General features: G+C 74.0%; 40 protein-coding genes (2 of these 40 only partly in view). 19 read left to right on the top strand and 21 right to left on the bottom strand.

The genetic code is table 11. The annotated features are described in order from the left end of the window. The 7 genes from WAB15_RS34400 to WAB15_RS34370 all read left to right on the top strand — a co-directional run. Positions 1 to 1,102: the 3' portion of an SWF or SNF family helicase gene (locus tag WAB15_RS34400; protein ID WP_407288650.1), read on the top strand. The gene continues 215 nt to the left of window position 1, outside the view; the window shows 1,102 of its 1,317 coding nt (coding positions 216-1,317); its start codon lies off the left edge, out of view; it ends in the stop codon at positions 1,100 to 1,102. A gap of 145 nt (positions 1,103 to 1,247) precedes the next feature. Beyond that, positions 1,248 to 4,262, top strand: a complete 3,015-nt coding sequence (locus WAB15_RS34395; RefSeq protein ID WP_407288649.1) for a glycoside hydrolase family 2 TIM barrel-domain containing protein — start codon at positions 1,248 to 1,250, stop codon at positions 4,260 to 4,262. Positions 4,263 to 4,422: 160 nt separating this feature from the next. Continuing rightward, a complete protein-coding gene (gene mmuM / locus WAB15_RS34390; RefSeq protein WP_399145229.1) occupies positions 4,423 to 5,343 on the top strand; it encodes a homocysteine S-methyltransferase in 921 nt (306 codons plus the stop codon). Between the two features lie 172 nt (positions 5,344 to 5,515). After that, the gene (locus WAB15_RS34385; RefSeq protein ID WP_399145228.1) at positions 5,516 to 6,313 is read left to right on the top strand and encodes a basic amino acid ABC transporter substrate-binding protein; all 798 of its coding nucleotides are present in this window, start codon (positions 5,516 to 5,518) and stop codon (positions 6,311 to 6,313) included. Between the two features lie 11 nt (positions 6,314 to 6,324). Continuing rightward, entirely contained in the window at positions 6,325 to 7,110 is a 786-nt protein-coding gene (locus WAB15_RS34380) for an amino acid ABC transporter permease (RefSeq protein ID WP_399145227.1), read from the top strand. 5 nt (positions 7,111 to 7,115) lie between these two features. After that, on the top strand, positions 7,116 to 7,946 hold the full coding sequence (locus tag WAB15_RS34375; protein WP_399145226.1) for an amino acid ABC transporter ATP-binding protein: 831 nt from the start codon (positions 7,116 to 7,118) through the stop codon (positions 7,944 to 7,946). 87 nt (positions 7,947 to 8,033) lie between these two features. After that, positions 8,034 to 9,350, top strand: a complete 1,317-nt coding sequence (locus WAB15_RS34370) for an esterase-like activity of phytase family protein (protein ID WP_407288648.1) — start codon at positions 8,034 to 8,036, stop codon at positions 9,348 to 9,350. Here WAB15_RS34370 and WAB15_RS34365 read toward each other — a convergent pair. Further along, positions 9,331 to 10,188, bottom strand: coding sequence for a hypothetical protein (locus WAB15_RS34365; RefSeq protein WP_407288647.1), 858 nt, complete (start codon positions 10,186 to 10,188; stop codon positions 9,331 to 9,333). The two genes, WAB15_RS34370 and WAB15_RS34365, sit on opposite strands and share 20 nt — an antisense overlap. Positions 10,189 to 10,323: 135 nt before the next feature. Between WAB15_RS34365 and WAB15_RS34360 the strand changes: the two genes are divergently transcribed. After that, on the top strand, positions 10,324 to 11,289 hold the full coding sequence (locus tag WAB15_RS34360; RefSeq protein WP_407288646.1) for an acetylxylan esterase: 966 nt from the start codon (positions 10,324 to 10,326) through the stop codon (positions 11,287 to 11,289). A gap of 57 nt (positions 11,290 to 11,346) precedes the next feature. Here the strand turns inward: WAB15_RS34360 and xylA are convergent, their stop codons facing one another. Further along, positions 11,347 to 12,510, bottom strand: coding sequence for a xylose isomerase (xylA, locus tag WAB15_RS34355; protein ID WP_407288645.1), 1,164 nt, complete (start codon positions 12,508 to 12,510; stop codon positions 11,347 to 11,349). Positions 12,511 to 12,639: 129 nt separating this feature from the next. On the opposite strand from xylA, the gene xylB reads away from it, so the two are divergent. The 5 genes from xylB to WAB15_RS34330 all read left to right on the top strand — a co-directional run bounded on the left by xylB (position 12,640) and on the right by WAB15_RS34330 (position 19,563). Further along, positions 12,640 to 14,070, top strand: a complete 1,431-nt coding sequence (xylB, locus tag WAB15_RS34350) for a xylulokinase (protein ID WP_407288644.1) — start codon at positions 12,640 to 12,642, stop codon at positions 14,068 to 14,070. Positions 14,071 to 14,293: 223 nt separating this feature from the next. Next, the gene (locus WAB15_RS34345; RefSeq protein ID WP_407288643.1) at positions 14,294 to 15,580 is read left to right on the top strand and encodes an ROK family protein; all 1,287 of its coding nucleotides are present in this window, start codon (positions 14,294 to 14,296) and stop codon (positions 15,578 to 15,580) included. A gap of 166 nt (positions 15,581 to 15,746) precedes the next feature. Beyond that, positions 15,747 to 17,156, top strand: a complete 1,410-nt coding sequence (locus WAB15_RS34340; RefSeq protein ID WP_399145218.1) for a family 2B encapsulin nanocompartment shell protein — start codon at positions 15,747 to 15,749, stop codon at positions 17,154 to 17,156. A gap of 112 nt (positions 17,157 to 17,268) precedes the next feature. After that, positions 17,269 to 18,684, top strand: coding sequence for a family 2B encapsulin nanocompartment shell protein (locus WAB15_RS34335; RefSeq protein WP_407288642.1), 1,416 nt, complete (start codon positions 17,269 to 17,271; stop codon positions 18,682 to 18,684). A 240-nt stretch (positions 18,685 to 18,924) separates the two neighbouring features. Further along, entirely contained in the window at positions 18,925 to 19,563 is a 639-nt protein-coding gene (locus WAB15_RS34330; protein WP_399145216.1) for an N-acetylmuramoyl-L-alanine amidase, read from the top strand. A gap of 8 nt (positions 19,564 to 19,571) precedes the next feature. On the opposite strand, the gene WAB15_RS34325 is transcribed toward WAB15_RS34330, so the two are convergent. Next, a complete protein-coding gene (locus WAB15_RS34325; RefSeq protein ID WP_407288641.1) occupies positions 19,572 to 20,432 on the bottom strand; it encodes a phosphatidylinositol-specific phospholipase C/glycerophosphodiester phosphodiesterase family protein in 861 nt (286 codons plus the stop codon). 104 nt (positions 20,433 to 20,536) lie between these two features. On the opposite strand from WAB15_RS34325, the gene WAB15_RS34320 reads away from it, so the two are divergent. After that, positions 20,537 to 21,778 carry a phosphodiester glycosidase family protein gene (locus WAB15_RS34320; protein ID WP_407288640.1) on the top strand — a complete coding sequence of 414 codons (1,242 nt, stop codon included), beginning with the start codon at positions 20,537 to 20,539 and terminating at the stop codon, positions 21,776 to 21,778. 69 nt (positions 21,779 to 21,847) lie between these two features. On the opposite strand, the gene WAB15_RS34315 is transcribed toward WAB15_RS34320, so the two are convergent. After that, the gene (locus WAB15_RS34315) at positions 21,848 to 22,042 is read right to left on the bottom strand and encodes a hypothetical protein (protein WP_384488503.1); all 195 of its coding nucleotides are present in this window, start codon (positions 22,040 to 22,042) and stop codon (positions 21,848 to 21,850) included. A 241-nt stretch (positions 22,043 to 22,283) separates the two neighbouring features. Between WAB15_RS34315 and WAB15_RS34310 the strand changes: the two genes are divergently transcribed. Both WAB15_RS34310 and lysX read left to right on the top strand, forming a co-directional pair. Continuing rightward, the gene (locus WAB15_RS34310) at positions 22,284 to 23,207 is read left to right on the top strand and encodes an Ig-like domain-containing protein (protein WP_407288639.1); all 924 of its coding nucleotides are present in this window, start codon (positions 22,284 to 22,286) and stop codon (positions 23,205 to 23,207) included. A 4-nt stretch (positions 23,208 to 23,211) separates the two neighbouring features. Continuing rightward, positions 23,212 to 26,529, top strand: coding sequence for a bifunctional lysylphosphatidylglycerol synthetase/lysine--tRNA ligase LysX (gene lysX / locus WAB15_RS34305; RefSeq protein ID WP_407288638.1), 3,318 nt, complete (start codon positions 23,212 to 23,214; stop codon positions 26,527 to 26,529). A gap of 22 nt (positions 26,530 to 26,551) precedes the next feature. Here the strand turns inward: lysX and WAB15_RS34300 are convergent, their stop codons facing one another. From WAB15_RS34300 to WAB15_RS34255, 10 genes are read right to left on the bottom strand one after another with little or no spacing between them, the layout of a single operon-like run. Beyond that, a complete protein-coding gene (locus tag WAB15_RS34300) occupies positions 26,552 to 27,589 on the bottom strand; it encodes a TolB family protein (protein WP_407288637.1) in 1,038 nt (345 codons plus the stop codon). Further along, entirely contained in the window at positions 27,586 to 28,851 is a 1,266-nt protein-coding gene (locus tag WAB15_RS34295) for an MFS transporter (protein WP_407288636.1), read from the bottom strand. The genes WAB15_RS34300 and WAB15_RS34295 overlap by 4 nt, the downstream gene beginning before the upstream one ends. 22 nt (positions 28,852 to 28,873) lie before the next feature. Next, positions 28,874 to 30,028, bottom strand: coding sequence for an alkaline phosphatase family protein (locus WAB15_RS34290; protein ID WP_399145209.1), 1,155 nt, complete (start codon positions 30,026 to 30,028; stop codon positions 28,874 to 28,876). Further along, positions 30,025 to 31,017, bottom strand: a complete 993-nt coding sequence (locus tag WAB15_RS34285) for a galactokinase (protein WP_407288635.1) — start codon at positions 31,015 to 31,017, stop codon at positions 30,025 to 30,027. The genes WAB15_RS34290 and WAB15_RS34285 overlap by 4 nt, the downstream gene beginning before the upstream one ends. Continuing rightward, positions 31,014 to 32,885 (bottom strand): methyltransferase domain-containing protein, encoded by a 1,872-nt coding sequence (locus tag WAB15_RS34280; RefSeq protein ID WP_407288634.1) that lies wholly within the window; start codon positions 32,883 to 32,885, stop codon positions 31,014 to 31,016. Before WAB15_RS34280 ends, WAB15_RS34285 begins: the two co-directional genes overlap by 4 nt. 5 nt (positions 32,886 to 32,890) lie before the next feature. Beyond that, the gene (locus tag WAB15_RS34275) at positions 32,891 to 34,123 is read right to left on the bottom strand and encodes a glycosyltransferase (RefSeq protein ID WP_407288633.1); all 1,233 of its coding nucleotides are present in this window, start codon (positions 34,121 to 34,123) and stop codon (positions 32,891 to 32,893) included. Continuing rightward, entirely contained in the window at positions 34,120 to 34,926 is an 807-nt protein-coding gene (locus tag WAB15_RS34270) for an alpha/beta fold hydrolase (protein WP_407288632.1), read from the bottom strand. Before WAB15_RS34270 ends, WAB15_RS34275 begins: the two co-directional genes overlap by 4 nt. 7 nt (positions 34,927 to 34,933) lie before the next feature. Further along, positions 34,934 to 35,251, bottom strand: a complete 318-nt coding sequence (locus WAB15_RS34265) for a phosphopantetheine-binding protein (protein WP_407288631.1) — start codon at positions 35,249 to 35,251, stop codon at positions 34,934 to 34,936. Beyond that, positions 35,241 to 39,779, bottom strand: a complete 4,539-nt coding sequence (locus WAB15_RS34260; RefSeq protein WP_407288630.1) for a beta-ketoacyl synthase N-terminal-like domain-containing protein — start codon at positions 39,777 to 39,779, stop codon at positions 35,241 to 35,243. Before WAB15_RS34260 ends, WAB15_RS34265 begins: the two co-directional genes overlap by 11 nt. Then, entirely contained in the window at positions 39,772 to 46,770 is a 6,999-nt protein-coding gene (locus WAB15_RS34255; RefSeq protein ID WP_407288629.1) for an SDR family NAD(P)-dependent oxidoreductase, read from the bottom strand. Before WAB15_RS34255 ends, WAB15_RS34260 begins: the two co-directional genes overlap by 8 nt. A gap of 394 nt (positions 46,771 to 47,164) precedes the next feature. On the opposite strand from WAB15_RS34255, the gene WAB15_RS34250 reads away from it, so the two are divergent. Both WAB15_RS34250 and WAB15_RS34245 read left to right on the top strand, forming a co-directional pair. Continuing rightward, the gene (locus WAB15_RS34250; RefSeq protein WP_407288628.1) at positions 47,165 to 48,058 is read left to right on the top strand and encodes a LysR substrate-binding domain-containing protein; all 894 of its coding nucleotides are present in this window, start codon (positions 47,165 to 47,167) and stop codon (positions 48,056 to 48,058) included. Between the two features lie 102 nt (positions 48,059 to 48,160). Beyond that, a complete protein-coding gene (locus WAB15_RS34245; protein WP_407288627.1) occupies positions 48,161 to 49,024 on the top strand; it encodes a hypothetical protein in 864 nt (287 codons plus the stop codon). Between the two features lie 4 nt (positions 49,025 to 49,028). Here WAB15_RS34245 and WAB15_RS34240 read toward each other — a convergent pair whose 3' ends face one another. Genes WAB15_RS34240 through WAB15_RS34220 form a run of 5 tightly spaced genes read right to left on the bottom strand, consistent with a single transcriptional unit; the run spans position 49,029 to position 55,136 of the window. Continuing rightward, positions 49,029 to 50,072 carry a 2-hydroxyacid dehydrogenase gene (locus tag WAB15_RS34240; protein ID WP_407288626.1) on the bottom strand — a complete coding sequence of 348 codons (1,044 nt, stop codon included), beginning with the start codon at positions 50,070 to 50,072 and terminating at the stop codon, positions 49,029 to 49,031. 53 nt (positions 50,073 to 50,125) lie between these two features. Next, positions 50,126 to 50,752: a histidine phosphatase family protein gene (locus tag WAB15_RS34235; RefSeq protein ID WP_407288625.1), complete on the bottom strand. Its 627-nt coding sequence runs from the start codon at positions 50,750 to 50,752 to the stop codon at positions 50,126 to 50,128. Further along, the gene (locus WAB15_RS34230; protein ID WP_407288624.1) at positions 50,749 to 52,260 is read right to left on the bottom strand and encodes an FGGY-family carbohydrate kinase; all 1,512 of its coding nucleotides are present in this window, start codon (positions 52,258 to 52,260) and stop codon (positions 50,749 to 50,751) included. Before WAB15_RS34230 ends, WAB15_RS34235 begins: the two co-directional genes overlap by 4 nt. Further along, positions 52,253 to 53,824 (bottom strand): FGGY family carbohydrate kinase, encoded by a 1,572-nt coding sequence (locus WAB15_RS34225; protein ID WP_407288623.1) that lies wholly within the window; start codon positions 53,822 to 53,824, stop codon positions 52,253 to 52,255. The genes WAB15_RS34230 and WAB15_RS34225 overlap by 8 nt, the downstream gene beginning before the upstream one ends. A 13-nt stretch (positions 53,825 to 53,837) precedes the next feature. Next, on the bottom strand, positions 53,838 to 55,136 hold the full coding sequence (locus WAB15_RS34220) for an MFS transporter (RefSeq protein WP_407288622.1): 1,299 nt from the start codon (positions 55,134 to 55,136) through the stop codon (positions 53,838 to 53,840). A gap of 237 nt (positions 55,137 to 55,373) precedes the next feature. Here WAB15_RS34220 and WAB15_RS34215 point away from each other — a divergent pair, with 237 nt between their 5' ends. Continuing rightward, complete coding sequence (locus WAB15_RS34215; RefSeq protein ID WP_399145192.1) at positions 55,374 to 56,156, top strand: DeoR/GlpR family DNA-binding transcription regulator; 783 nt, start codon at positions 55,374 to 55,376, stop codon at positions 56,154 to 56,156. 32 nt (positions 56,157 to 56,188) lie between these two features. On the opposite strand, the gene WAB15_RS34210 is transcribed toward WAB15_RS34215, so the two are convergent. Both WAB15_RS34210 and WAB15_RS34205 read right to left on the bottom strand, forming a co-directional pair. Next, entirely contained in the window at positions 56,189 to 56,887 is a 699-nt protein-coding gene (locus tag WAB15_RS34210) for a VOC family protein (RefSeq protein ID WP_407288621.1), read from the bottom strand. 97 nt (positions 56,888 to 56,984) lie between these two features. After that, a protein-coding gene (locus WAB15_RS34205; protein WP_407288620.1) for an acyl-CoA dehydrogenase family protein crosses the window boundary here: on the bottom strand, positions 56,985 to 57,671 show its 3' portion. Its footprint extends 495 nt past the window's final position; only the last 687 of its 1,182 coding nucleotides appear in the window; its start codon lies off the right edge, out of view — the gene reads right to left on this strand; its stop codon occupies positions 56,985 to 56,987.

The raw sequence follows: 57,671 nt of genomic DNA, 5'->3' as shown, positions 1-57,671 counted from the left end.
GGTGTCCGTACGTCCCGGGCGGATCACCGCGCTGGTCCAGGACCGTGACCACACGCCGCACCGGTCCGACGTCCTGCTGCAGCAGTTGAGCGCGGCGGACTGGGACCGGTTCCTCGACCTGGTCGCGGACCGGGCCGGGCATATCGCGGCGCTGCTGGACCGGGACATGCCGCCGGTCCTGGTCGAGGACGCGGCCGCCGCCGGGATCGAACTCCTGCCGGGCATCGGCGACCTGGAGTCGGAGTGCGGCTGCGGGGCGTGGGACCACTGTGCGCATTCGACGGCGCTGTGCTACCAGGTGGCGCGGCTGCTGGACGAGGACCCGTTCGTGCTGCTGCTGTTGCGCGGCCGGGGCGAGCGGGAGCTGCTCGACGAACTGCAGGAGCGCAGCGCGGCGCGGGCGGCGGTGCCCACGGGCGAGGACGCGCCGGCCGCTGAGGCGGATGCGGGGGTGCCGGCCGCCGAGGCGTACGCGGCGCGCGACATTCTGCCGCCGCTGCCCCCGCCACCGCCGCCGGTCGACACTCCGGGTGCCGCACCGGCGCTCGGCGGCGGCACCCCGCCCGCGCCCGGAGTGACGGTGCCCGCACTGGAGTTGCTGATCGAGGACGCGGCGGCACGCGCCCAGCGGCTGCTCGCCGACGCGCTCTCGGCCCGGCACCCGGACAGTGCGCCGCCGCCGGCGCTGACGCCCGCCCAGGACGCGGTGCGGCTGGCGGCGGCCGGTCCCGGGGAGGAGATATCGGCGCGGTTGGCGGCCGGTTCGGGGCGCGATCCGCGGGGGCTGGCGCTGGCCGTACGGGCCTGGGAGCTGGGTGGCGCCGCCGGGCTCGCGGTCTTGGAGGAGGAGTGGACGCCGGAGCCGGAGGCGCTGGCCCGGGCCGCCGGCCGGCTCGCGGCCGCCTGGGAGGACGGCGAGGCCCGGCCACGGCTGCGGGCCGACGGCAACCGCTGGACGGTGGTCGGCGGCGAGGTCCAGCTGCGCTACGGACGGGACGGCCGCTGGTGGCCGTATCGCCAGGAGGGCGGGCGGTGGGTGCCCGCGGGCCCGGCCACGGACGATCCGGCGGGCGCGCTGGCGGGGCTGTCGGCGCAGGAGTGAGGGGCCCGGGGGGCGGCGGGCCGCCTTCGGAGGCGGTCGCCGCCTCGGGCTGGCCCGATCCGCCCCATCCGGCTGCGCCGTGCCCCCGGTCGTGATTCGCTGAGGCCACCCCCCGCCAGGCAAGTCGCCCGCAGCAGGAGGACCAGTGACCGGTACTTCGCAGCACGCGCCGCAGCAGCCGACTCACGGACAGCCGCCACGGACCGCCGACGACACGCACCGCGCACCGCACCACCCTGGCAGCCCGCACCCCCGCCCCCGTTACTACGAGGACCGCTCGCCGGGCAGCGGAGCGCTGCCGCCGCGGGCCTGGTACCAGAGATCGGACGCCGCCCGGCTCTCGCTGCACGGCACCTGGCGGTTCCGGCTGTCGCCGCGCGCCGACGCCGAGGACGAGGCGTTCGCCCGCCCGGACTTCGACGACGCCCAGTGGCGGGAGCTGCGGGTGCCCGGCACCTGGGCGCTCAAGGGCTTCGGCGCGCCCGCGTACACCAACACCGCCTACCCCTTTCCGGTCGATCCGCCGAGACCGCCGGACGAGAACCCCACCGGCGACCACCGGCACGTCTTCGATCTGCCCGACGGCTGGGGCGCGGGGCCCGCGGTGCTGCACTTCGGCGGGGTGGAGTCCTGCGCCCGGGTGTGGCTCAACGGGCGGGAGCTGGGGCACTTCAAGGGCAGCCGGCTGCCGCACGAGTTCGAGGTCGGGCATCTGCTGCGGCCGAGCCGCAACGTGCTGGCGGTGCGCGTCCACCAGTGGTCGTCGGGCAGCTATCTGGAGGACCAGGACCAGTGGTGGCTGCCGGGCATCTTCCGGAACGTGTCGGTCCACCGCCGTCCCGAGGGCTCGGTCGTCGACCACTTCGTGCACGCCGGGTTCGACCACGTCACGGGGCGGGGCACACTGCGCGTGGAGTGCGAGCCCGGCGGGCGGGTGACCGTACCGGAGCTGGGCCTCGATCTGGCGACCGGGCAGAGCGCGACGGTCGCGGTGCGCCCCTGGACGGCCGAACAGCCGCACCTCTACGACGGGGAGCTGGTCACCGCCGGCGAGCGGGTCCCGCTGCGGATCGGCTTCAGGACCGTCCGGGTCGAGGACGGACTGCTGAAGGTCAACGGCCGCCGCATCCTGCTGCGCGGCGTCAACCGCCATGAGTTCCACCCGCTTTACGGGCGCACCGTCGGCCCCGAGACGATGCGCCGTGATCTGCTGCTGATGAAGCGGCACAACATCAACGCGGTGCGCACCAGCCACTATCCGCCGCACCCGGCGTTCCTCGACCTCTGCGACGAGCTGGGGATGTGGGTCGTCGACGAGTGCGATCTGGAGACGCACGGCTTCGCCCAGCAGGGCTGGCGGGACAACCCGGTCGACGACGAGCGCTGGGAGCCGGCCCTGCTCGACCGGGCCCGCCGGATGGTCGAGCGGGACAAGAATCACCCCAGCGTCGTGCTGTGGTCGCTGGGCAACGAGTGCGGGACGGGCCGCGGGCTCACCGCGATGGCCTCCTGGATGCGCGAGCGCGATCCGTCCCGCCCGCTGCACTACGAGGGCGACCGCAGCTGCGCCGACACCGACGTCTACTCCCGGATGTACGCCGACCACGCCGAGGTGGCGCGCATCGGACAGCGCGCCGAGGAGCCGCTGGCCGATCCGGACCTCGACGCCCGGCGGCGTGGACTGCCCTTCCTGCTCTGCGAGTACGCGCACGCGATGGGCAACGGGCCGGGCGGGCTGAGCGAGTACCAGCGGCTGTTCGAGACCTACCCGCGCTGCCAGGGCGGGTTCGTCTGGGAGTGGATCGATCACGGGCTGCGGCAGCAGACACCGGACGGTGCGGTCTTCCACGCCTACGGCGGCGACTTCGGCGAGGAGTTGCACGACGGGAACTTCGTCTGCGACGGGCTGGTCTTCCCCGACCGGGTGCCGTCACCGGGCCTGATCTCGTTCAAGAAGGTCATCGAGCCGGTGCGGATCGAGGGCGAGTCCGCGGCCGACGGCGGTGCGGACGCGGTCCGGATCACCAATCTGCACGACTTCGCCGACCTGGGGCACCTGGCCTTCCTCTGGCGGTACGAGGTGGAGGGCGAGGTGCGCGGACACGGGTGGATGGAGGTGCCGGCGCTGGCGCCGGATGAGTCGGCCGTGGTGGCACTGCCGGAGGCGCCGGCCGAGGAGCGGGACGAGGGCGAGGCGATCTGGACGGTGCGGGCGGTGCTGGACGAGGACGCCGCCTGGGCGCCGGCCGGGCACGAGGTCGCCTGGGGCCAGGTGCCGGCCGGCCGGCGCCCGGTCGCCGCTCCGCCGGGGGCCACCGCCAGGCCGCGCCGCGGTGAGGGCAATGTGATCCTCCTCGGCCCGGGGACCTTCGACGCCACCACGGGGGCGCTCGGCTATCTGGACGGCGTACAGCTCCGCGGCCCCCGGCTGGACGTCTGGCGGGCGCCGACCGACAACGACGAGGCCGCGCCCTGGCAGCCGGGGCCGCGGCCGGCCACCGAGTGGCGGCGGCTCGGTCTGCACCGGATGCGGCACCGCGTCGAGGCCGTCGAGCCCGGCCCGCAGGCCCTGGTGGTCCGTACCCGGGTCGCGCCGGCCGGGTCGCCCCTGGCACTGCGCACGGTCTACCGGTGGAGCGCCCACCGCGACGCGCTGCGGCTGGAGTTGACCGTCGATCCCGAGGGCGACTGGCCGGTTCCGCTGCCGCGGCTGGGGGTGCTTATGTCGGTGAGCGGCAGTCTGGGGTTCGCGGAGTGGTTCGGCGGCGGGCCCGGCGAGGGCTATCCGGACACCCGGCAGGCCGCGCAGATCGGCCGCTGGGCGATGCCGGTGGACGCGCTGCAGACGCCGTACGTCCGGCCGCAGGAGAACGGCGCGCGGCCCGGGGTGCGCTGGGTGCGGCTGACCCGTACGGACGGCTCGGGCCTGCGCGTCGAGGGCGACCCGGACTTCTCCTTCTCCGCCCGCCGGTGGACCGACGAGGAGCTGACCGCGGCCCGGCACACCACGGACCTGCGGCCCGGTGAAGACCTCTGGCTGCATCTCGACCACGCGCAGCACGGGATCGGCAGCCAGTCGTGCGGGCCGGGGGTGCTGCCGCGGCACCGGCTGGAGGTGGCGCCGGCGCGGTTCTCGTTCGTGTTCTCCTCGCTGCGCTGAGCCTCGCGGGGCGCCGGGGTGAGGCGCCGGCCGCCGGCGGTGTCAGCGGCCGGCGCTACGATCCGAAGGGAGAGCGGACGACCGGCGCACCGGGCCGGGAGTCCGGTCGGCCGGGCGGGAGATCGCTCGGCCGGCACCGCGCATCGAGAGGCTTCGCACCATGGTCAGCACCTCCCCTTCGCTCGCCGACGCCCTCGCCGCGGGGCCGGTCGTCCTCGACGGCGGGCTGTCCAATCAGCTGGAGGCCGCCGGGGCCGACCTCAGCGACGCACTGTGGTCGGCCCGGCTGCTGGCCGAGGAGCCGCAGGCCGTCGTGCGGGCGCATCAGGCGTACTACGAGGCCGGGGCGCAGGTCGCGATCACCTCCAGCTATCAGGCGACGTTCGAGGGCTTCGCGCGCCGCGGTATCGCCGAGGAGCAAGCGGCGGAGCTGCTGCGCCGCAGTGTGGCGCTGGCCCGCGAGGCGGCGGCGCTGGCGCGGGCGGGCGGGGTCGCCGGGCCGCTGTACGTGGCCGCGTCGGCGGGTCCGTACGGGGCGATGCTGGCGGACGGTTCCGAATACCGCGGCCGCTACGGCCTGTCGGTGGCGGAGCTGGAGCGGTTCCACCGGCCGCGGCTGGAGGTGCTGGCCGCGGCGCGGCCCGACGTGCTGGCGCTGGAGACCGTGCCGGACGTCGACGAGGCCCGGGCGCTGCTGCGGGCGGTCCGCGGGCTCGGGGTGCCGGCCTATCTGTCGTACAGCGTCGCGGGTGACCGCACCCGGGCCGGGCAGCCGCTGACCGAGGCGTTCGCGCCGGCGGCCGACGCGGACGAGGTCATCGCGGTGGGGGTGAACTGCTGCGCGCCCGACGACGCGGACCGGGCGGTGCGGACGGCCGCGCGGGTCACCGGCAAGCCGGTGGTGGTCTACCCCAACAGCGGGGAGAGCTGGGACGCCGAGGCGCGGGCGTGGTACGGCGACCCGGCGTTCGGCGCGGACCGGGTCGCCGGCTGGGCGGCGGACGGCGCCCGGCTCATCGGCGGCTGCTGCCGGGTGGGACCGGACGCGATCGCCGCGCTGGCGGCCGGTCTGGGCCGCTGAGCGGGCGGCCGGAAAAACGGGACCGGCGGTCGGTTCGGACGTGTACGCGGGTCGAAGGCGTTACACAGACGCAACCGAAGCAGCGGCGACAGCTCTCCTGGTCGGTGGCAGGATGCAGGCCACATCGCAGCACGTACGACATGGTTGATCTTCGTCCCGCACTGGAGGACCGGTGTCCGCTCGCTCCGCGTTGCCTGTCATAGCCGTCGCCGCGGCCGTCGCCGTCCTGGCGGGGTGCAGCAGCACCAAGTCCGACGGGAAGAAGGGTTCCGGCGGCCTGGAGCTCGTCTCCGCCGGCACTCTCAAGACCTGCACCCACCTTCCGTACGCGCCGTTCCAGGTGAAGAAGGACGGCAAGGTCGTCGGGTTCGATGTGGACCTGGTCGATCTGGTCGCCAAGGACCTGGGCGTCAAGCAGGAGATCATCAACACGCCGTTCGAAGGCATCGAGACCGGCCAGGACTTCACCGTCCGCAAGTGCGATCTGGCCGCCGCCGGCATGACGATCACGCCGGCCCGCGACAAGGTGATGGATTTCTCCGACCCCTATTTCAACGCCACCCAGGCGCTGTTGACCAAGAAGGGCAAGCCCTTCAAGAAGGTCGAGGACCTCAAGGGCAAGAAGCTCGGTTATCAGAAGGCCACCACCGGCGGAATCTACGCCAAGGACCACGGCAAGGGCGTCGAGCTGGTGGAGTTCGAGGATCTGGGGCTGCTGCTGACCGCGGTGAAGTCCGGCCAGGTCGATGCCGGTATCAATGACAACGGTGTGCTCTTCGACTATGTGAAGCAGAACGCGGACACCGAGGTCACCGCGGAGTTCAACACCGGTGAGCACTACGGCATCGGCGTACGCACCGGCAACGACGCCCTGCGCAAGAAGATCAACGAGGCCATCAAGAAGGCCAAGTCCGACGGAAGTTACGACCGGATCTACAAGAAGTGGTTCGGCACCACACCGCAGAGCTGAGGCCGGTCCTGATGCCCCTGTCCAAAAGACGGCGCGCCCGGCTGATCCGCGGCGTGCAGTACGGCGTCCTGGTGGTCGCCGTGGCGGTCATCGCGCTGGTCGCCGACTGGCACCAGCTGCGGTCGGCGTTCTTCGACGTCGAGGTCGCCAAGGCGCTGTTCCCCGACATCATCACCACGGCGCTGGTCAACACGATCATCTACACCCTGCTGGGATTCGGGTTCGGTCTCGCGCTCGGCCTGGTGCTGGCGCTGATGCGGCTGTCGTCGGTGCCGCCGTACCGCTGGATCGCCATCACCTACATCGAGTTCTTCCGCGGAATCCCGGCACTGCTGGTGTTCATCGCGCTGGGCTTCGGTGTTCCGCTGGCCTTCGAGGTCGCGCTCGATATGAACGTGACGGTGATGCTGTCGCTCGGCCTGGTGGGCGCCGCGTATATGGCGGAGACCATCCGGGCCGGAATTCAGGCGGTGCCCAAGGGCCAGACGGAGGCGGCGCGTTCGCTGGGGATGTCGCACGGCCGGGCGATGGTGTCGATCGTCATCCCGCAGGCGTTCCGTATCGTGCTGCCGCCGCTGACCAACGAGCTGATCCTGCTGACGAAGGACTCCTCGCTGGTCTATCTGCTGGGGCTGGCGCTCAATCAGTTCGAGCTGGCCAACTTCGGCCGGGACGCGCTCAATGAGCACAAGAGCCTGACCCCGATCCTGATCGCCGGGCTGCTCTACCTCGTGATCACCCTTCCGCTCGGCCAGCTGGTCCGGCGGTTGGAAGCCCGTACGGCGAAGGCCAGGTGAGCTCCATGACCACGAACCGGGCGGCTGATGCCGCCGAGGACGCGAAGGCCATCGACGTACAGGGCCTGCGCAAGGCGTTCGGCGAACTGGAGGTGCTGCGCGGGGTCGACTTCTCGGTGGCGCGCGGAGAGGTGGTGTGCGTCATCGGGCCCTCCGGGTCCGGGAAGTCGACGCTGCTGCGCTGTGTGAACCTGCTGGAGGAGCCCAGCGCGGGACGGGTCATGGTGGCCGGGACCGACGTCACCGACCCGGACGTGGACATCGATCTGGTCCGACGGCGGATCGGGATGGTCTTCCAGGCCTTCAACCTCTTTCCGCATCTGACCGCGCTGGAGAACCTGACGATCGCTCAGCGGCGGGTGCTGCGCCGCGACCGCGCCGACGCGGAGCGGATCGCCCGCGCCAACCTGGAGCGGGTCGGACTGAGCGACAAGGCGGCGGCCTATCCGGCACAGCTGTCGGGCGGGCAGCAGCAGCGGGTGGCGATCGCCCGCGCACTGTCCATGGAACCGGAGCTGATGCTCTTCGACGAACCGACCTCGGCCCTCGATCCCGAACTGGTCGGCGATGTGCTGGCGGTGATGCGCGGACTGGCCCAGGACGGTATGACGATGCTGGTCGTCACCCATGAGATGAGCTTCGCCCGGGAGGTCGCCGACCGGGTGGTGTTCATGGACGGCGGGGTGATCGTCGAGGAGGGCACTCCGGAGCAGGTGGTGGGCGCTCCCCGGCACGAGCGGACCCGGACGTTCCTGGCGCGGGTGCTGGATCCGGCGGCCGCCGAGGTCGGCGAGGTGGCGGACGCGGACGGGGAGGCGGCGGTCAAACGCGTTTGACCGGTGGTGGGCCGCGGTTCATCTGCCGTTGGGACGGCAACGGAACGCTGGGCGGGCTGAGTTCCACGAGTCCGTCCTGGAGGTTCGATGTCGTCGAAACGTGCGCTGCGCCGACCGTTGTGGGTGGCGCTGCCGGTGGCGGTGCTGGCCGCGGTGCCGGGCCAGTCCACGGCCCAGGCCGGCCCGCCGCCGGCCGCCGTCACCGGATCCGCGCGGTTGCCGGCGATCCCTCTGGGCGAGTTCAGCAATGCGCTGCTACCGGACGGCGTCGACGACGACCACGGGGTGAAGCTGGGCGGCATCGGCAGCGACCTCTTCCCCGCCGGCCGGCCCGGCGAGTTCTGGACGGTCACCGACCGCGGGCCCAACGGCCAGATCACGGTGGACGGCGGCAAGCGGCGGACGTTCCCGGTGCCCGCCTTCGACCCCGCCCTGGTCAAGATCAGGGTGTCCGGCGGCCGGGTCTCCGTGGTGGACGCGCGCCCGATCACCACGCCTTCCGGCAAGGCGGTCACCGGCCTGCCCAACCAGCGCGGCCGGGACGAGGCACCGTACACCTACGACGCCCGGCGGCCGCTGTCGTACGACCCCGACGGGCTGGACACCGAGGGCGTGGTGCGGGCCGCCGACGGCAGTTTCTGGCTGGCCGACGAGTACGGGCCCTCGCTGGTCCATGTGTCGGCGTCCGGCCGGGTGCTGGCCCGGCACGTCCCCAAGGGGCTGGGCCTGACCGGCACCGGCTATCCGGTCGTGGAGTCGCTGCCCGGTCTGCTGCGCAAGCGCGCGGTCAACCGCGGCTTCGAGGGGCTGGCGCTGCTGCCGGACGGTGATCTGGTGGCGGCCGTGCAGAGCCCGCTGGCCCACCCGGACGCCACGGCCGGCAAGGCGTCCCGTAACGGCCGGCTGCTGCGCTTCTCGCCCGCCAGGGGTGCGGTGACCGCCGAGTACGCCTACCGCTTCGACCCGGTCGGCGAGGTCGACCCGGGAGAGGACGACACCTCGGAGCTGAAGATCTCGTCCGTGGTGGCGGTGGGTCGCGACCGGCTGCTGGTCGAGGAGCGCACCGACAAGGCGGCCCGGCTGCACCGGGTCGACCTGGGCGGGCGCTGGAACATCCTCGGCTCGCGCTGGGACGACCCGGCGACCAGCCCGGCGCTGGAGCAGTCCGCCGGCCGGGCGCCGGTGCTGCCCAAGCGGCTGGTCGTCGACCTGCGGGGGATCGCGGGCGTACCGGGGAAGATCGAGGGCGTCGCGGTCGGCGGCCGCCGCACCCTGACCCTCGTCAACGACAACGACTTCGGTATGACCGACGGCCCTGACGCGTTCGACGATCAGGGCCGCCTGGTGGACAGCGGGGTGCCGACGACGGTGGTGACCGTCCGGCTCAGGACAGCGGCTTGGTGAGCTTCTTGGTGCCGGTCCGGTTGCCCATCAGGCTGCAGCTGACGGACTTGATGCCGAACTTGTAGCCCTTGAGGGAGGGGTACTGGACGTAGGTGCCCTCGGCGGTTCCGGCGGGCTGCCGGGTCGCCTTGCGCTCCAGTTCGTCGCGGCACAGCGAGGCCGCCTTGTCCTTGATCTCGGATTCGGTGGTCAGGCCGGTGCCGAGGCGGTGGGTGGTGACGACCTCGGCGTCGTGCGGGCCGTCGCAGGAGGCCGCGTCGTTGTTGCCGCCGCCGTCCTTCGCGAGGTCGTAGCAGTCGCCGACCTTCAGCAGATAGAAGGGGATCTGGCTGCTGGAGGGCGAGGGCGTGCCGCTGGAGTCCGTAACGTCGGCGGACTCGGAGGGCGAGGGGTCCGCGGAGGGGGAGGTGCTCTCGGAGGGCGTGGCGCTCGGGCTCGAACTGGACGTCCGGGCACGGTTGTTGTTGCCGTCATCGTCGTTGGCGATCACGACGAAGGTGATGACGGCGGCCAGCGCGAGCACACCGCCCCCGATGATCGCCGCGATGACCTTGCCGTTGCCGCCGCCTCCGGGCGGGCCGGGCGGCTGCGGGAAGCCTCCGGGACCGGCCGGGCCACCCGGTCCCGGTGGGCCGTAGCCGCCGGCCGGCGGGCCGTAGCCGCCGGGGGCCTGGTTGCCGCCCGGGGGCGGGGGGTAGCCGCCGGGGCCGTATCCGCCCTGGGCCTGACCGCCGGGGCCGTAGCCGCCGGCCGGCGGGCCGAATCCACCCGGGTTGTTGTGGGGCGGCTGGTTCGGCGGTTGCGGCTGGTTCGACGGCGGAGGCGGAGGAAAACTCATGGCGGAAATGATCGCTTCTTTACTGGGTTTTAAGGGACTCGGTGACCAACCTGGAACATTCCGGGTCTGAAATGTCCGCCCCGTGGGCACCGTTGGCGACAGGCAGCAAGCCACCCTACGGCCCGGAGGTTTCGCGTGTTCACCGACCTGCCCCTGGACGAGCTGCGCAGCTACCGCCCACCGCTTCCCGAACCGGCCGGATTCGACGCGTTCTGGCAGCGCACCCTGGACGAGGCCCGTACCCATGACCTCGACGCGCGCTTCACCGAGATCGACCCCGGACTGCCCCTCCTGCGCTGCTTCGACGCCGCGTTCTCCGGCTTCGGCGGGCACCGCATCCGCGGCTGGTTCCTGACGCCGCGCGGCTCCGCCGGGCCGCTGCCGTGCGTCGTGCAGTACCTGGGCTACGGCGGCGGCCGGCTGCTGCCGCACGACTGGCTGCTGTGGCCGTCCGCGGGGTACGCCACGCTGGTGATGGACACCCGTGGGCAGAGCGGCCCCGACCGCCCCGGTGACACCCCCGACCCGGCCGGCTACGGCAATCCGGGGGTGCCCGGCAAAATGACCCAGGGCCTGCTCGATCCGGACGACTACTACTACCGGCGGCTGTTCACCGACGCCGTACGGGCGGTGGAGGCGGCCCGCGGCCGCGACGACGTGGACGCCGACCGGATCGTGGTCGCCGGCCGCAGCCAGGGCGGCGCCCTCGCCCTGGCGATGACCGCACTGGTCCCCGGGCTGGCCGGCGCGCTGATCCATGTGCCGTTCCTGACACACATCCGGCGCGCGATCGACCTCACCGACGAGGGCCCGTACGGCGAGCTCACCCGCTACTTCGCGGGCGCCCGCGGCCATATCGACACCGCCCTGCACACCCTGGACCACTTCGACGGCCTGAACTTCGCGACCCGCGCCACCGCCCCCGCGCTCTTCGGCACGGCACTGCGCGACGCGGTGGCCCCGCCGTCCACCGGCTTCGCCGCGTTCCACCACTACGCGGGCGAGAAGGAGCTGAAGGTGTGGCGGTTCAACGCCCATGAGAGCGGCGGCGGAGAACACCGCGCCGCGGAGCTCGCCTACGCGCGCAAGCTGCTCGGCTGACGGGCACCGGCCGCCTGGTGGGGGCCGGTACGGGACGATCGCCCGCGGCCGCCCACCTCAGGCCGTGCCCAGCAGATGCTCCAGCGCCAGTTGGTCGAGCTGCTCGAAGGCCATCCCCCGGGCCGCGGCCGCCGCGGGATCGAAGATCTCGTAGGCGGTCGCGTCGGCCAGCAGACCGGCCAGGCCGTCCTCGGCCGTGGGCCGGGTCAGCTGGTCGAGGCGGGCGGCACGCAGCGCCTCCTGGACGGCCGGGGCGGCGCGGAAGGCCGCCGCGCGCTCCCTGAGGATCAGGTAGTTGCGCATACAGCCGGCCGCCGAGGCCCAGACGCCGTCCAGGTCCTCGGTGCGCGGCGGTTTGAAGTCGAAGTGCCGCGGACCGTCGTAGCCGGCCGTCTCCAGGAGGTCGACCAGCCAGAAGGCGGACCGCAGATCGCCCGCGCCGAAGCGGAGGTCCTGGTCGTACTTGACCCCGCTCTGGCCGTTGAGGTCGATATGGAAGAGCTTGCCCGCCCACAGCGCCTGGGCGATGCCGTGCGGGAAGTTCAGCCCGGCCATCTGCTCGTGCCCGACCTCCGGATTGACGCCGTAGAGCTCGGGGCGCTCCAGCCGTTCGATGAAGGCCAGGGCATGGCCGACGGTGGGCAGCAGGATGTCGCCGCGCGGCTCGTTGGGCTTGGGCTCGATGGCGAACCGCAGGTCGTAGCCCTGCTCGACGACGTACTGGCCGAGGAGGTCGAAGGCCTCCTTCATCCGGTCCAGGGCGGCCCGTACGTCCTTGGCGGCGCCGGACTCCGCACCTTCGCGCCCGCCCCACGCGACGTACGTACGGGCCCCCAGCTCGGCGGCGAGGTCGATGTTGCGCAGCGTCTTGCGCAGGGCGTAGCGGCGGACGTCGCGGTCGTTGGCGGTGAAGGCGCCGTCCTTGAAGACGGGGTGGGTGAAGAGGTTGGTGGTCGCCATCGGGACGACGAGTCCGGTGGCGTCCAGTGCCTGCCGGAAGCGTGTGACGGCGGTCGCGCGCTCGATGTCGCCGGCGCCGGAGGGGATCAGATCGTCGTCGTGGAAGGTGACGCCGTACGCGCCCAGAGCGGCGAGGCGGTGGACGGACTCGACGGGGTCCAGGGCACGCCGCGTGGCGTCGCCGAAGGGGTCGCGGCCCTGCCAGCCGACCGTCCAGAGGCCGAAGGTGAACTTGTCCTCGGGCACGGGCTGATGGCTCATCGCGACTCCCTCGGTCATTTCGTCAACACGCTTTACAAATTACGCCGCGGTCAAACTAATATGCGGCAGCACACCGGGGAACCCCCTGGACACAGACCATGGATACGGGCCGCCAAGGGAGAGTGCACGATGGGCGCACAGGCAGCGGGACCGCTCGTCGTCGGGGTGGACAGCTCGACGCAGTCCACCAAGGCGCTGGTCGTGGACGCGGAGACCGGTGCGGTCATCGCCCGGGGCCAGGCGCCGCACACGGTCAGCGGCGGCGAGGGCCGGCAGAGCGACCCGCGGCAGTGGTGGCGGGCGCTGGGCGAGGCGCTGACACAGTGCGGCGACGCGGCGCGGCAGGCCTCGGCGGTGTCCGTCGGGGGGCAGCAGCACGGGCTGGTGACGCTGGACGCGGCCGGTGAACCGGTGCGCCCGGCCATCTTGTGGAACGACGTGCGCCCGGCGGCGCAGAGCGAGCGGCTGATCGCGGAGCGGGGCGGCGCCAAGGCCTGGGCGGACCGGGTCGGGAGCGTGCCGACGCCGGCGTTCACGGTGGCCAAGTGGGCCTGGCTACGGGCCAACGAGCCTGCGGCGGCCGCCCGCACCGCCGCGGTGCGGCTGCCGCACGACTACCTCGTCGAGCGGCTGACCGGGCAGGCCGTCACCGATCGCGGCGATGCGTCGGGCACCGGCTGGTGGGCGTCGTCGACCGAGTCGTACGACACGGACGTCCTCGCGCACGTCGGGCTGGACCCGAAAGCGCTGCCGCGGGTGGCCCTGCCGGGTGAGGCCGCCGGGACCGTGCACGCCGACGACCTTCCGCTGCCGCACGGCGCGCTGGTGGCCGCCGGGACCGGCGACAACATGGCGGCGGCGCTCGGTCTGGGGCTGCGCCCGGGGCAGCCGGTGCTGAGCCTGGGCACCTCGGGGACGGTCTATGCGGTCTCGGCCCAGCGGCCCACCGATCCGACCGGCGTCGTGGCGGGCTTCGCCGATGCCCGGGGCGACTGGCTGCCGTTGGCCTGCACCCTGAACTGCACGCTCGCCGTGGACCGGGTGGCGGCGCTGCTGGGCCGCGACCGGGAGGCGGTGGAGGCGGGTGGCGAGGTGGTGATGCTGCCGTTCCTCGACGGTGAGCGGACCCCGAACCTGCCCGGTGCCTCGGGCCTGGTGCACGGGCTGCGGCACGAGACCACGGCCGGCCAGCTGCTGCAGGCCGCCTACGACGGCGCGGTGTTCGCGCTGCTGGAGGCGCTGGACCGGGTGCTCGACGGGGACATCGCGGCGGACGGGCCGCTGCTGCTGATCGGCGGCGGGGCGAAGGGCCGGGCCTGGCGGGAGACCATGCGGCGGCTGTCCGGGCGCCCGGTGGTGGTGCCCGAGGCGCAGGAGCTGGTCGCGCTCGGTGCCGCGGCGCAGGCGGCGGGGCTGCTGCTGGGCGAGGACCCGGCGGCGGTGGCGCGCCGCTGGGGTACGGCCCGCGGCGCGGAGTACGAGGCGCAGGAGCGCGACACGGCCGTCTGGGAGCGGATCCGGGCGACGCTGGCACACGGCGAGGCGCTGATGCGGGGGTGAGGCGGTTCGGCCGGACCGGTGAATCGCCGGACCGGTGAACAGCGGACCGGTGAATCGTCGGTCTGGTGCATCGCCGGATTGGCGAATCAGCCGGGTTCGGGCGTTTTGCCGCCCCCCCTCACCCCACCCACACACCCTCCCCCGCCCCCACCCTCCCTCCCCCGTAGGGGGGAGGGAGGGTGTCGGGGGGTGGGGGCGGGGGCCGAACATCGAGGAGCTCGCCATGCCCGCCATACCCACCCCCACCCCCGACACCCAACAAGCCATCCGCCGCCGCAATCTCGCCCGGGTCCTGCGCACCGTGGCCGCGCAGGGGCCGCTGTCCCGGGCGGCGGTCGCGGGGCGGATCGGGCTCACCCGGGCGGGCGTGGCCCCGCTCGTGGAGGAGCTGCTGCGGGCCGGGCTGCTGGTGGAGACCGGGCGGGCGGCGCCCAGCGGGCGGGGCCGGCCCGGCAGCGAACTGGCGGTGAGCGCCCATGGCCCGGCCGGGCTCGGGGCCGAGATAGGCGTCGACCATCTGGCGGTGTGCGCGGTCGATCTGCGCGGCCGGGTACGGGCGCGGGTGGCGGCCGACGCGGCGAACCGGCAGAGCGAGCCCGGGCCCGTACTGCGGCGGCTGTCCGCGCTGCTCGCGGAGGTGATCGCGCGGATCGGCGCGGAGGGGCTGCGGCCGGCCGGGCTGGCGGTCGCCGTGCCCGGCCTGGTGGCCCGCGGTTCGACGACCGTGGTGCACGCGCCCAACCTCGGCTGGCGGGCGGCGGATCTGGCGCCGGGGCTGGTCTCGGTGGCGGCCCCGGGGCACATCCTCGACGGGCTCCCGCTGACCGTGGAGAACGAGGCCAACCTGGGTGCGCTGGCCGAGCTGCGGCTGGGCGGCGACGGCGCCGAACTGCCGGGCCCGCCCCCGGACTTCGTACATGTCTCGGCGGAGGTCGGGATCGGCGCCGCGGTCGTCGTGGATGGTCGACTGCTGCGGGGGGCACGGGGGTTCGCAGGCGAGCTGGGGCACGTCCCGGTGTATCCGGACGGCCGCCGGTGCGAATGCGGCGGCCGCGGCTGTCTGGAGCTGTATGCAGGCGAACAGGCCGTACTGCGCGCGGGCGGGATCACCCCCGAGGGGGCGGCGGCGCATCCGGGTCCGGGGGCCCGGGCGGCGTTGCTCGCGCGCCGGGCCGCCGACGGGGACGCGGCCACCGTACGGGCACTGGGCGAGGCGGGGACGGCGTTGGGGATCGCGCTTGCGGGGGCGGTGAACCTGCTCGATCCCCAGGCGGTGGTCCTGGGTGGTGCGCTGGCCGAGCTGGCGCCCTGGGTTCTGCCGTCCCTGGAGCGGGAGTTGGCGCTGCGGACGGCGGTCGCAGCCGATCCGTCGCGCGGTGGCGGGCCGCGGGTGGCGGTGTCGCGGCTGGGCGCGGACGGCCCCCTGCTCGGTGCGGCGCACGCCGCCCTCCAGGCCGTGCTGGACGATCCCCTCGACTTCCGCGCCCCGGCACACTCTCCCCGGGGCTGAATCGCCTAAACCTTTCCACGGAAAGGGATTTCCATGCCACTCCATCGAGCGATTGTGCCGATAAAAAGCGCCCGACTACGGTCGGTTCGGCGGACTGCCGCGGAACTGTCGTGACGGAGGGTTTCGGGGCGGCCGCATCGCACCCTTCGAGGAGATAGGTCACGCTGTGACGATTGCCGACGAATCGCTGCCCGGCAGTGCGGAAAGCGCCCCGAATTCCAGCCTGAGTACCTCCGCCGCACGGAATTTGGCGACCACCACCAAAACCCCGCCGCAGATGCAGGGCATCACGTCCCGATGGCTGCTGCGGCTGCTGCCCTGGGTGCAGGTCTCCGGCGGCACCTACCGCGTCAACCGCCGGCTGACCTACACCCTCGGCGACGGGCGCATCGATTTCGCCATCAGCGGTTCCGATGTCTCGGTGATCCCCGACGAGCTGCGCGAACTGCCCGCACTGCGGCAATTCACCGATACCGAGGTCCTCGCGGCGCTCGGTGAGCGATTCACCCAGCACGCCTACGCGCCCGGCGAGTTGATCGCCGAGGCCGGCACGCCGGACGACCGGCTGGTGCTGATCGTGCACGGCCGGGTGGACCGCATCGGCAGCGGCAAATACGGCGAGGAGTCCGCGCTGGAGGCGCTGGCCGGCGGCGACCACCTCGGCGACGGGCCGCTGACCGCCGCCGAGGGGACCTGGCGGTTCAGCTATCGCGCGGTGACCCGGGTGACCGTGCTGTCGCTGTCGCGGCAGGCCGCGCAGGAGGTCGTCGACCGCTCCCCCGCGCTGCGCGACCATCTGGCCGCGGGCGTGGCGGACCCGGCGCACCCGACGAACGACAGCGGCGAGTCCGCGGTCTCGGTCGCCTCCGGACACCACGGCGAACCCTCGCTGCCCGGCACGTTCGTCGACTACGACCTGAAGCCGCGGGAGTACGAACTCAGCGTCGCCCAGACGGTGCTGCGCGCCCACAGCCGGGTCGGCGACCTCTACAGCGACCCGATGAACCAGGTCGAGGAGCAGCTGAAGCTCACGATCCAGGCGCTGCGCGAGCGCCAGGAGAGCGAGTTGGTCAACAACCCCGAGTTCGGGCTGCTGCACAACACCGACCTCAAGCAGCGCATCCACACCCGCAGCGGCCCGCCCACCCCCGACGATCTCGACGACCTGCTGGCGACGGTCTGGAAGGACCCAGGCTTTCTGCTCGCCCATCCGCAGACGATCGCCGCGATCGGCCGGGAGTGCAGTGCTCGTGGGCTGTATCCGACCGCGGTGGATTTCATGGGGCATTCGCTGCCGTCCTGGCGCGGGGTGCCGATCTTCCCGTGCAACAAGATTCCGGTGACAAAGGATCGGACCAGTTCCATTCTGCTGCTGCGCACCGGTGAGGAGAATCAGGGCGTGGTCGGTCTGCATCAGACCGGAATTCCCGATGAATACGAGCCGAGCCTTTCGGTGCGTTTCATGGGCCTCGACGACCGGGCAGTCATCAAGTACCTCGTCAGCGCCTACTATTCCGCGGCAATTCTCGTGCCCGACGCGGTGGGCGTTCTCGAAGACGTGCAAATCGGCCACTGAGCAGACGCGCGGAAAGAGACCACAGCGCCCTGGGCGGCCCGCATCCCCGCCCCGGCGCCACGGCAGCACGTCACGTACGCACAGCACCCCACAGAACAGGTGAGCCTTCTCCATGACCACATCGGTGGACCCGACGTCCGGCCCGCAGCCTTCCGGGACCGAGCAGAGCCGTTCCAGCCTGGACACCTCGGCAGCCCGCAAGCTGGCGACCACGACCAAGACGCCGCCGCAGATGCAGGGGATCTCCTCCCGCTGGCTGCTGCGCATCCTGCCCTGGACCCAGGTCTCCGGCGGTACGTACCGCGTCAACCGCCGGCTCACGCACACCCTCGGTGACGGCCGGATCGAATTCGTCACGACCGGCACCGAAGTCCGGGTGATCCCCGCGGAGTTGCGGGAACTGGCGCCGCTGCGCGGTTACGACGACAGCGCGACGCTGGAGGCGCTGGCCGGCCGGTTCGTCCAGCGGGAGTTCGCGCCCGGCGACGTGCTGGCCCGCAAGGGCGGGCCGACCGACCGGGTGATCCTGATCGCGCACGGCAAGCTCGACCGGATGGGCACCGGCAAATACGGCGAGGACACGGCCCTGGGCACGGTGGCCGACGGTGACGCCATCGGCGCGGCCGCGCTGGTGTCGCCGGACGCGGAGTGGGAGCACTCCGTGCGGGCGGTGACCCGGGTGACCGCACTGACCCTGTACCGCAGCGACTTCGAGGCGGTGCTGACGGAGTCGGAGTCGCTGCGGGCGCATGTCGAGGAGTTCCAGGCGGCGCTGGTGCCGGCGCAGAACAAGCACGGTGAGGCGGCCATCGAACTGGCCGCCGGCCATGTCGGCGAACCGCTCCTGCCGGGCACCTTCGCCGATTACGACACGGCGCCGCGCGAGTACGAACTCAGCGTCGCACAGACCGTGTTGAAGGTGCACTCGCGTGTCGCCGACCTCTACAACGGCCCGATGAACCAGCTGGACCAGCAGCTGCGGCTGACCGTGGAGGCGCTGCGCGAGCGCCAGGAGCACGAGATGGTCAACAACCGCGAGTTCGGGCTGCTGCACAACGCCGACCTCAAGCAGCGCATCCACACCCGCAGCGGCCCGCCCACCCCCGACGACCTGGACGAGCTGATCTCGCGGCGCCGCAAGACGCAGTTCCTGCTGGCGCATCCGCGCACCATCGCCGCGATCGGCCGGGAGTGGAACGCGCGGGGCATCTACCCCAGCACCATCGAGTTCGAGGGCACGGCGGTGCGTTCCTGGCGGGGTGTTCCGCTGCTGCCCTGCAACAAGATCCCGATCAATCCGGACCAGACCAGCTCGATTCTGGCGCTGCGGGTCGGCGAGGAGAACCAGGGGGTGATCGGGCTGCACCAGACCGGCATCCCCGACGAGTACCAGCCCAGCCTCTCGGTGCGCTTCATGGGCATCAACGACCAGGCCGTCATCAATTACCTGGTCAGCGCCTACTATTCGGCGGCGGTGCTGGTGCCGGACGCCCTGGGCATCCTGGAGGACGTGGAGATCGGTCACTGACGGCGAGGACTGCCGTCCGGGTGCCGCGCCGGTGATCTGCCGTCAGGGCGGCGGGCGCGGCATCCGGGTGACGACCGATCAGGTCATATGCCTGCTCCTGACCTCGCCGTTTCGCCTTTGGCCGAGCCATTGGCGAAACGGCCACGCCCTTGGCAGGGAATGCCCTCTTGCGCATGATGAACGTACAGATGTGCGTGACATGTACGCGACCTTCCCCCTCGGTCCTTGTCAGGAGTTCACATGGCGCACGATCCCTCCCGCCCGGCCCGCCGGCGCCTGATCACCGGTGCCGCCGCACTCGCCGCCTCGGCCGCACTCACCCCCCTCACCGCGGCCGCGGCCGCTGCGCGCAAGCCGGCACCGCGCGGTGGCGGTGGCGGCTATCCCCCCGTCCAGTGGGTCCCCGCCAGCCCGTCCAACTTCACCGCCGCCAACCGCCCCACGCAGTACCCCATCAATATGGTCGTGGTGCATGTGACGCAGGAGACCTACAAGGACACCCTCAGGCTCTTCCAGGACCCGGCGCACAAGGCGGCCGCCCACTATGTCGTACGGTCCGCCGACGGCCATCTCGCGCAGTGCGTCAAGGAACGCGATGTCGCCTGGCACGCCGGAAACTGGGGATTCAACACCCGCAGCATCGGCATCGAGCACGAGGGCTGGATCGACGACCCGACCTGGTTCACCGACGTGCTGTACGAGCGGTCCGCCCAGCTCACCGCCGCCGTCTGCGCCCGCTACCGGATCCCCGTGGACCGCGCGCACATCATCGGCCATGTCGAGGTGCCCGGCACCGACCACCACGACCCGGGCGAGTACTGGGACTGGGCGCGCTACATGGAGCTGGTCGTCGAGGCCTCCTGGCAGCACACCGGGTGACGACGCCCTCAGCGCGCCGCGCGCAGAAAGCCTTCCAGGCCCGGCAGGTCGTCCGAGTTCAGATGGTCGACGCCGGCGTCGAGCAGCGCCGTCCAGACCGCCTCGCGCGCCGGGCCGGCCGTGTCCGGCGTCGCCCAGAAGCGCAGCCGGCGCCGTTCGCCATGCGCGGCGGCCACCAACCGCCGCAGCCGCTCGCGTTCGTCGCCCGGCATCGGGCCCACGCCCTGCCAGCGGAAGGTCTCGGTCCAAGAGGCCGAGACCAGCGGGGCGAACGAGGCCGGGGCGGCGGTGCCCAGGTCCTCGATCCGGCCGTCGTAGAAGGCGTGGCGCACCCGCTCGGCCTCCATGGGCGCGCGGGCCGCGCGGTCGCCGGAGACCACGGCGGTGACCGGCCCTCCGTGGACCCGGCCTGCGCGGCACACGCTCAGCATGTCCCGGTAGCGGTGCAGCACCCGCGACAGCTCCCGGTAGGTGGCCTCGCCCGCGGACTTGACGTCGATCAGCAGCTGGAGGGAGAGGGGGTGACCCCGGTAGACCGTGCCGTTGTTGGCGCGAATGCGTCGGCGCAGGGGGTCGAGGTACAGCGCTTCCAGGGTGCGGGCGGGGTCCAGACCGCTCTCCTCGTGGGCCACCAACAGCCGGCCGTCGACGAGCCAGATGTCCGCCTCCACGCTGCCGAAGCCGTGGTCGAGGGCGTCCAGGAGCGGCCGGGGGTGCTCGTAGTCGTTGTGCGCATGGGCGCGGCGCAGGGGCGCGGAGCCCGTGGGGCGGCGTACGTCGGCGTCCCGGGCGTCGGCGGGCGCGGTGAGGCCGGCGGCCAGGGCCGCGCCCAGCGACACGACGGCCGTTCTACGGGTGTACAGATTCATGACATCTCCAGGCGATAGTAATTTTTCGACGATCGGACGCGATGAGCGGCGCGAAGTGAACGTCTTCGGCACCTGGGACAGTTGGCGCGACGTCAGGGGGGCTCGTGAAGCAGCGATTCGGCCGGGTTCGAGCGGTGCTGACGGTGCTGGTCGTGTGGGGTGTGCTCGCGGGCGGCGGGCTGGCGGGCGGGCCTGCGGCCACCGCCGCCACCACCGTGCAGCGCTTCGATGCCGTGGCGGTGGCGCCCGGTGTGGAGTACGGCGAATTCCGGATGACGGTGCCGCGCGGGATCGTGCACGGGCATCTGCTGACGGTCGATCTGGCCGATCCGCGGGTCACGGTCGATCTGCTGTATCCGGGGGTGGTCGGCGCCCGGGCGCCGGTGTCCCAACTGGCCGTGGCGCGCGGCGCGGTGGCGGCCGTCAACGGCGACTTCTTCCACATCACCGAGACCCAGCATCCGGGCGTGGAGGCGACCGGCGCCCCGGTGGGCCCGGCGGTGACGTCGGGGCGGCAGCTCAAGGCCGCGGTACCCGACGGGCAGCGGTTCGGTCCGGCCATGCCGCCCGGCGCGACCACCGAGGACGTCATCGGTGTCGGCCATGACCGCCGGGCGCGGCTGGACCGGCTCACGCTGCGCGGCGCCGTGCTCACCCCCGGAGGAGTACTGCCGCTGCGTGGGCTGAACCAGTACGCGCTGCCGGTGGACGGCATCGGCGCGTACACCGCGCGGTGGGGCCCGGCGTCCCGGGTGCGGGCCACCTGCGGTACGGACATCGACCGGACCGCGCCGTGCAGTACGGAGACCGCCGAGGTGACCGTCCGCTACGGCAGGGTGTGGGCGCTGGACGCCCGGCCGGGCACCGGCGGGGTGGCGGCGGGGAACGTGGTGCTGGTGGGCCGGGAGGCGGGGGCGCGGCAGCTGCGCGCGCTGCGCATCGGCGAGCCGGTGACGCTCGGATACCGCCTCGTCGGGCGGTATCCGGTACCGCTGCGGTTCGCGGTGGGCGGTTTTCCGATCGTGCGGGACGCCGAGCCGGTGGCCGGGCTGGACGCGGTCACGGTGGCGGTGCGGACGTCCGCGGGGATCGGGCCCGGTGGCCGGCTGCTGTATCTGATGGCCCTGGACGGGGCTCCGGGGCAGGGGCAGACCGGCCTGACGGTGCGGGAGCTGGCCGAGCTGATGGAGCGGCTGGGCGCTCGCGACGCGATGAACCTGGACGGCGGCGGCTCGTCGACGCTGGTGACCGGCGACGGCGTCGGGCAGGTCGTGGTGCGCAACCATCCGTCGGGCGGCGCGGAGCGGCCGGTGCCGAACGCCGTCGGGGTCTTCTCCTTCGGATGAGCGGTGGGTGGCCCGCCTACCCGGCGGTCGAGCCCGCACGGTCCGGGCTGCCTCGGTAGGCGGCCATGGTCACGGGCGGACGTGGCTCACCATGTCGGCGGCACCGGCGAGCCCCTGGTGGATGTCCGGGGCCAGGCTGCTGCTCGCCAGATAGAAGCCCAGCAGTGCGCACACCAGGGCGTGCGAGAACTTGAGTTTTCCGCTGCGCAGGAAGATCACCGTGAGGATCACCAGCAGCAGCACGACCGAGATGGAAACAGCCACGGGACGCACACCTCCTCGACCGCCGCCCGAACGGACGGCAGGGGTGGCCAGTTTGGCGTATTCAGAGGTATGTCCGGTTCGAGGCCCGATGCTCCATTAGGGTGATCACCGTGGGTCACGGCGGGAAGCGGCGCCCCCCGACGTGACGTGGATCACGTCACTCCCCGCAACGGAGTGTGCGGATCGGCCGTCTTAGCGGCCGACATCGCCGCCCCACCCGCACCGCAGACGGAAAGCCCGCATGAGCCAGACCCCCTCCCCCCGCCGCCGGCCGCCCTGGCCGCTGTGTGTCGCGCTCCTGCTGATCCCGGTGATCGGCGTCGGCGTGTTCACCTGGTGCGGGGGCATCGCGGCGTCGGCGTCCAAGGGCGACCCGGTGCAGGTGGTACTGGGCGCGGCGAGCGGCACCAGAACGGTGCAGGCCGGCGACACCCTGCAGGTGAGCGCCGAGGGCGGGGTGCTGACCGAGGTGACGGTCACCGATCCCGGGGGCCGACGGCTGCCCGGCGCGCTCGGGGACGGCGGGTCCGTGTGGACGTCGAGCGAGAAGGTGGCGCCGGAGACCAAGTACTCCCTCGTCGCCAGGACGAAGAACGCGCAGGGCGGCGTCGGCACGACCAAGGAGTCGCTCACCACGGCGCAGGCCGCCAAGCTCAACAAGCTGGTGGTCGATCCCGGCCGGCAGGGCTCCGTGGTCGGCGCCGGCCGGCCGATCACGGTCACCTTCGACTTCCCGGTGACCGACCGGGAAGCGGTGCTGCGGGGCCTGAGCGTCACCTCCGACGACCGCGCTTCGGGCTCCTGGGACTGGGGCAGGGACGACATCGGCAAGGACCAGGTGACCTGGCGGCCCGAGCGGCCCTCGAAGCCGGGGACCCGGATCACGCTGCGGGCGGAGCTGAGCGGTGTGGACTCCGGCGGCGGACGCTACTTCGCGACGGACTATGACCTGAACTTCACCATCGGCCGGACTTGCGCCGACTCGGCCGCGGCGCGGGTTTGTGGCAAGGTCCACGTGGGTGACCCCGTCGTGGTCACCGCATCCTCCGTACGAGGGAAAGACGAGAGGACCATCGGGATCGGAGACTGGAAAGCCGGTGTTCCCGCCGGCGGCGAAACAGCGCCCTCGCGTCGAGCAGTAGACCCCTTTCAGAGCCTAGTGTGACGGAATGAGCACCGTGCAGGACCAGGATCAACTCACGGGGTGGCGGCGCTTCCGGCGCCGCGTCCCCAATGGCTTCGCCATCATCTTCAGTGTGCTGGGGCTCTTCTGCGCCCTGACGGCGCTGATCGGGCCCCTGCGGCGCGCGCTCCACCCGGTGATCTACTGGCTGGACACGCTCACCATCCCAGTGGCGTCCAACATCGCCTACGCGGTGTTCCTCTTCCTGTTGGCCGCGGCGATGACCGCGCGCAAACGCGTGGCGTTGTGGTTCGTCGTGGCCTACATGGTGCTGGTCATCCTGGCCGACGCGCTGTTCCTGGCCGCCGGGTACGGGGAGTTCGCCATCTCGCTGGTGCTGTGCACCGGCGCGCTGGTGCTGCTGCTCGTCTCGCACCGCGAGTTCTACGCGATCACCCGGCGGGGCGCGTTCCTGCGCGCCATCGGGGTGCTGGTCGCCGGACTGGCGGTCGCGGTGCTGATCGGCTGGGGGCTGGTGACGCTGGCTCCGGGCACGCTGGAGGCCGGCGGCGGCAACCGCCTGCTGTGGGCCGCCAACCGCGTCTGCGGCGGGCTCGTCGGCGGCCATCTCGTCGAGGGCCATCCGCCGCACTGGATCAGCACCGTCCTCGAACTGCTCGGCGCGCTGGCACTGCTGAACGCAGCGGCCACGCTCTTCCGTTCCCAGCGGATGGAGGCCGCGCTGCACGGTGACGAGGAGGCCCGCATCCGGGCGCTGCTGGACCGCTACGGCAGCCAGGACTCGCTGGGCTACTTCGCCAGCCGCCGCGACAAGGCCGTGGTCTTCTCCCCCAGCGGCAAGGCCGCCGTCACCTACCGCGTCGAGGCCGGTGTCTGCCTGGCAAGTGGTGACCCGGTCGGCGACCGCGAGGCCTGGACCCAGGCGATCGAGGCGTGGCTGGAGGTCGCCGGACGGTACGGCTGGCAGCCGGCCGTCATGGGCGCCAGCGAGAGCGGCGCCAAGGCGTTCGCCCGCTGCGGGCTCGGTGCGCTGCAACTGGGCGACGAGGCGATCCTCCACGTCAAGGACTTCGACCTGGCCGGCCGCGAGATGCGGGTCACCCGCCAGGCCGTCAACCGCGTCGAGCGGGCCGGCGCGACCTTCCGGGTGCGGCGCCACTCCGCGCTGACCGACGAGGAGATGCAGGAGGTCATCCACCGGGCGGACGCCTGGCGCGACACCGAGACCGAACGCGGCTTCTCGATGGCGCTGGACCGGCTGGGCGACCCCGCCGACGGGGACTGCCTGCTGGCCGAGGCGTTCGACGGCGACGGCAAGATGATCGCCCTGCTGTCCTTCGTGCCGTGGGGCACGGACGGCATCTCGCTGGACGTGATGCGCCGTGACCGCACCGCACCCAACGGCGTGATGGAGTTCATGGTCGCCCAGCTGTGCGCCCAGGCCGGGGCGATGGGCGTGCGCCGGATCTCGCTGAACTTCGCGGTGTTCCGCTCCGCCTTCGAAGAGGGCGCGCGGATCGGCGCCGGACCGGTGCTGAAGTTCTGGCGCCGACTGCTGCTGTTCTTCTCCAAGTGGTGGCAGCTGGAGGCGCTCTACCGCTCCAACGCCAAGTACAACCCCGAGTGGTACCCGCGGTTCCTGTGCTACGCGGACGCCGGTGCGCTGGCCCGGATCGGTCTGGCCTCCGGTATCGCCGAGGGCTTCGTGGCCGTACCGAGCCTGGGCAAGCTGTGGGGCAAGGGCCACAAGAAGCGGGTGCTGGCCCCGGCGAGCACAGCCGGACTGCCGTCGCTGGACGAGCTGGGCCTGGTGCGGGCGGCGCCGGCCACCGAGGAGGAGCAGCGCGCGCAGGAGCTGGCCGCGCTGCCCGAGCAGGTGCGGGTGCGCCACCGCAAGCTGGAGCGACTGCGGGAGAGCGGCACCGACCCCTATCCGGTGGGCGTGGAGCGTACGCACACCCTGGGCCAGGTCCGCGACGAGTACCCCGACCTCGCGCCGGGGACGCACACCGGCAAGTCCGTCAGCATCGCCGGACGGGTGCTGCTCACCCGTGACCACGGCGGTGTGCTCTTCGCGGTGCTGCGCGACTGGTCGGGCGATCTGCAGATCGCGCTGACCCGGGACGTCAGCGGCAAGGACCTCCTGGACCGCTTCGGCTCGGACATCGACCTCGGTGACCATGTCGAGGCCGAGGGCGAGGTCGCCAGCAGCGACCGCGGTGAGCTGACCGTGTTCGTGACCCGGTGGCGGCTGACGGCCAAGTGCCTGCGTCCGCTGCCGGACAAGCGGCGCGGGCTGTCCGACCCGGAGGCCAAGGTCCGCCAGCGCTATGTGGACCTGGTCGTCTCGACGGACGCGCGGGAGAACGTACGGGCCCGCAGCACGGCCGTGCAGGCACTGCGCCAGGGCCTGATCGACCGCGGCTACCTCGAGGTCGAGACGCCGATGCTGCAGCAGATCCACGGCGGCGCCAACGCCCGCCCGTTCCACACCCACATCAACGCCTACGACCTCGACCTGTATCTGCGGATCGCGCCGGAGCTGTACCTCAAGCGGCTGTGCGTGGGCGGTATGGAGAAGGTCTTCGAGATGGGGCGGACCTTCCGCAACGAGGGCATCTCCTACAAGCACAACCCCGAGTTCACGATGCTGGAGGCGTACCAGGCCTTCGCCGACTACGACGTGATGCTCGACCTGACCCGGGAGCTGATCCAGGGCGCGGCGATCGCCGCGTTCGGCAGCGCCACGGCCCGCAAGGCCGATGCCGACGGCCGGCTGGTCGAGCACGACATCTCGGGGATCTGGCCGGTCAAGACCGTCTACGGCGCGATCTCCGAGGCGCTCGGCGAGGAGGTCGACGCGGACACCGAACCGGACCGGCTGCGCCGGCTGTGCGCCGCCGCTTCGGTACCGGTGAAGCCGGAGATGGGCCGCGGCGACATCGTGCTGGAGATGTACGAGCGGCTGGTGGAGGAGAGGACCCAGCTCCCCACGTTCTACAAGGACTTCCCCACCGACGTCTCGCCGCTGACCCGGCAGCACCGCAAGGACCCGCGGCTCGCCGAGCGCTGGGACCTGGTCGCGTTCGGCACCGAACTGGGCACCGCCTACTCGGAGCTGACCGACCCGGTCGAGCAGCGCCGGCGGCTCACCGCGCAGTCGCTGCTGGCGGCCGGCGGGGACCCGGAGGCGATGGAGCTGGACGAGGACTTCCTGCAGGCCCTTGAGTACGCGATGCCGCCGACCGGTGGTCTGGGCATCGGCGTGGACCGGCTGGTGATGTTCCTGACCGGTCTGTCGATCCGCGAGACGCTGCCGTTCCCGCTGGTGCGGCGGCGCTGAGGCGGGCAGTCCAGGAGCGCGCTCACGGCCCGGTCACGGCGGGCGAGACGGCGGAGGCCACCACCTTCCGGGGGTGGCCTCCGCCGTTCGCGGGCACCTGCCACACGTCGGCGCCGTAGTCCCCGGGGAGGGCGTACAGCAGAGTGCGGCCGTCCCTCCACAGCGCCTGGTCGTCGACGCTCGCCCGCTCGGCGAGCGGCCATTCGCGTCCGCTGCGCAGATCCAGGACGTACAGCCGCCAGGGTGCGTCGGCGCCCTTGGGCCGTACCCGTTTCTTGAAGGCGATCCGGGTGCCGTCCGGGGAGAGCGAGGGGCATTCGGCGTTCTCGCGCACGGCGGTCAGGGTGCGGCGGGTCAGGTCGCCGCGGACCAGGTAGGTGCGGCCCCCGGTGCCGAGGGTGGCGTAGAAGGTGGTGTCGTCGGCGGCGAAGGTCACGCCCCAGAAGTTGTGGTCGACGGCCTCGTGGCGGCGCCCGCCGATCAGGACGGTGAAGTCCTCCAGACTGTCGTGGAGGGTGCCGGTCCGGGTGTCGTAGAGGGCGGTACGGGTGGAGAAGGCGCCGCCCGCGTAGGAGTCGCCGCTGACGAACACCGTCCAGGCGACGAGGCGGCCGCTGGGCGAGACCCGGGCGCGGGTGGGAATGCCGGGCACCGGGAAGTGCCGGACGGCCCTCATCCGCTCGTCCAGGACCACGGCCTCGTGGCCGGGCACCACTCCCCCGGTGGCCCGTAGGCAGACGCCGGTGCCGGCGGCGGCGTGGAAGCGCAGGCAGTCTGTGGGGCCGGCCGTGCGGACGGCGCCGGGGTCGTTGAGCGGTACGGCCGCGAGGTGGTCGCGCCGCGGCCCCCACGCCAGGTTCCGGAAGATCAGGCGTCCGGGGCCGCCGAGGCCGAACTTCCCTTGCCGTACGGCGGGTTGGCCCGCCCGGTCGTGGTCGCGCTCGGCGGCCCGGCCGGCGGCCCGGCCGACCGCGACGGCAGCGGCCGTGGCGAGCAGGACGGTGACCGCGAGGAGCGCCAGGGTCCGCCGGTGTGCGGGCCGGGCGAGGACCGGCGTCATGGGGAGGCCTTTCTGCCGAGGAGCAGGGCGCCGAGCGCGACGGCGGCGGCCAGGCAGCCGGCCGCCGCGGCCAGCGCGGTGACGGGGCCGGTGGCGGTCCAGGCCGCGCCGAAGAGGACCGCGGCGGCGAAGCGGCCCACGGCCTGGCCGGTTTGGACCAGGGCCAGTCCGCTCGCCCGCAGGTCCGGTGGCAGCAGCGGGGCGGCGGCCGCCATCAGCACCCCGTCGGTCGCGGCGTAGAAGACCCCCAGGAGGACGAACAGGGCGAAGGTGGAGGGGAGTTGGGTGCCGACCGGGGTGAGCAGCAGCAGGTAGGCGGCGAGCAGGGCGCCATGGCCGGCGAGGAAGACCCGCAGGGGTCCCGCGCGGTCCGCCAGGCGGCCTACGGGGAGCGCCAGCAGCAGGAAGGCGGCCGCGGTGCCGACCGGCAGCAGCGGGAACCACTGGGCGTCGAGGTGCCGGCGCTCCTGGAGCACCAGGTAGAGGAAGGCGTCGCTGATGGTGGTGGCGCCGAGCAGGACCGCGGCCAGGCTCAGCCGGGGCAGGCCGGGGGTACCGGCCAGTGTGCGCAGCACCCGTAGGGCATCGGGGCGTGGTGCCCGCGCACGGCGTTCGGCCGCGTCCGGGCGCGGTTCGCGGACGTACAGGGCGAGCAGCAGCACGCCGAACGCGGCGCAGCAGAAGCTGACTTGGAAGACCGCGTCATAGCCGTCCCGGGCGGCCCACAGCACGGCGAAGGCGGCGAGCGGGCCGAGCAGGGCGCCGGCGGTGTCCAGGGTGCGGTGCACGCCGAAGGCGCGGCCCTGTTGCTCGGGGGTCGTGGACAGCGAGATCAGCGCATCGCGCGGGGCGCTGCGCAGGCCCTTGCCGGTGCGGTCGGCGGCCAGGACCGCGCCGACCGCCCAGGGGGTGGTGACGGCGAGCAGGCCGAGCTTGCAGACCGCGGAGAGGGCGTAGCCGGTGGCCGCGACGAGCTTGCGGCGGCGGGTGCGGTCGGCCGCGTAGGAGCCGGCGAGCCGTACCAGCGCGGTGACGCCCTGGTAGACGCCGTCGAGCAGGCCGAAGGCGAGCGGGGACATGCCCAGGCCGGCGACCAGGTACAGCGGCAGGACGGCGGTGACCATCTCCGAGGAGACGTCCGTGACCATGCTGACCAGCCCGAGGGCGACGACGTTGCCGGCGACGGCGCCCCGCGGGAAGGCCGGCCGGTGGCGGGCGACGCCCGCCGAGGCGTCGGCGGCGCGGCTGGACGAGAGGTACACGGACGTCTCCTCGTGCCGTGGGTCAGAACCAGTTGACGGTGAGCGGGAATCGGGCCGTGGCGGTGGCGTTCGCGGCGTCGGTGGCGGTGGCGGTGATCTGGAAGGTGCCGGTCTGCCAGGGCTTGCCGGTGATACGGCCGCCGGCCGCGTCCGCGGTCAGGCCCAGCGGCAGTCCGGTGGCGCGATAGCCGATCGGTGCCTTGCCGCCGGTGGCGGCCAGTTGCAGGGTGCACTGCTGGTTGAAGCGGCAGGTCTGCGGGCCGGGGGTGGCGAGCTTGAGGTCGCCATCGGGCGGCTGGGTGCCGCCGGTGTCGAACACCTCGGTGACGGGCGTGGCGGTGGCGGCGTTGCCGGCGTGCCCGGTGCCGTACATGTCCTCGAAGGTCCGCAGCAGGCTGAAGTGGTTGTAGGCGCCGCCGACGCCGCCCGGTGTGACGTGGGCGCCGTGGAAGACGGTCGCGATCTGGTTGGAGCCCAGGTAGTTGTCCTCGTCCCAGGTGAGCACGAGCAGGCTGTTGTGGGTCTTGGCCCACTCCGCGTAGGAGGCGAGGTTGTTCTTGATCCAGGTGTCGCCGCTGCCGACGGCGCAGTCGTGCATGTCGTTGCACAGGTCGGGGACGACGAAGGACAGCGTCGGCAGCTGGGTGAAGTCGTCCTTGGGGAACTGTGCGAAGGTCTTGCCGGTGCCGACCGGCACGTTCTTGAAGGCGAACCACGGGTTGTGCTTCTGCGCGTAGCGGCCGCTGGTGCAGGTCGTGGAACCCTCGCCGGGCAGCCCCTCGTTGTAGCTGGCGAAGGTCTTGCCGGCGGCGATCAGTTCCTGGCCGAGGTTGGGGGCGTCCATCGACTGGGCGGTGTAGCAGCCGTCGCCGGTGATGCCCTGGGTGGCGCCGGAGAAGAGGTTGAAGTAGTTCGGCTGGCTGGGGTGGGTGAGCGCCTTCATGCCGGTCAGGCTGGCGCCGTCCTGGGCGAGTTGGTTGATGTAGGGGGCGTTGGCGCTGCCGATGATCTCGCCGTACTGCTTGTTCTCGAAGACGACGATCACGACGTGGTCGTAGGACGGCAGCGCGGCGCCGGTGCCGACACGGGCCTCGGCGGTCGTGGCGACCGCGATCAGACCGAGTGCGCCGAGGGCCGCGGCGAGCGCTCTGCGCAGGCGGCGGGGTCGGGGTTTCATCGGGTCTCACTCTCCTGGTCGGGGGGTGTGGGGGGTGGGGGTCGTCGGTCCTCGCGGCGGGCCGCGTCCGCGACCGCGATCCGCAGGAAGCGCGGCGCGGGCAGCCCGCAGCGGCCGAAGGCGCCGGCCACCTCGGCCCGGACCGCCGCGCGCCGGTCCGGGGGCATCAGCAGCAGCACGCTGCGGCCCGGCCGCCGCCCGGGCCACCAGGCGGACCGGGCACCGGCGCGCAGCGCCTCGCGGATCACCAGGGCGGTGGCGGTGGCGCCGCCGTCCTGGCGCCGGCCTTCGGGACCGGCCGTACGGACCACCACCAGCAGCAGGCAGAGGTCCGGGCCACCACCCGGGGCCCCGAGCGGCCGGTGGGTGCTGCCGTCGGCGGCGAGGAGATGGCCGGCCCGGGCGAAGAGCACGGCCCGGCGCAGCGCGTCGTCGCCGGGCACGGCGGAGCCCAGCAGTTCCGCGAGCTGCGCCCGGGTGGGCGGTCGCTCGCCAGGACCGGCGCAGGCGTCCGCGACGGCCAGGGCGAGGGCGCACTCCGCCGGTTCCGCGACGGGCAGCCCCGCGGAGTCGGGCAGGGTGGCGTTCAGCTGCAGATCGGCGCCGCCGCGGCCGATGCCGGCGGCGGCGAGCGCACGCAGCGCCGCGTACGGGCGGGCCGCCCAGCGAGGGGCGGGGGCGACCGGGCCGGTGAGCGGGAGTGCCGCGCTCTCGGCCGGGTGGTTGAGCGAGCCGCAGTGCAGCATCCCGTCGGCGCGCGGTGCGACGGCCACCGCGAGGTGCCGGTCGGCCGCCGCGACCCAGTCGGTCGGCGGCGCGCCGCCGGCGCGCACCGGGCCGGGCCGGACGGCGTGGCCGCTGAGGTGGAAGGCGTACGGGGCCCGCCAGACCACCTCGGGCGGGCGCCCATAGGCCATGGTGAAGCCGTGGGCGAGCAGCCTCAGTACCGGGTCGGCCGCCGGGCGCCGGGCCAGGTCCACGGCACTCACCCCAGTTCCTTGCGGGCGAGGAGCCGGTAGGCGTTGCCGCCGTCGGTGGCCCGGGCGACCGCGGTGCGCAGCGCGTCGAGGGCGGCCGCGGCGCCGTAGCAGGGCAGGGCCAGGGCCTGTACGGCGCTTCGGGCCGCGCGGCGGCCGGGGGTGGCGGGGGCGGTGGCCCAGGGGGCGTGCGGGTCGGGGGCGAGCCGGTTCGCGGTGAGGGCGACGGCGCCGATGAAGTCGGCGTTGGCCTGGTGGGCGGCGCCGTGCTGCTCGGCGAGGACGGTGAACCCCCGTTCCACCAAGGCCTGTTTGAGGTTGCCGACCGGCATCAGGTGCTGGTGCTGGGGCTGGAACCAGGGCAGCCAGTGGGGGCCGAGCAGCCGGGCGATACGGGCCTCGGGGTCGGGCAGCTCGATGAGCAGATGCCCTCCGGGGGCCAACACCTTGCCGGCCGCGTCGAGCTCGGCGAAGGGGTCCCGGGTGTGTTCGAGGTAGTGGTGCATGCTCACGGTGTCGTAGCGGCCGGTGAGCCGGTCGGCGAGGTCGGGGAACTGGCCCTGGTACGCGGCGGTGATCCAGCCCCGGCGCTCGGCCTCGTGCACTCCGGCGCCCATGTCCAGCCCGTCGAAGCGGGTGGTGGGCCATACGGCGCGGGCGGCGTTGCAGAAGTGCCCCGCGGCCGTACCGACGTCGAGCCAGGCCCTGGGGGTGGTGAAGGGCCGCAGCAGTTCGGCGCGGGCCCGGTAGGTGGCGTTCATCCGGCCCAGGATCAGGGCGGCGCCCTCGCCGCCGAGCCCCTCGTAGAAGTCGCGGTAGTAGAAGTCGAGCCCGTCCGGGGTGAGCCGGGGGTTTTGGAAGACGTGGCCGCAGCGCCGGCACTCTTCGAGGGTGAAGCGGCCGGGCTTGCCCTGCAGCAGGTCGGGCATCCGTACCCGGACGACCGGATCCGGTGCCGAGCACCAGGGGCAGTCGATGCGCCGCGGTTCGAAGAACCGGTCGATGCCGTCCGCGAGTTCGGCCGCGTACGCGGCGCGGCGCGCCGGGGCGTCGGCCGCGCCGGGCGCCTTCGCGGGCGGTGTCCGCAGGGTGTGCAGCACGGTGGACACCGCCCGCAGCGGACGTGCCGCGGTGGCGCGGGCCAGGCCGGCGGGCCGCAGCCGCCGGGCGGGGGCGGCGACCAGCGCGGGCTGGAGCCAGTACAGCGCGGCCGCCGCCGCTCCCCAACGCGGCGCGGAGTAAAGGCACTTGAGCAGCAGGGCGAGACCGGCGAGCCGGCCGGCGGACAGCAGGACGGGCGGCAGGCCGCGGGCGCGCAGCTCTTCGGCGTGCCGGCCGGGGTCGGGGGGCGGCGCCGCGAGACCGGGGGCGATGGCCCAGCCGGTGGCATCGGGGGCGTACTCCTTGAGCTCGGCGAGCAGGCGCAGGAGGTCGGCGGCGGAGCGCGGCGGCGCCTCGGCGAGCCGGCCGGGGAGCCGGGCGCGGCGGTGGACCTCGTCGGCCACCAGTACGGCGTGGCCCGCGCCGTGTCCGGGCGCGCCCCGGTCCGCGCGGTGCGCCGCGGGGTCGAGCAGCCGGAGCAGGCCGAGGGCGCTCTCGGCGTCGAGCCGCGCCGGGATCAGGTCCACCACGCGCAGCCCTTCGTGCGCGGCGTGGGCGACGGCGGCGCGCAGGGTCGTCTCGTCGGCCGTGACGCCGGGCGCGGTGATCAGATGCCAGCCCGCGAGCGGCGGCAACCCGGTGTCGAAGGGTCCGGCCGGGTCGAGCAGGGGCAGTGCGGCGAGCCGGCGGCGGGCGCGTACGGTGCCCGCCGCCAGGCCCAGCGCGGCGGCGGCCGCCACTGCGCGGGTACGGGCACTGGAACGGTGTGCTGGTGCCATCTGCCTCACGATCCCTTCTCGGACGCGGTGCTGGTGTCGGCGCCGGTGGGGTCGATGCCGGGGCCGAGCGGCAGCTTCTCCAGGCGGTCGGCGGCGGCGGTGGCGCCGCCCGCCGCGGCGAAGGACGCCTGGATGCGGCGGGCCGCGCGGCGGTGGGCCGGGTCGTCGAGCACGGCCGTCAGGGCCTGTCGCAGCTCGTCGGTACGGGCCCGGCCGAAGCGCACCCGTACTCCCGCGCCGGCCTCGGTCACCTGGCGCGCCACGATCGGCTGATCGTCGCGGACCGGCGCCACGACCAGCGGCAGCCCGTACGCGAGCGCCTCGCACACGGTGTTGTGGCCGCCGTGGCAGAGCACGGCGTCGAGGTGCGGGAGCAGTTGGAGCTGGGGGACGTACTCCTGGTGCAGCACGTTCGGCGGGAGGTCCCGGGCGAAGTCGCCCGGGGCGGCCAGGATCAGCTGCGCGCGGTCGGCCAGGGCGGCCGCGGCGTGCAGCACCGCGGGGTAGAAGCGGGCCCCGGCCTCGCGGTTGAGCGTGCCCAGGGAGACCAGTACGCGGGCACGCCCGGGATCCAGGCGACGCCAGGGGAAGTCGGCGGCGGGCGGGCGGGGACCGAAGGCGGGGCCTATGAAGGCGTGGTGCGAGCCCCATTTCTCGGCCCCCGCCCCCTCCCCCACCAGCTCCGGCGTCGAGAACACCAGCACCAGACGCGGTGAGAAGCGCGGGTCCCAGTCGGCGGGTGCGCCACAGTCGGCGAGCAGGTCGGCGATGCGCCGCGCCACCCACTCCCCCACCTTCGGGAAACCGTCGAACGGCCTGGTCAACTCCGCCGAAGTGGTCGCCGAGGTCACCCAGGGCAGGCCCTGCCGGCGCGCCGCCAGGGGCCCGGCGAGCGCCTGTTGGTCGGCCACCAGCACATCGGGCGTGAAGGCTTCGACGGCGGCGTGCACCCCGGGCAGCATCGCGTGGGCGAGCGGGATCAGGGCCTCCTCCCACAGGAAGCGCAGGGCCGCGACGCCGCGCAGATCGCGCCACCGCCGGTGCAGTACGTCATAGCCGTCGGCCGCGCCGCGGTCTCCCGCCGAGTACAGCCGGGCGCCGGCGGGGAGCAGGGTCGCCAGGGACGTGGCGGGGCCGGTCCAGGCGACCTGGTGTCCGCGTGCGGTGAGTTCGGCGGCGACGGCGAGCGTGGGGTTGACGTGCCCGGCCAGCGGCGGGACGACGAAGAGGACTCTCATCCGGCCACCGCCCCGGCCCGTACCCGCAGCCGCCCCAGTACGGCGTCGCACAGCCCCTCGGTGGCCTCCTTCAGCACCGTGTGCCCCACGTCCGGCAGCACACACAGCTCGCAGTCGGGTGCGATGGCCGCCAACTCCCGTGCTCCGGCGAGGAGTTCGGACTTCTCCCCGTAGACGGCGAGGACCGGGCAGCTCAGCCGGGCGAAGTCGGCGGCGGTGAAGGCGCCGGCGGCCGCGATGTCCTCGATCAGCGTGGTGTGGTTGAGCAGGGCGTCGGCGCCGGCGGTCAGCCGGGCTTCCTTGCGCCGCCCGAGCGCGGCGAGCTGCGCGGTCGTCCGGCCGTCTTCGAGGCCGAGCGCGGCGGCGGTGAGGGTGTCGGTCATCTCCTCGACCCAGTCGCCCGTCAGTTGGGCGTCGATCAGCACGAGCGAGGCGACGAGATCGGGCCGCAGGAGCGCGGTGTGCAGGGCCACGGCGCCGCCATGGCTGTTGCCGATCAGATGGACCGGGCCGAGATCGGGCCCGACGGCGGCGAGCAGCGCGATGAGGTCGGCCGCCGCGGTGTCCCGGTCGTAGCCGGTGGGCGGGCGTTCGCTGCGGCCGTGCCCGCGCTGGTCGTAGAGGAGCACCTCGTGTCCGGCGCGGCAGAGCGGGCCGGCGAGGGTGCAGTAGAAGCTCGACAGGTTGTCCATCACGAGCCCGTGGAGGCAGACGACGGTGGGGCCGCCGGGCCGGGAGCCGGCGCCCCGGGCCGGCAGCCGCTGGGTGTGCAGGCGCAGTCCGCCCGCGTCGGTGTGGGCCATGGCGCGCTCAGCCCGCGCAGGCCCGGTCGGCGGTGGTGACCCGGTCGATGTGGACGGCGAGTTCGCCGACCGTCATGGCCAGGATCTGTTCGATGTCCTTCTCGGCGAGCAGGCCGAGGAGGTCCACCGCCGTGCCGTAGCGCTGCTGCAGCAGCTCGGCCAGGGCGACGAACTCGATGCTCTCCAGGGCCAGATCGTCGTTGAAGGTGGTCGCGGCGGTGATCGGCCCGACGACCAGTAGTTCCTCGCCGGCGACGCGCACCAGCATGTCGGTGATCTCGTCCAGGATCGGACGGATCCGCTCGGGGTGGGCGTCAGCTGGCATGGGTGGCCTCCGTGGGGGTGAGGGTGTCGGTGCCCGCAGGGTCCTCGGGACGCGGGCCGGTCCAGGCGACGACATGGCGCGCGGACCGGTCGTCGACGGAGTCGAGGTGGACGAGGTGGTTCCGGCCGTCGGGTGCGGCCAGCAGGAGCGCGCCGTCCGGTGCGTCGGTGACGGCCCACTCCTCCGCCCGGCCACCGGGGCCGCCGCGCATCGCCTGGGCCGCCGCCCGCTTGGCGCACCACAGCGCGGTGAGCCAGTGGGCGCGGTCCTCGCCGGGCGGCGCCTCTCGGGCGAGGAGGGCGTCGGCCAGGCGGTGTTCGGCCGGGGTGAGGGCGAGCCGCCGCAGGTCCCGCGGGTCGTCGGTGACGGTTTCGACGGCGATCCCGGCGGGGCCCGACCGGCGGGCGAGGGCCACGGCGAACCGGTCCCGGCAGGCGACGGAGAGCCGGATGCCGTCGGCGAGCGGGCCCTCCGGGCGAGGACGGCCGCCACCGTCCTCGCCGACGGGGACCTCGACCGGGAAGACGGGCCCGGCCCCCGATTCCCACAGCAGCTCGCGCACCGCGTCCTTGGCCGCGATCCGGCCCAGCAGCCAGGCCGCGCGGTCCCGGGGCGCGCAGCGGTCGTAGCGTGCGCGTTCGGCGGCGCCCAGATAGCGGCGCATGACCAACTCCTGCGAGGCCGGGTCCGGCCAGCTGCGCCGGACCAGGGTCCAGCCACCCGGCCGGGGTTCGCCGATGCCGCACACCTCCGGGGTGAACTTCATCGGCCACACCCGCTCGTCGGCGGCGAAGCGCCGGTACGTCCAGCCCTCCAGGCGCGCCCACACCCGGCCGTCGGCGCCGCACAGCTCGACGTCGCCGCGCACCGAGCCGGGCCGTACCTCGCGGATCCGGGCGGTGGCCGTCAGCAGCGCGCCCTCGGGGGGCGGCGGCCCGTGGAGCCGTACCCGCTCCAGGGTCGCGGGGAAGACGAGCCGGTCGCCGCTCAGTCTCAGCTGCATCCAGTGGCCGAGGAGCTGCCCGGCGGCGTCCAGGAGGGCGCCTGGTGCGGGCAGTGCGCGCAGCGTTCCGCGGATGCCGTCGGCGGCGAGCGTGGTGACCTCGTGGACCCCGGCGAACTCCGGGCCGTGGAACATCCACCGGTCGCGGTAGAGGGCCTCGGCGCTGACGGGCGCGGGGCCGGCGGACGTCAGCGGCGCGGGGTCGGGCGGCGGCGGGGCCGGATGGCGTGCGGCGAGGTGGACGGTGACGGCGGCGTACTCGCCGAGGTCCACCCGGATGCGGCCGGGTCCGGCGGGGGTGGCGGTGACCGTCAGGTCGACGGGTGGGGCGACGGGCAGCCAGCGCAGCGCCCGCACGTCGGAGTAGCCGGTGACGGTGTGCCCGGGGCCGGCTTCGCGGGCCGCCTCGGCGGCCAGCTCCAGCAGGGTGGTCATGGGGACGACGGGGAAGCGGTCGGCGGGCTCGGGCCAGCCGTCGGGCTGGAGGTAGACGCAGTGGTCGCGGACGTACGGGAGGGTGTCGAGGGAGAGGTGGCGGACGGTGCGGCGGGGGCCGGGGCGTGGCGCGGCCGGGGCGGCCGCGGCGGCCAGCGCGCGGGTCGCGGCGGCCGTTTCGGCCAGGACCTCGTCCAGGGCCCGCCGGACGGGGTCCGTGGCGGGGGACGACGAGGGCGGGGACGACGAGGGTGGAGACGACGGTGCTGGGCGCGGCGCGTCGGCGGGCGCGAGGAGCGGGTGCGGCGCCGCGCCGCCGAGGCGGACGAGTGGGGTGCCGAGGTCGAGGCGGACCGCGCCCGCTCCCGTAGCGGCGGAGGGCGCCAGCCGGTCCCAGTGGGGGCCGAGCCCCTCGGTCCACAGCGCGGCGGCCAGGCGGCGCAGTTGCGCCCTCCCGGTGTGGCGGGGATCGGCCGCCGCCACGGCGAGGTGGTCCCGGCCGTGCAGGGTGTCGGCCACGAAGCCGGTGAGGCTGCCGGCTCCGGCCTGGACGAAGACCCGTACGCCGCTGTCGTACAGCCGTCTGGTCAGTTCCTGGAAGCGGACCGGTTCCAGGAGGTGCCGCAGCACCAGCCGGCGTACGGCTGCGGGTGCGGTCGGGAAGGGGGCGGCGGTGGTCGCCGACCACACGGGCAGCCGCGGGTCCCGTACCGGCAGGGCGTCGAAGGCGGCGCGGGCCTGGTCGAGATAGGGCGCCCACATCGGCGTGTGGAAGCCGGAGCGGAAGGGCATCTCCTGGGCCGTCACGCCCTGGGCGGCGAGCCGGCGTACGGCCTCGGCCAGCTGCGGCGGGTCTCCGCAGATCACCGACTGGTGCGGGCAGTTGTCGTGGCTGACCGCGACCCGTGCCAGGCCCTCCAGCGCGGCGGCGGCCTGCCGCGCTCCGCAGCCCAGGGCCGCATAGACCAGGTCGGGTACGGCGAGGGAGGTCGGCCGCAGCGAGTCGAGGAAGGTGTCCACGGCCTGCGCCGGATACATGCCGGCGCAGACCATGGCGGTCCATTCGCCGAGGCTGTGTCCGGTCAGCAGGTCGGGGGCGATGCCCAGTTCGTCCAGCGCGCGGGCGAGCAGCCGGCCGACGGCGATGCTGTCGACGGCCCGTTCGATCAGGCCGTCGCCCCCGCACGGCCGCGGGCGGGGCAGCCCCAGTTGGTCGGCGGTGTCGTCGACGCGGGGCGGCCGCTCCGCCTCCAGCCCCGGGAAGAGCAGGGCCAGCCGCGCTCCCGGCTCCTGGGCGTACGGCCCGAAGTACGGGCTGGGGGTGAACCAGAGGTCGCCGCGGCCGCGCCAGGGCAGTGCGCGCGCCAGGACCCGGGCGGCCAGGGCGCGGCGCTGGGGGGTGGGGTCGATGAGCGCGAGGCGGCAGGGGGCGTCGCGGGGCGGGGTCGGGGCGCCGCTGTGTTCGTCACGTCGGCCGATGTCGTTGCCGCCGAGGCCGCTGTCGTCGTCACGGAGGGCCTGCGCCAGTTCGTCCGGTGTGCGGGCGGCGAGCAGGACGGTGCGTTCCGGCTCCGCCACGCGCAGCGCCGCCCCGCGCGGCGGGACGCTCGGCGGTGCGGGCGGCGGGGCGGCGGGGCTCCGGTGTCCCGGCGCCTCTTCGAGGACCGCGTGGGCGTTGATCCCGCCGAACCCGAAGGCGTTGACGCCCGCCCTCAGAGGGTGTTGCGGCCCGACGTGCCAGGGTTCCGCCTCGGTGACCGGGCGCATACGGGTGTGTGCCAGGCCCTCGTGCGGCTCGTCCAGGTGCAGGGTGGGTGGCAGGGTCCGGTGGTGCACGGCGAGGGCGGCCTTGATCAGCCCGGCGATGCCGGCGGCCTGCATGGTGTGGCCCAGCATCGACTTCACCGATCCCAGACCGACCGGTGTGCGTCCCCTCCCGGCGGGCCCGAACACCCGGGCCAGGGTGTCGAGTTCCGCCGCGTCACCGACCGGTGTCCCGGTGCCGTGCGCCTCCAGCAGCCCGAGCGCCGCCGGGTCCCGCGGGTCGAGCCCGGCCGCGCGCCAGGCCTGCGCCAACGCAGCGACCTGGCCGTCCACCTGAGGGCTCATCAGGCTCGCGGTGCGCCCGTCGCCGGCCACGCCCACGGCCCGGACGACCGCGTAGATCCGGTCGCCGTCGCGCTCGGCGTCGGCCAGCCGCTTGAGGAGGACGACGCCGGTGCCTTCGGACAGCAGGGTGCCGTCGGCCCGCCGGTCGAAGGGGCGGATGTGCTGGGTGGGGCTGAGCGCCCGCAGCTGGGTGAAGACGCTCCACAGGGTGGCGCTGTGGCAGTGGTGCACGGCTCCGGCGACCATCAGGTCGCAGCGGCCGGCGGCCAGCAGACCGGCGGCCTGTTCCACCGCCAGCAGCGAGGAGGCGCAGGCCGCGTCGAGGGTGTAGGCGGGGCCGCGGAAGTCCAGCCGGTTGGCGGTCCGGGCGGCGGTGAAGCTGGGCACCAGGCCGATGGAGGCCTCCGGCCGTTCGGGCCCCAGGCTCGCCTGGAAGGCCTCGCGGACCTCCCGGATTCTCGACTCGCCCAGTTCTGGGGCGAGTTCGCGCAGGGTGGCGGCGAGCTGGTGGGCCGTTCGCACCCGCTGGTCGAGCCGGGCGGTGGCCGCTCCCATGAAGCCGCCGCGGCCGAGGATCACACCGATCCGGGAGCGGTCGGCGGGCAGCTTCTCCTGGCCGCCCGCGTCGGCGACGGCGGCGGCGATGGCGCGCAGGGCGAGCAGTTGATCGGGCTCGGCGCCGCCGACGGCGGCGGGCATGATGCCGAAGCGGGTCGGGTCGAAGGCGGCCGGCTCGGCCAGGAAGCCGCCGCGTCGGCAGTAGAAGCGGTCGCTGCGGGCGGGGCCTTCGGCGCCCGCCGGGTCGTAGTAGACCTCCGGGTCCCAGCGGCCGGGCGGTACGTCGGTGACGCAGTCCGTACCGGCCACCAGGTTGCGCCAGTACGCGGCGAGGTCGTCGGCGCCGGGGAGGATCGCCCCCATCCCGACGATCGCCGCGTCCGTGGGCCGGGGGCCGGCCCGCCGCCCGCTGCGCTCACTCATCGCCCGCCGCCTCCCCGGCCGTCTCCGCCGCCAGTACGACCTGGGGCGCCGTGCCATGGGCCAGTTCGTCCAGGAGGGCGGCGACCGCGGCGTCGGGGTCGAGGAGCGGGATGCCGCGGCGCGCGTAGGCGCGGGCCAGCTCCGGGGTGACCATGCCGCCTTCCGCCCACGGGCCCCAGTCGACGGCGAGCACGCGGTGCGCCGTACGGGCCGCCCAGGCCCGCGCGAGGGTGTCCAGGGCGTCGTTGGCGGCGGCGTAGTCGACCTGGCCCCGGTTGCCGAACACCCCGGCGACGCTGCCGAAGAGGACGAGGAAGCCGGTGTCGTCGCCGGCGGCCGCGAGCAGATGGCGGGCGCCGTCGACCTTGGTGGCGAAGACCCGGGCGAAGGAGTCCGGTTCCTTGTCCCGCAGCAGCTTGTCCTCCAGCGTGCCCGCGCCGTGCACGATCCCGTCGAGCCGGCCGTGCCGGGCCCGGATGTCCTGCGCCACGGCGCGTACCGCGGCGGCGTCGGTGACGTCGGCGGCGTGGTAGCGCACGGAGGCGGCGTGCGGCTCCAGTGCGGCGAGCGTCGCGGTGATCTCGCGTCGGGCGAGGATCTCGGTGGCCGCCGCCTCGATCTCGGCGGGTCTGCGCAGTCCTTGGGAGATCAGCGCGGCGCGCAGGGTGATGCGGTCGGGGGCGTGGGCGAGCGCCGGGCTCTCGGGGGCCTCCGCCGGGGGCGTACGCCCCAGGAGTTCGATGTGGCAGCCGTGGGTGCGGGCCAACGCGAGGGCCGTACGGGCGGTGATGCCGCGGGCGCCACCGGTCAGCAGCACCACGGAGCCGGGGCCCAGCGGGGTGCGGTCGGCGGCGGTCCGGACGTCCGGCAGCGGGGTGCGTACGGTGCGCAGGGTGGTACGGGTGCCGTTGGTGCGGCCCACGACGACCGGCTCCCCGGGGGCGCAGAGCTCGGCCAGGAGGTGGGCGGCGATGCGTTCCGGGCGGTCCTTGGGGTCGATGTCCACGGCGCGGATCAGGGCGTCGGGGTATTCGAGCGCGGCCGTACGGGCGAAGCCGCGCAGCCCGGCGCCCGGCAGCGGGTCGGGGGCGGATGCGGCGGCGTCGTGCCCGAAGGTGCCGCCGGCCGCGGTGGCCAGCAGCAGCCGGCGGACGCCGCCGGTCAGGGCGGTGCGCAACCCCGCGTACTGGCCCGGCAGTACGGCGGAGCGGCCCGCCCGCAGCGCGCTGAGGTCGACCACAGCCTGCGCGGTGGTCTCGGCCAGCCGCTCGGCGGGGACGGTGCGCACCCGCGCCCCGTGGCTCTCCAGCAGGGCGGTGAGCGCGAGCGCCACGCCCTGTCCGTCCTCCACCACGGCGAATTCGGCGCCCGCCACCACCTCGGCGGGCGGGCGGCTCGCGGGCGGGCCCAGCGGGGCGACGTCGACGAGGTAGCGGGTGGGGGGCCGCCCCGCGGCGGAGGTGGTGGTGGGTGCGGGGAGGTCGGGCGGTCCCGGTACGGGTTCGGCAGTGGCGGGCGGCTCCGGTGCGAGTGCGGGGGTGGCGGCGACGATGCGGTCGACGATGCCGCTGATGGTCTTGACCCGGGACAGCTCCTCCACCACCGACTCCATGGCCCCGTCCGCGTCCTGCGACAGCCCGATCCGGTCGGCCAGCGCCCCGATGATCTCCACCCGCTTGATGGAGTCCACCGAGAGATCGGCCTCCAGGTCGAGTCCGGCGTCGAGCATCTCGCGGGGGTAGCCGGTGCGGGCGTGGATGATCTCCCGCACGGCGTCGAGGAGTTGGTCGGGGGTCAGGCAGGCCGGGCGGGCGGCCGGGGCGGGCCCGGCCTCGGCGTCGGCTCCGGACGGCCGGGTCCCGGGCAGGTCGGTCCCGGCCAGGTCGGCCTCGTCGTACGACGGGAGCGGCCGCTCCGATGCGGGCGCGGTCCGCGGGGCCGCGGGCGCCTCCTCGCCCAAGTACCGCAGCACCACGTCCCGTTGCGCCACCACCAGCTCGCGGGCACCGCGCAGATACTCCAGCACCGCGTGCTGCCGCGCCGCTACCCCCGGGGCGGCGGGGCCGTCGACCGGTACCGCCGCCACCGGCCGAGCCGGACGCAGCGCGTGCTGCCGCGCCGCTTCCCCCGGGGCGGCGGGGCCGTCGTCCGGTACCGCCGCCACCGGCCGAGCCGGACGCAGCGCGTGCTGCCGCGCCGCTTCCCCCGGGGCGGCGGGGCCGTCGTCCGGTACCGCCGCCACCCGCCGCGCCGGACGCAGTCCGCCCGGCAGGCAGGCGCCGTCGGCGGTGCGCACCAGGTGTCCGTCCACCAGCCACCCGGGGCGGCGCGGCGCGTCCTCGGGCAGTGCGCGGGTACGCCCGCGGAACAGCGCCTCCGGGTCGACGGGCACGCCGGCGGCGGCGAGCCGGGCCAGCACCCGCGGCAGCCGGGCCAGGCCGGGCTCCCCCGGCACGTCCAACGCGACGGCCGTGTGCGGGCGTTCGCCCAGGATGCGGCCGACGAGACCGGTGAGCACCCGGCCGGGACCGGCCTCCACGAAGGTGCGCACCCCGGCGGCGTACATGTCCTCGATCTGGTCCACGAAGCGCACCGGCGCGGCGACCTGGCCCGCCAGGGTGTCCCGGATCGCGGCGGCCTCGCGGCCGTAGGGACGGGCGGTGGCGCCCGACCAGACGGGGAACGCGGTCGCGGACAGCCGTGTGGCGCGCAGCTCCTCGGCCAACTCCTCGCCCGCCGGCTCCAGCCGGGGGCTGTGGAAGGCGCACGCGACCTGGATCCGCCGCGCCTCGACGCCGGCCGCGCACAGCGCCGCGACGGCCTGCTCCACCGCGTCGGCGGGGCCCGAGATCACGCTCTGTTCGGGCGCGTTGTGGTTGGCGACCACGACCTCGGGCGTGCCGCGCGTCAGCTCCCGCACGCGGGCGGGGGCGGCGGCCACGGCCGCCATCGCCCCGGGGTCGTCGCCGGCGGCGCGGACGATCGCCGCGGCACGGCGGTCGCTGAGCCTGAGCAGCGCCTCGGTGTCGTAGGCGCCGGCCGCCCACAGCGCGGTCAGCTCGCCGTAGGAGTGGCCCGCCGCGCAGTCGGGGCGCACCCCGAGCGTGGTCAGCAGCCGGTGCGCGGCGGTGGAGGCCAGGCCCAGGGCCGGCTGGGCGACGCGGGTGTCGGTCAGGGCGGCGGACTGGGCCCTTCGCTGCTCGGCGGTGAAGGCGGTGGGCGGGAACATGGCCGCGACGCAGTCCGGGTCGGTGTCGTCCAGGAGGCCGCGCAGCGCGGGGAAGGCGACGAACAGCTCGCCCAGCATCCCGGTGCGCTGGCTGCCCTGGCCGGGGAAGAGGAAGGCGGTCAGGCCGGGGTCGGTGTCCTCCTGGCGCGGGTGGACGCCGTCGGCGGCCGCGTACCGCCGCGCCGGCTCCAGCCGGGCGGCGAGCTGATCGAGGTCCTCGGCGACGACACAGACCTGTATCGGCGCGTCGGGCGCGGCCGCGGCGGTCTCGGCGGCCAGGTCGCGCAGCGGCCAGGGCCGCCCGGCCGCGTCGTTGTCCGCCAGGCGCGCGGCGAGGCGGTCGACGGCCGCCACGGCGGCGGCCCGGTCGGCCCCGCGGAAGCAGAACAGCTCGGCGGGCCACTCCTGAAGGGTGTGGGCGGGCTCGTCGGCGCCCGGATAACCGGCGAGCACCGCATGGTAGTTGGTGCCGCCGAAGCCGAAGGCGCTCACCCCGGCGATGCGCCGTTCGACGGGGGCCGTCCAGGGACGGGCGCCGCCGGCCTCGAAGCGGAACGGCCCGGTGTCGGCTCCCGGCCGGGTCAGATGCAGGGTCGGCGGCCGCACCCCCGCGTGCACGGCGCGTGCGGTCTTGATGAGTCCGGCCAGTCCGGCGGCGCATTTGGTGTGCCCGATCTGCGACTTGACCGAGCCCAGTGTGCAGCCGCCCGGCGCGGCCCCCGCCGCCTGGAACAGGTCGGTGAGGACGGCGAGTTCGGTGGCGTCGCCGACGACGGTGCCGGTGCCGTGGGCTTCGAGGAGGCCCACCTGGGCCGGGCTGACGCCGGCACGGCGGTAGGCGCGTTCCAGGGCGCGCCGCTGCCCTTCGGGCCGTGGCGCGGTCAGGCCGAGCGACCGCCCGTCGCTGGCGCTGCCGACCGCCTTGACCACCGCGTAGATGCGGTCGCCGTCCCGCTCGGCGTCCTCGACGCGTTTGAGGACCAGGGCGCCGACGCCCTCGCCGAGGGCGATGCCGTCGGCGGCCGCGTCGAAGGGGCGGCACCGGCCGGTGGGCGACAGGGCCCGCACGGACGCGAACATCAGGTAGTCGTTGATGCCGTTGTGCACATCGGCGCCGCCGCACAGGACCATGTCGGCGTCCCGGTCGCGCAGTTGGCGGCAGGCCAGGTCGAGCGCGGCGAGCGAGGAGGCGCAGGCGGCGTCCACGGTGCAGTTGGCGCCGCCCAGGTCCAGGCGGCCGGCGATCCGCCCGGCGATGACGTTGGCGAGCACCCCGGGGAAGGAGTCCTCGGTCAGCCGGGGCAGTTCGGCGTCCAGGGCGGGCGGCAGGTCGCCCAGGTAGGCGGGGTGCAGGGCGCGCAGGCCGTAGGCGCCGGCGAGTTCGGTTCCGGCCTCGGCGCCGAAGACGACGCCGGTGCGGGCGCGGTCGAAGTCGCGGTCGGCGTATCCGGCGTCGGCCAGGGCTTTGGCGGCCGCGTCCAGGGCGAGCAGCTGCACGGCTTCGATGCCGGTGAGGGAGGCCGGCGGGATGCCGTGGGCGAGGGCGTCGAAGGGGATGGCGGGCAGGAATCCGCCCCACCGCGAGGGGGTGCGCTCGCCCGCCCGCGCGGGGTCCGGGTCGTGGTAGGTGGCGGCGTCCCAGCGCTCGGCGGGCACCTCGGTGACGGAGTCGACGCCGGCGACGACGTTCGACCAGTAGCGGGCGGTGTCGGGCGCGCCCGGATAGCAGCAGGCCATGCCGACGATGGCGATGTCCAGCGGCGCCGCCTGCTGGTCCTGGTGCCCGGTGGGGGGCCGGAGCTGCTCGGCCCGGGCGTCGAGCAGTGCGCTCGCCCCCTCGGTGACGTCCGTGTGCAGCACGGCGATGGAGGTGGTGGCGCTGCGGGCGGTGGCGGCCTGGCCCAGCATGTACAGGCCCTCGCGCAGCTGGTCCGGCTCCCCCACCGGGGCCGGCGGTCCGCCGTCGGTGTGGCGCAGGCCCTTGCTCGCGATCCGCAGCCGCCCGAGGTTGCGCCGCTCCAGCTCCTCCCACCGGGTGCGCGGGTCCACGCCGTCCGCCGCGAGCCGCCGCTCGGCCGCGGCGAACTCCGCGGCGTAGGCGGTCTCGGCGCAGCGCGTGGCGTGCCCCGGTGCGGTGCGCAGCAGTACGGTCCGCTCGCAGGCCAACGCGGTGTCCTGGAAACCCGGTTGGACGGCGCCGGTGGCCACGGCCTCCTCGGTGAAGAGGTAGGCGGTGCCCATCAGGACACCGATCCGGGCGCCGCGCTCGGCGAGCGGGGCGGCGGCGGCCGCGGCCATGGCGGCGGAGCGGGCGTCGTGGATGCCGCCCGCGAAGAGCACATCGAACTCCTCGCCGGTGCCGGCGTGCTCCCGGTCGTGGGCGAGCAGCCGCTCGATCTGCTCCTCCCACAGCGGGAAGCTTGCCCGGGGGCCGGTGTGGCCCCCGCACTCCTGCCCTTCGAAGACGAATCTGCGGGCGCCCTCGGCCAGGTAGCGCTCCAGCAGGCCGGGCGAGGGGACGTGGAGGTAGGTCCGGGTCCCGGCGGCTTCGAGCGGCGCGGACTGGGCGGGGCGGCCGCCGGCGATGAGCGCGTACGCGGGGGCGAACTCGGCCACCGCGGCGAGCTGTGCACGGCGAAGTTCCGGCGGTGCGAAGCCCAGCAGGCCCACGCCCCACGGCCGGTCGCCCAGCCGCTCGGCGGTCTCGGCCAGCAGCCGGCGCACCTGCCGGCCGTCCATGACCGCGAGGGCGAGAAAGGGCAGCCCGCCCTCGGCGGCCACCGCGGCGGCGAACGCGGCCTCGTCGCTGACCCGCGTCATCGGCCCTTGGGCCACGGGGAGATGGCGGGCGGCGGGGCGGGGCGCGAGCGGCCGGGTGCGGGCGGCCGCCGCGAGGTGGCCGGTGATGGCGGCCCGTACGGCCGTCAGGATGCCGCCGGTGGTGCGGTGCCGCGCGGCGAGCCGGGCGGCGAACGCGCCGTCCTGGCCGACGGGGAGCGGGTCGGTGCGCAGGTCCGGGCGGGTCAGTACGCGGTGGCCGTCGACGAGGGTCGGCTCGCTGCCGTCCATGGCCCGCAGGGCGGCGGCGAGCGCGCGCGGCAGCCGCTGCTCGCCCTCGGTGGTCAGCGCGAGCTGGGAGTCGAGGAGCACACCGGCCGCGCCGCCGGCGAGGGCCGCGGCGGCGGTGTGCGGGCCGATGCCGCCGGCCGCGAGGACGGGGACGGTGGTGGCCGGGTCGGCCAGGACCCGCTGCAACAGTAGGCAGGTGGTGAGTTCACCGACCCGGCCGCCGGACTCATGGCCGCGGACGACCAGCGCTTCGGCTCCGGCGGCGCGGGCGGCCGCGGCCTCCTGGGGGCTGGTGACCTCGGCCCATACCCGGCGCCGGCCGCCGCCGGACCAGTCGTGGCGGCCGTCGGTCCGGTGCCGCGCGGTGGCGGTGAACTCCCCCGGGTCGGCGAGCAGCACGGTGTCGACCTCGGCCGGCAGCTCGTCGGGGGTGAGCGGGCAGCCGACCGGTACGCGTACGCCGTAGGGCCGCCGCAGCCGGCGGGCGAGCCCGGCGAGGGCGTCGCGCGCCGGGCCGGTGTGGCGGCCGAGGTCCAACAGGCCGAGTGCGCCGGCGCGTTCGGCGGCGGCGACGATCCGTTCGTCCGGCTGCTCGAAGGGCGAGAGCGCGACGACGAGGTCGCGGCCGGTCGGGGCCGGCCACGCGGATCGCGGACGGGGAGAGGTGCCGGAGTGAGGGGGCCGGGGGACCACGGGCGCTCCTTGTGCTGCGTGGGGGACGGACACGCTGACCACTGCCACCTGCGGTAACCAGCGGTATCCCGCTGATGCCGATGCATCGTGGGGCCACCCCCTTGCACTGTCAACGACCTTGCATCAGGCGGTAGTTGATTCCGCCAAGGTCACCATCGCGGTGGCCGGGCGCCCCGCTGCGGCCCGCTCCCCCGGCCCCGACCTGCGCTTGTGCGCCGCGCGCCGCCCGGTATCCGCACGCCGGCGCACCGGTCCGCGCCGCCCCGTCCCATGCCCTACCGGCATGGTTCGGTGCCGAGCGGGTCTTGCCCCGTCCCCGGCGGACATCGCCGCGCCATCGCGCCGACGTCCGCTTCGTCTTACGGGTTCACTCTGACCCGGCTACCGTCCGCGCATGGCCCTCACCCTCCAGCAACTGCGTTATCTGGTCGCGGTCGCGGACTACCGGTCCATCACCGCCGCGGCCGCCGCCGTCTATGTGGCCCAGCCCGCGCTCTCCCGCGCCGTCCAGGCCCTGGAGCGCGACCTGGACGTGGCGCTGGTGACCCGTAAGGGCCGGGGCGTGGAGTTGACGTGCGAGGGTGCCCGGGTGGTGCGGCTGGCCCGTACGGTCCTGGCCGCCGTGGACGCGATCGAGGACATCGGCGCGGCGCAGGGCGGGGGTTCCCGGGAGAAGCTGTGCGTCGTCGCCACCCCGACCCTGGCGATCGATCTCGCGGCCGATCTGCTGCCGGCCTTCACCGCGCGCCACCCGGGGGTCGATGTCCAGCTGGTCCAGCGCAGCAGCCGTGAGGCACTGGTCGAGTGCCTGACCGGCGGACAGGCGGAACTCGGCTTGGTGGACCTTCCGGTGGACCAGGGGCTGTCCTCGCACCATCTCCAGGAACGCGAGGTGGTGCTGGTCTCACCGTCCGGCTCCGGGCTGCCCGACCCGGTTCCGCTCCGGCGGCTGGACGGCCTGCGGATGGTGCTGCCGACCCGGGGCACCGGCAGGCGGACCGAGTTGGAGTCGCTCTTCAGCCACCTGGGTGTGCGCCCGGTGGCGGCGCTGGAGGTGGACGAGCGGCTGGCGTGGGTGGCGAGTGTGCTCGGCGGGCACGGCTCGCTGGTCTGGTACCGCGATATGGCGTCGCGCACCTTCGGCTCGCGCGCCGAGGTCCGTTCCTTCCGTCCCGCGCTGCTGCGCCCGGTCGGCATCGTGCACGCCCGCAGCTCGTTGAGCCGGCCGGCCCGCGCCTTCCTCGCGCACGCCCGGCGCACGGCCCCGGTCCGCGAACCGTCGCGCTGACGGACCGGCCGCCGGTTGTCATACCGGCCCGTTATCGCTCCCATGCCCAACGGGTGGCCGGGCGGCCTTGGCGTCGTCACCGCCCACCGCCACCTTGAACCCATGTCCCCCCTCTCCCCGCTCTCCTCCGTGCTCCTCGCGACCGCCGCGCTCACCGCGCCGCTCGTCGCACACCCCGCGTCCGCCGCCGCGCCCGCGCGTGCCTGCACGCTCCCCGCCGGGCTCCAGGAGCTCAGCGGTCTGGGCATGAGCGTCAAGCACCCCGGTGTCCTCTACGCCGTCAACGACAGCGGCAACACCCCTCAGGTGTTCGCCGTCGACTGCTCCGGCGCGACGGGGCGGCTCAGGGCCACGTTCACGCTGAGCGGTACGGCCAACACCGACTGGGAGGCGCTGGCCGTCGGCCCCGACGACAACGGGGTCCCCTCGATCCACGTCGGCGACATCGGCGACAACTTCGCCGGCCGCGCCGAGATCGCGGTACACCGCTTCGCCGAGCCCGACACGCTGGCCGACGCGACGGTGACACCGGCCACCTTCCGCTTCGCCTACGCCGACGGCAGACACGACGCCGAGTCCCTGCTCATCGACCCGACGTCCCGGCAGCTGTACGTGGTCAGCAAGGTGCTGGGCGCCAAGGGCGCGCTCTACAAGGCGCCGCTGCCGCCGCTGTCCGGCCAGGTCAACACCCTCACCCCGCTGCGCGCCGGCCCGGCCTGGGCGACCGACGGCGCGTACTCCCCGAGCGGCCGGTCGTATGTGATGCGCAGCGGCGGACCGTTCGGCCCGAACACCGGCTATGTCCAGGACCCGGCCGGCAACCGGCTCGCCGAGGTCGCGCTGCCCGCCCAGCCGCAGGGCGAGGCGGTGGCCTACGCCGACTGCACGACCCTGCTCGTGGGCTCGGAGAACGACCGCCAGATCTGGCGGGTACCGCTGCCGACCGAGGCGACGCCGGGTTGTTGAACCGTCAGTTCTCCTTCATCACCTCGGGGTTGGCGCAGTGCAGCAGCGGCTCGCCGCGCAGATGGCGGCCCACCTCCTCGGCGACTATCCGTGCGGCCTTGTGCGCGACCTGCTGGCTGCCGCCGGCGATATGCGGGGTGAGGACCGCGCCGGGGGCGGTCAGCAGACGGGAGCCGGCGGGCAGCGGTTCCTCGGGGAAGACGTCGAAGCCGGCGCCGGCCAGCTGTCCGGAGTCCAGGGCGTCGCAGACCGCGTCGTAGTCGAGCAGCGCGCCGCGGGCGCAGTTGACCAGGATCGAACCGCGGGGCATCGCGGCGATCTGCGCGCGGCCGATCATGCCCCTGGTCTCCTCGGTGACCCGGGCGTGCAGCGAGACGATGCGGGAGCGGCCGAGCAGTTCGTCGAGCGGGACCTGCTCGGCGATGCCGGCCAGCGCCTCGGGACGTACGTACGGGTCGTGGACGAGGACCTGGGCGCCCATGGCGGCGAGCACCTTGGCGACCCGGCTGCCGATGGCGCCGAAGCCGATCAGGCCGACGGTGGCGCCGTCGATCTCGATGCCGCAGTTGTCGTAGTCGTAGTAGTCACCGCGCCATACGCCCCGACGCAGGTCGGTGTGGGTGTCGCCGACGCCGCGGGCGGCGGCCAGCATCAGGGTCAGGGTGTGCTCGGCGGTGGCGGTGGCGTTGCGGCCTGGGGCGTTGCAGACGGCGACGCCGTGGCGGGTGGCGGCTTCGAGGTTGGCGTTGACCGGGCCGCCGCGGCTGGTGCAGAACAGCTTCAGGTCGGGGCAGTTGGCGAGGATCCGCTCGGTGAGCGGTCCGTGCTCGGTGACGCAGATCTCGGCTCCCCGCAAGGCCTCGATCATCTCGTCCTCGCTGCCGGAGGCCTCGATGACCTCGGCGACCGGGCCGAAGGGAGTGTGCGGCCAGTCGAACCGGATCTCGCGGACGTCCAGCGGTGTGTCTCCGGCGGCCGCGCGCACGGCCTCGGTGAACAGGCTCGGGCGGATGAAGTGGTTGCCGGCGACGAGGACGGTGGTGCTCATGGGTCTCCTTCTCCTGAAGGGCGGTAGGGGGCCGGGTGGGCGCGTACGGGCGGTCAGTGGAGCGCGGGGGTCTGGGTGAGGGCCGGTGCGTTGAGGCTCAGCAGCGCGGTCCGCCCTTGGTCGACGCGGAGCTCGGTGAGGGCGCCGTTGTCCAGCCGGGGGAAGACCCGGCGGTAGTGGGCGAGCGGGATGCCCAGCAGATGGCAGAGCAGGACCCGTACGAGGGTGGAGTGCGCGACCACCAGGACCCGGCCGTCGGGTTGTTCGCGAGCGATGTCGGCGAGGCAGTCGGCGGCGCGCTCGGCGGCGTGCCGGGGGTGTTCGCCGTCGGGCAGGTGGTGCTCGACGGGGTCGGTGAGGAAGGCCGCCAGCCGCTCCGGGAAGCGCCGGCTCATCTCGTCCCTGGTCAGTCCCTCGCCCCGGCCGAAGTCGACCTCGTAGAGCCGCTCGTCGATGCGCGGGGTCAGCCCGCAGGCCTCGGCGGCGGGTGCGGCGGTGAGCCGGGCCCGGGAGAGCGGGGAGCTCCAGACGGCGGTGAGTCGGGCGGTGGTCGCCCAGGCGGCGAGGGCGGCGGCCTGGGCACGGCCGTGGTCGGTCAGGGGCACGTCGGTGCGGCCGGCGTAGCGGTTCTCCGCATGCCAGACGGTCTCGCCGTGGCGTACGAGGATGAGGTCGGTCACTGCGCTGCCCTCCTGCGGGCGTGGTCGGCCACGTCCTGGCCGAGCCAGCCGCGGCGGGTGAGTTCGTCCAGGAAGCGGAGGTGGACGGGGGCGTAGCGGGCGGTGCGGGCGGGTCTCGGCGCGATCTCCCGGTCGATGCGGACCATGGCGGCGGCCGCCTCCTCAAGGCCCGCTCCCGAGGAGGTGGCGGCGAGGACGGCCATGCCCAGGGCGCCCTCGGCCTGCCGCGGCAGCCGCACCGGGCGGCCGAGAACGTCGGCACGAAGCTGGCACCAGTAGGCGTTGCGGGCACCGCCGCCGGTGAGGGTGAGCGGTCCGTCGATGGGCGCGCCGAGGTGGTCGAGGTAGTCGAAGCAGAGCCGTTCGAGGCAGGCGACGCCGAGGAGCCAGGCATGGAACTCGGCGGCACGGGTGGGGACTTCACCCAGGACGAACGGTTCGGCGTCGGGGGCACGGAAGGGGAAGCGTTCGCCGCCGGTGGAGACCAGCGGGTAGCCGACCGCGTCCGGGTCCAGGGCCGCGGCCTGCGCGGTGAGCGCGTCCAGGTCGGCGCCGTGGAAGTGCCGGGAGAGGACTCCGGCGCCGCTGCTGGAGGCGCCGCCCGGCAGCCAGGTGCCGCCCGGTCCGCGGTGGCAGTAGACGACGCCCGCCGGGTCGCGGACCAGGTGCGGGCTGGTGCCCTTGAGGACCAGGGTGGTGCCGAGCACCGAGTTCCAGGCGCCCGGGGCGAGCGCCCCGGCGCCGATCTGCGCGGCGCAGCCGTCGGTCATCCCGGCGACGACGGTGGTCCCCTCGGGGATGCCGGTGGCCGCGGCGGCGTCGGCGCATACGGTGCCGAGCACGCTTCCGGGGCGCACCACATCGGGCAGCAGCCCTTCGGGGACGCCGAGTTCGTCCATCACCTCCTGCGGCCAGCGCTCCTCGAGCAGGTGGTAGCCGGTCTTGAGGGCGTGGCTGGCATCGCTCGGCACCTGGTGCCCGGCCAGCCGCCAGGTGAACAGGTCGACCTGGTGCAGCAGCCGGGTCCCGGTCCGCAGGGCGGGGGCGTTCGCCAGCAGCGCGACGAGCTTGGGCAGTGCCCAGGACGGCTGCATGCTGCGGTAGCCCAGCTCCTGCCAGATCTCCGCGCCGGCCGCGTTGACGGCCGCGGCCTGCTCGGCGGCGCGCCCGTCGTCGTACATCAGGCCGGGGGTGAGCGGGGTGCCCCGGGAGTCGGCGAGCAGGATCGTGCCGGAGGTGCCGTCGAGGGCCAGCCCGCGGATCCGCCGGGTGTCGATGCCCGCCAGGGCCTCCCGGCAGGCGGCGGCCAGCGCGCGCCACCACTCCTCGGGGTCCTGCTCGTGGCGGTTGCCGTGGCGTCGACTGGTCAGCGGGCGGGCGGCGGTGGCCAGGACCTGCCCGGTGCCGTCGACGGCGACGCAGCGTGCGCTCTGGGTGCCGAGGTCGAGGCCGAGCCAGATGCCGTCGAGGGCCGCGGGCGGGCCGCCGGGGTGGTGCGGGTCAGACAAGGGTGCCTCCAGGGGCGGTACCGGTGGTGTCTACGGGGTGGCCGGTGGCCTCGGCCGGGCGGCCGGGCGCCGCCGGGCCGCCGCGCCAGGTCGCCCGGCCGCGCCAGCCCGCCTCCCGGGCGAGCCCGCGCCAGCGGAGGAAGTCGTCGTACAGCGCGGCGTAGAACTCCGCGCGCTGCGGCTCGGGCTCCCAGCTCCGCTGCATCCGGACGTATTTGGCGGCGGCGCTGTGCATGCTGGTCTCGGCGCCGGTGCGGACCAGGCCGGTGAGGAAGGCTCCCTTGGCGCCGAGTTCGGTGTCTGAGGAGCGTGCGGTGGGCACGCCCGTCGCATCGGCGATCAGCGCGCACCAGGCGTCGCTGTTGGCGCCGCCGCCGCACAGCCGCAGCTCGTCGACGTCCGTGCGGGCGGCGGCCAGTGAGTCGCGCAACACCAGCGAGAGTCCGTCGAAGACGGCGCGCGCCAGGTCGGCGGGCCGGTGCTCCAGGGACAGACCCCAGAAGGAGCCGCGGGCCCCCGGGTCGAGGAACGGGGCGCGCTCGCCGGCCGGGGAGAGGTAGGGCAGGAACATCAGCCCTCGGGCGCCGGGCTCGGACTCGAAGGCCAGCTGCGCCAGCTCCGGTGGCCCCGGCAGATGCAGCAGTCGCGCCGCCCAGCCGAGCACCTCGGCGCCGTTGAGCGTGGGGAAGGCGCGCAGTACCCGTTCGCGGCCCCGGTAGGCGATATGGATGCCGGACGGTTCGCCGCTGGTGTCGATCTCCGTACGGACGATCTCGGTGCACAGTGTGGTGCCGAGGATGCTGCAGGCCTGGCCGGGGTTGACGACGCCGACGCCGCGGGCGGTGGAGGCGATGTCGTAGGGGGCCATCACGACCGGGAGCCCGGCGGGCAGCCCCAGTTCGGCCGCGGCCGCGGTGGTGATCTCGGCGATCCGCTGCGACTCCCCCAGGACGGTGGGCAGCAGCCGTTCGTACGCGCCGAGGCCGAACAGGTCGAGGATGTAGGGGTCGTATGCGCCGGTGGCGTGGTCGAGGAACGGGGCCGAGGCGTCGGATTCGTCGGTGGCCCGCACGCCGGTGAAGCGCAGGAAGAGCCAGCCGGCGGCGGTGAGCGAGGTGGCGGAGCGGGCGAGCCGGTCCGGGTCGTGGGCGGCGAGCCAGCTGAAGAGGGCGTTGGGCATCCCGGCGCAGGTCAGCGAGCCGTTGCGGCGGAAGGCCGCCTCCAGGACGCCGTCGCGCTGCCAGGCGCCGAGCTGCTCCCCGGCGCGGCCGTCGGACCACAGGATGGCGGGTCCCGTGGGGCGGCCGCGGTCGTCGACGAGCCAGGCGCCGTCGCCCTGAGCGGTGAAGGACACCAGCCAGACCGGGTCGGTCAGGCCGTCCAGCACCGTGCGGACGGTGTGGACGACGGCGTCCCAGACTGCCGCCATGTCCTGTTCCGCCCAGCCGGGGTGCGGGCGCAGGACCTCGGTGGCCCGGCGGGCGACGGCGATCTCGGTGCCCCGGTCGTCGAAGACGACGGACTTGATCACCGTGGTGCCCACGTCGATGGTGAGTACGGACATCAGTGGGGTCCTTTCACGCCGGCGCCGAGGCGGCGGCGGGCGCGGTGTCCGCGGTGCCGGCCGTGTCCTTGGCACTCGGCTCCGGCAGCGTCAGGAAGTGGGCGAGTACGGTGCTCACCGCGTACATCCCGGCGAAGATCCAGACCACTCCTTCGACCCCGAGCGTCCCGACGAACGCCGCGACGACGGCGGGGCCGACGAAGGTGCTGGCCCCCGCGCCCAGGTTGAGCGCGGCCAGCGCCTGCCCCTGGTGCTTGGGCTCCAAAGTGGGCACCAGCGCCGAAAGCGGTACATAACCTGCCAGCGTAGCGCCGTAGAACGCGGCGACCAGGAGGGCGAGCGAGAAGTTCGCGCCGACGGCGTGCGGGACGTAGAAGAGCAGCAGGGTGCTGACCGTGCAGCCGGCGCCGCCGAACCAGGCGATGGTGCGGCGCCAGCCGAAGCGGTCGCCGAGCACGCCGAACAGCAGATTGGCGAAGATGTTGGTGGCGAACATCGCGCTGAGCAGGTGCAGCCACTCGGTGAGGGTGAAGCCGACCGTCTTGGTGAAGTGGATCGGCATGATCACGAAGAAGCCGAACTGCGAGGCGGTGTTGATGACCCGGACGACGGAGCCGACCCCGACCCTGGGGTTGCGCCACAGGATCGTGACGCTGCCGACCAGCGTGGCCACCGGTCCCTCGCCCTCGGCACGCGGCCGCTTGCCGCCGTGGTCGTCGCGGACCAGCACCAGGGCGATCAGTCCGCCCGCGGCCACCAGCACCAGAGCGGCCCACAGCGTGGCGTAGGCGCCGATCTGCGGGATCAGCCCGCTGGCGACGAGCGAGCCGAGGGTGGGCAGCCCGCCGGTGAAGGCGAACCAGAACCAGCCCATGGCCGTACCGAGCCGGGCTCGCGGCGCCACTCCGGCGATCCAGACCAGGAAGCCGTAGGCGAACAGCGGATAGCCCAGGCCGCGCAGCCCGTAGCTGGCCATCATCAGCGGATAGCTGGTCAGGGGTATCGCGGCGGTGAGGAACAGGACCTGGAAGACACCCCAGATGCCCAGCCCGGCCCACATCACACGGCGCGGGCCCCACAGGTCGGACAGCACTCCGGAGAGCCAGGCGGCGATGCCGGCGGCGATCCCGTAGACGGTGAAGAGCAGCGCGACCCGGGACTCCGAGAGGTGCTGGTCGATGAGGTACGGCGAGAGATAGCCGGACTCGACCCCGTCTCCGATCATGAACAGGAGGAGCCCGAGGTATCCCCAGGCGAGGGTCGGCGGAATGCCCAGGCGGGTGATCAGCGAACGCGGCGGAGAGTTCGTCATCGAATCTCCCTTTCTGCGGCGGCGTGGCAGGGGGGCAAGGGGGGTGGACGGAGCGATGGAACAGCCGCGCAGAATCGGGCGTCAATGGCCCGTGGAATCTTCGCATCAGGGCCGCGACCAGCCGTGTTGCGTCGTACCGGAACCGCATGTGGACACCGCTGCGGGGGCGGGTGCAGTGTTAAATCCGTGCGAACATAACGCGGCGAATTCACGCGGAGCCGAGGGGCGAGGAGCGCGATGGACCGGGTCGAGGCCCAGGAGGAGCGGCGCCGCCGCATGCGCGAGACCGTCATCTCCCGCGGATTCGTGCGCACCGCGGACCTCGCCGAGGAGTTCGACGTCAGCCTGATGACCGCGCACCGCGATCTGGACGCCCTTCAGGCGCAGGGCTGGCTGCGCAAGGTGCGCGGCGGGGCGACCGGGCTGCCCTCGGCGCAGTTCCACGGCAGCGTCGCGGAGCGGATGGCCACCATGGCGCAGACCAAGCAGCAGCTGGCGCGGGCCGCCGCGACGCTGCTGGTCTCCGGGCAGACCGTGCTGCTCGACGACAGCACGACCTGTCTGCTGCTGGCCCACCAGGCCGCCGAGCACACCCCGCTGACCGTGATCACCAACTCCCTGCCGGCCATCACCACGCTCGCCAAGGAGCCCGGTATCTCGCTGATCACGCTGGGCGGGGCGTACTTCCCGGCGTATGACGCGTTCATGGGCCCGCACACCGCGGACGCCGTACGGGCGTTCCGCGCCGATGTGCTGTTCATGTCCACCACGGCCGTCACCAACGGCCGCTGCTACCACACCTCGCCGGAGACCGTGCAGGTCAAGCGGGCCATGATGGAGAGCGCGGGGCGCCGCATCCTGGTCGCGGACCACACCAAGTTCACCAAGGGCGGCCTCTACGCGCTGGCCCCGCTGACCGACTTCGAGCTGCTGATCGTCGACGACGGCCTGCCGGCCGAGCAGATCCGCGCCGTACGGGCCGCCGGCACCGAGGTCATGGTGGTGCCGGCCAGGCCGTGAGGCCGGAGGTCTTCACCAGCGATCGGGGGCCTTCACCGGCCGTCAGGGTCCGGACCCGGCCAGCCGGCCACGCCGACACACGCCTCGTTCCCCTCGGGGTCGGCCAGCACCCAGTTCGACGGCGCGTCGGCGTCGTTCACCAGGCGGCCACCGGCCGCGAGGGCCGCGGCTATCCGCGCCTCGGCCTGGTCATGCGGCACCCAGACGTCGACGTGCACCCGATTGCGCTGCGGGCGCGGTGCGTCCATCTGCTGGAAGTAGAACGGCGCCCCGCGGCGGCGCGGGTCGATCAGGTCCTCGCCGCTGTTCGCGCGGTCCTGGTAGCCGAGCAGGGCACGCCAGAAGCGCACCACCTCGGGGCCGGCGAGGGCGTCGACCGTGACCTGGACGGTCTGCACGCCGGACGGGTCGGCCGGGATGTCCAACGCGCGTGCCACGGCGGAGATCTGCCGGGCCAGCTCGATATGCCGCTCGGTCAGCCCGTAGTAGTGGTCCGTGACCGTGATCAGCCGTACGGTCGCGCCGTCGTGCCGCACATCGGCGTCCGGCTCGCCGTCCCCCACGCCCGGCAGCTCGGCGATCGCCTGCACAAGCCGGGCGCCGGCCGCGAACGACCCGGTGCGGAAGTACGCGCACGCTCCCTCACCGACCACCCGCCAGTCCTCCAGACCGGGGGTCCGGTGGAACTGAAGCGGCCTGATGCGCTCGGTCCTGCTCTCTGCGTTCGTCATGCGCCCAACGTAGCGTGGGGGTCCGACAACACCCTTTGACCATTGGGTACTTCGGCATCCCTCGCCCGGGCAGACGCCTCGGGGCACCATCGGGCCGTCAGACGAAGGCGCTCTGCCCCGTGATCGCCTTGCCCACGATGAGGGTGTTCATCTCGCGGGTGCCCTCGAAGGAGTAGATGGCCTCGGCGTCGGCGAAGAAGCGGGCGACGTCGTAGTCGAGCACGATGCCGTTGCCGCCGAATATCTCCCGGCTCCAGGCCACGACCTCGCGCATCCGGCTGGTGACGAACGCCTTGGCCAGCGAGGAGTGTTCATCACGGAAGACGCCGGCTTCCTGGAGGCGGGCCAACTGGACGAGCATGCCCCAGGAGGCGGTGATGTTTCCCAGGCTCTTGACGAGGAGGTCCTGCACCATCTGGAAGCGGGCGATCGGACGGCCGAACTGCCGGCGCTCGCGCGCGTAGTCGAGCGCGAGCTCATAGGCGCCGATCATCACGCCGAGCGCCTGCCAGGCGACGCCGCTGCGGGTGGCCCGCAGGATCTCCGCGACATCCCGGAAGGAGTCGACCCGCTGGAGCCGGTCGGCCTCCGGGACCCGCACGTCGGTGAGGGTGATGTCGGCGTTCTCGACGATGCGGAACGCGGTCTTGTTCTCGATCTTGGTGGCCGTGAAGCCGGGTGTGCCCTTCTCCACCACGAAGCCCTTGACGTTGTCGTCGGCCTCGTCGCGGGCCCAGACGACGACCAGGTCGGCGAAGGTGCCGTTGCCGATCCACCGCTTGGC

The organism is Streptomyces sirii (assembly GCF_045690365.1).
In the GTDB taxonomy this organism is placed as follows: domain Bacteria; phylum Actinomycetota; class Actinomycetes; order Streptomycetales; family Streptomycetaceae; genus Streptomyces; species Streptomyces sirii.
This window is presented reverse-complemented; position numbering and strand designations above follow the sequence as displayed.

Excerpts from the sequence above, each read along its gene's own strand:
- mmuM (WP_399145229.1), top strand. The coding sequence starts at position 4,423 with ATGGTCAGCACCTCCCCTTCGCTCGCCGACGCCCTCGCCGCGGGGCCG.
- WAB15_RS34380 (WP_399145227.1), top strand. The coding sequence starts at position 6,325 with ATGCCCCTGTCCAAAAGACGGCGCGCCCGGCTGATCCGCGGCGTGCAG.
- WAB15_RS34375 (WP_399145226.1), top strand. The coding sequence starts at position 7,116 with ATGACCACGAACCGGGCGGCTGATGCCGCCGAGGACGCGAAGGCCATC.
- WAB15_RS34370 (WP_407288648.1), top strand. The coding sequence starts at position 8,034 with ATGTCGTCGAAACGTGCGCTGCGCCGACCGTTGTGGGTGGCGCTGCCG.
- WAB15_RS34365 (WP_407288647.1), bottom strand. The coding sequence starts at position 10,188 with ATGAGTTTTCCTCCGCCTCCGCCGTCGAACCAGCCGCAACCGCCGAAC.
- xylA (WP_407288645.1), bottom strand. The coding sequence starts at position 12,510 with ATGAGCCATCAGCCCGTGCCCGAGGACAAGTTCACCTTCGGCCTCTGG.
- xylB (WP_407288644.1), top strand. The coding sequence starts at position 12,640 with ATGGGCGCACAGGCAGCGGGACCGCTCGTCGTCGGGGTGGACAGCTCG.
- WAB15_RS34345 (WP_407288643.1), top strand. The coding sequence starts at position 14,294 with ATGCCCGCCATACCCACCCCCACCCCCGACACCCAACAAGCCATCCGC.
- WAB15_RS34335 (WP_407288642.1), top strand. The coding sequence starts at position 17,269 with ATGACCACATCGGTGGACCCGACGTCCGGCCCGCAGCCTTCCGGGACC.
- WAB15_RS34330 (WP_399145216.1), top strand. The coding sequence starts at position 18,925 with ATGGCGCACGATCCCTCCCGCCCGGCCCGCCGGCGCCTGATCACCGGT.
- WAB15_RS34325 (WP_407288641.1), bottom strand. The coding sequence starts at position 20,432 with ATGAATCTGTACACCCGTAGAACGGCCGTCGTGTCGCTGGGCGCGGCC.
- WAB15_RS34310 (WP_407288639.1), top strand. The coding sequence starts at position 22,284 with ATGAGCCAGACCCCCTCCCCCCGCCGCCGGCCGCCCTGGCCGCTGTGT.
- lysX (WP_407288638.1), top strand. The coding sequence starts at position 23,212 with ATGAGCACCGTGCAGGACCAGGATCAACTCACGGGGTGGCGGCGCTTC.
- WAB15_RS34300 (WP_407288637.1), bottom strand. The coding sequence starts at position 27,589 with ATGACGCCGGTCCTCGCCCGGCCCGCACACCGGCGGACCCTGGCGCTC.
- WAB15_RS34290 (WP_399145209.1), bottom strand. The coding sequence starts at position 30,028 with ATGAAACCCCGACCCCGCCGCCTGCGCAGAGCGCTCGCCGCGGCCCTC.
- WAB15_RS34280 (WP_407288634.1), bottom strand. The coding sequence starts at position 32,885 with ATGGCACCAGCACACCGTTCCAGTGCCCGTACCCGCGCAGTGGCGGCC.
- WAB15_RS34275 (WP_407288633.1), bottom strand. The coding sequence starts at position 34,123 with ATGAGAGTCCTCTTCGTCGTCCCGCCGCTGGCCGGGCACGTCAACCCC.
- WAB15_RS34270 (WP_407288632.1), bottom strand. The coding sequence starts at position 34,926 with ATGGCCCACACCGACGCGGGCGGACTGCGCCTGCACACCCAGCGGCTG.
- WAB15_RS34265 (WP_407288631.1), bottom strand. The coding sequence starts at position 35,251 with ATGCCAGCTGACGCCCACCCCGAGCGGATCCGTCCGATCCTGGACGAG.
- WAB15_RS34260 (WP_407288630.1), bottom strand. The coding sequence starts at position 39,779 with ATGAGTGAGCGCAGCGGGCGGCGGGCCGGCCCCCGGCCCACGGACGCG.
- WAB15_RS34250 (WP_407288628.1), top strand. The coding sequence starts at position 47,165 with ATGGCCCTCACCCTCCAGCAACTGCGTTATCTGGTCGCGGTCGCGGAC.
- WAB15_RS34245 (WP_407288627.1), top strand. The coding sequence starts at position 48,161 with ATGTCCCCCCTCTCCCCGCTCTCCTCCGTGCTCCTCGCGACCGCCGCG.
- WAB15_RS34240 (WP_407288626.1), bottom strand. The coding sequence starts at position 50,072 with ATGAGCACCACCGTCCTCGTCGCCGGCAACCACTTCATCCGCCCGAGC.
- WAB15_RS34225 (WP_407288623.1), bottom strand. The coding sequence starts at position 53,824 with ATGTCCGTACTCACCATCGACGTGGGCACCACGGTGATCAAGTCCGTC.
- WAB15_RS34220 (WP_407288622.1), bottom strand. The coding sequence starts at position 55,136 with ATGACGAACTCTCCGCCGCGTTCGCTGATCACCCGCCTGGGCATTCCG.
- WAB15_RS34215 (WP_399145192.1), top strand. The coding sequence starts at position 55,374 with ATGGACCGGGTCGAGGCCCAGGAGGAGCGGCGCCGCCGCATGCGCGAG.
- WAB15_RS34210 (WP_407288621.1), bottom strand. The coding sequence starts at position 56,887 with ATGACGAACGCAGAGAGCAGGACCGAGCGCATCAGGCCGCTTCAGTTC.